Origin of the sequence: Vibrio sp. 10N.247.311.14, assembly GCF_041467715.1 — a bacterium.
Classification (GTDB): Bacteria; Pseudomonadota; Gammaproteobacteria; order Enterobacterales; family Vibrionaceae; genus Vibrio; species Vibrio crassostreae_C.
In genome coordinates this window covers 1-57671 of sequence record NZ_JBFSVE010000016.1, presented here as the reverse complement: position 1 = coordinate 57671, position 57671 = coordinate 1, and the positions used below count along the sequence as shown (strand labels likewise).

The following is a 57671-nucleotide window of genomic DNA, read 5'->3' as shown; positions in this document are numbered from 1 at the left end:
AGTTTTTCAATCGATACTGTGTTGTATACATTATTCTTCATTTTCCTATTAGTCTCATATTCACTATATTCGATATATGTTGGTCATTTTAATGTTATATTCCTATCTGCTTATGTCATAGGTTTGCTTTGTTATCCTGGTTTTTATTTTTCTTTTCGCATTCTTGGTAAAGATAAAATACGTGATTATTTACTGTTGTTGTCTCGAATTGTTTCTATCTTCGCAATAATCGAATTTTTGATGTCAAAAATAGGATTTCTTTCTCACGTAAAATCGTTATTGACACTTATTTTAACCGGTTCAGCAAAGCAAGGGTTTGTGTTAACAACTAATGAACTATCGTGGGCTGTTCAACTTTTGCTGTTTGCTAGTATTTTTATCTATGTTAATTATAAAGATAGAGAAAACAGGTTCGATTTTTTCCTCTTGTTTACGAACTTTTTGATTATTTTAGTGTCATTTTCACTTACCGCTATTAGTGTTTTAATTATATCTTTAAGTTTTTATTATTTAGTTTTTCGTAGAGTTTCGCTTACTAATGTTCTTAAGTTTATTATTGCGGTATCGGTTTTTGTTAGTGTTTTTATTTTTATTTTTAAGTTCTGGAATCAAGGTGGTTACACTTTTTCAAGAATATCTAAATTATATGATATTGAATTGTATGATTTGAAAAATGCTTTTTATTATATTATTTCTGTTGATAATTCTCTATTGGTAAGGATTGGTTATCCGTTTGTTGCTGTTAATATGATTATTGATAACCCGGTAGGTTATGGGATTTCTGGTTTTTCTTATTACCTTAAAGATTATACAGATCTTATTGCTACACCTACAATGTATCTATCAGAATTACCACGGCACTTAGAAAATTTAAATGCAGATCCAAGAAATCTGATTTTGCGTCTTGGCGTTGATTTTGGGATTTTTGGTATTTTTTTATTTCTATGTGTGTTTTTTTCTAGAGTAAAAATCTGCTCTAGTCTCTCTAGAGACAAGCTTTTGGCTACTTTGCTTATTTCGTTAAGCTTTGGCGCTATGATGCAGTTTTCAACGTTTTATTTCTTTCTCTATCCTTTCACTATAGCATATGTAACTTTTTTACGAGATTATTGATGGCAAAACAAAAGAAAATTCTAGTGTTAACTCCACGCTTTCCTTATCCTGTTATTGGAGGTGATCGTCTACGTATATTTGAGATATGTAAAGAGTTGTCGAAAAACTATTCAATAACACTCTTAAGTCTTTGTGAAAATGAAAATGAGATGGAAATGGATACTCCTGGTGACGGTGTTTTTTCATCGATTCATAGAGTGCTATTACCGAAGTGGAAATCATATCTAAACTGCTTATTAACACTTCCGACTACAAAGCCTTTACAGGCAGCTTATTATAATAGTAATGATTTTTTAAATATGGTTGAGCAATTGTCGTTAGAGCATGACTTGATATTACCTCACCTTATTCGAATGGCTGATTATGCCAAGAATATAGATAAACCAAAGATTCTCGAGATGACTGATGCCATTTCTATGAATTATTATCGTGTTATAGAAACAAAAAATAATGCAGGTTTGAAAGGTTATATCTATAAAGTTGAACAGTCCCGTTTAAATCGTTACGAAAAAGGAATTGTAAAGTACTTCGATTATAATGTGTTTGTATCTCAATTTGACAAAGACTTTCTTTTTGATACCTCGGACGAATGTTACGAGAAAACACTTGTTTGTTCCAATGGCGTTGACTTGTCATCTTTACCTTATGAGTTTTCGCCAAGCAAGAAAGAAGTTGTTTTTATTGGTAATATGTTTTCTGCACAAAACTTTGATGCAGCAATGTGGTTTGCCAAAGAATGTCTACCCTTATTACGTAAACATGGTGATTTTACTTTTAAAGTTATTGGTCGAATTAAACCTGAAGGTGAGCAAAAACTTAAACGTATCGAGGGGGTTGTTGTAACCGGAGCCGTTGATAATGTAGTTGCACATGCAAGAGGGGCTGTTGCGGGTATATGCTCTGTTCGTTTAGCTGCTGGTGTTCAGAATAAAATTTTAGAATATATGGCATTAGGCTTACCTTCTATTACAACTGCTACAGGATTAGAGGGGTTAGACTCGACTCCAGAGCAAGATATATTAGTTGCTGACACACCTGATGAATTTACTAAGCAAATATTGCGAATAGATAACGATATTGAATTCGCTAAGTTTTTATCAGTAAACGCGCTTAACTACGTACAAAATAATCATTCTTGGTCGGGTAAATTGGCTCCTGTCACTATCGCTATTAATAATCTTCTTTCAAATTAAAGGTATTCTCATGATTCAACCTGTCATTATGGCCGGTGGTACTGGTTCTCGTCTTTGGCCTCTATCTCGCGAACTTTATCCAAAACAGTTTTTAAAAGTAACTGGCGAGCAGTCAATGCTACAACAAACCTTTGCACGTCTTGAAGGACTCGATCACACAGCTCCGTTACTTATTTGCAATGAAGAGCACCGTTTCATTGCCGCAGAGCAAACGCGTTTAGGTGGTTTTGAGCATTCCGGAATTATTTTGGAACCAGTGGGTCGTAATACAGCTCCCGCTATTGCTCTTGCCGCGCTTCAAGCTATAAAGCAAGTTGAAGGGTCGGATGTTGAACCAATATTATTAGTGCTTGCAGCTGATCACTTGATTGAAAACCGAATAGTATTTCAGCAGTCCGTTAAACAAGCTTTGGTTCATGCTAAAGCGAATCAATTGGTCACCTTTGGTATTGTACCTACTGCAGCAGAAACCGGATATGGCTATATGAAACGTGGTGTCTCACAAAATGGTACAGCGTTTAAAGTGGACAGTTTTGTAGAAAAGCCTAATTTAAACACCGCTCAAGATTATTTAGATTCTGGGGAGTATTACTGGAATAGCGGTATGTTTATGTTTAAAGCTTCTCAATACATAGAAGAATTGAAAGCTCATAACCCAACCATGCTAGAAGCTTGTGAAAAAGCCATGAGTGCCACCCAAGCTGATTTAGATTTTGTACGCGTAGACAAGCAAGCATTTCAAGCATGCCCAGCGGATTCAATTGATTACGCGGTGATGGAGCCAGTTTGTGCACCTAGCGGCTCAGGTAACTTAGTGGTTGTGCCAATGGATGCAGGTTGGAGTGACGTCGGATCTTGGTCTGCATTGTGGGATGTAACTGAAAAAGATAATAACAATAATGCTCACAAAGGCGATGTGATTGCAGTTAAATCTACGGACAATTATGTATATGCTGAAAATAAACTGATTGCAACAGTCGGTGTTAATAACCTGGTGATTGTTGAAACTAAGGATGCCATCTTAGTTGCGGATAAATCACAAGTGCAAGATGTTAAAGCGATTGTACAGCAACTAAAAAATTCAGAACGTTCTGAATATAAAATTCATCGTGAAGTTTATCGCCCTTGGGGTAAATATGACTCGATTGATTTTGGTGCGCGTGACCAAGTGAAACGAATCACCGTAAACCCAGGGCAAAAGCTTTCTATTCAAAAACACTTTCATCGTAGTGAGCACTGGATTGTCGTTGCAGGTACAGCAAGTGTGACCAATGGTGATGAAGTAATTTTGGTGACTGAAGACCAATCGACTTATATTCCTTTAGGTACGATTCATGCCCTTGAGAACCCAGGTAAGATCCCATTGGAAATGATTGAAGTGCAAACGGGTTCATACCTTGGTGAGGATGATATTGTCCGCTTTGAAGACAGATATGGTCGTATTTAAGAGGTCGATTAATATTCGCTCTTTTTAGGGCGTTTATGATCACTTAAGTTATTCAGTATTTCACAATATGTGTAGATTTTTCTTATGTTAATTAGTTCGCAAGTAATTAAAGAGTCAGGTATTCAATTTGGCACCAGTGGTGCGCGTGGTTTGGTAGATCAGTTCACTGCTGATGCCTGCGCAGCTTTTACTTATGCATTTATGCAGTGTATGCAAGGGCAGTTTAATTTCAAAACAGTTGCGCTTGCCATTGATAATCGCCCGAGTAGTCCTGCGATGGCGCAAGCTTGTATTAAAGCCTTAGAGCAACTGGGCCTTGAAGCCGTTTATTATGGCGTCGTACCAACACCAGCGTTGGCCTATGTGGCAATACAAGACAACATTCCATGCATTATGATTACTGGTAGTCATATTCCTTTCGATCGTAATGGTCTTAAGTTTTACCGACCTGACGGTGAAATTACTAAAGCTGATGAGCAAGCGATTTTAAACGCTGATGCGGCATTTACTGCAATCAGTGATTTACCTGAACTGATCGTTAACCAACGCGCGGCAACGGACTATATCGCTCGTTACACTGAGTTATTTGATGCTTCATTACTTAGCGGCAAACGTATTGGGATTTACGAGCACTCAAGTGCTGGGCGTGATTTATATGCGCCGTTATTTACTAGTCTTGGCGCTGAAGTTATTTCACTAGAGCGTAGTGATGAGTTTGTACCGATTGATACTGAAGCGGTAGCAGATGCGGATAAGCTAAAAGCACAAAACTGGTCTAAGCAATATCAATTAGATGCTATTTTCTCGACCGATGGCGATGGTGACCGTCCGCTAGTGGCAGATGAGAACGGTGAGTGGTTACGTGGTGATATTCTTGGGTTGTTATGTTCAAGTGCGATGAACATTGAAGCACTTGCAATACCCGTTAGTTGCAATACCGTGGTTGAGAGCTTAGATGTGTTTAAACATGTTGAGCGTACAAAGATTGGTTCGCCTTATGTTATTGCCGAATTCGCGTCACTGGCGAAGACGTATGCTTCTATTGCCGGTTTTGAGGCTAATGGTGGCTATTTACTGGGTAGTGATGTTCAAGTGAATGGAAAAACGCTGAAAGCACTGCCAACTCGTGATGCCGTTTTACCTGCTCTGATGCTGCTTGCTGCTGCAGGAGAAAATGGTATTTCTCCACTGGTTAATGCCTTACCTAAAAGAGTGACTGACAGTGACCGTATTCAAAACTTTGCAACCGAAAAAAGCCTGCTAATTTTAGCTGATGGTCAGGCTAACCCAGAACTGTTATTGGCTAAGCTAGGTTTTGACTCGGCAGCAATTAAAAATGTTGATGTTACTGATGGGTTACGTTTAACGCTTGATAACGATGATGTTATTCATCTTCGTCCTTCAGGTAATGCACCTGAGTTACGTTGTTATTCAGAATCTACGAGTATCGCTAGTGCTAAGAGGTATGTTGATAAGGTCTTAGAGAAAATTCAATTAATCTAAACTACATTAGCCAAGCTATTTCTTTTTCTATTTAGCTTGGCTATTAAGTTTTCATATACCAACGATATAGTATTTAGGGATTCAGATGAAAATTGCTATTGCAGGTACGGGTTACGTAGGCTTGTCGAACGCGATGCTTCTTGCACAACATAATGAAGTTATTGCTGTAGATATTGTGGAAGAAAAAGTACAGTTACTTAACGATAAAAAGTCACCAATTGTTGATACTGAAATTGAAGACTTCTTATCAAATAAGTCTTTAGGCTTCACAGCTACACTCGATAAAGAGGTGGCTTATTCTGATGCGAAATACGTCATCATCGCTACACCCACGGATTACGATGTTGAAACCAACTACTTTAATACCTCTTCAGTCGAAGCGGTGATAAAAGATGTAATGGCGATTAACCCAAATGCGGTGATGGTGATCAAGTCGACCGTGCCTGTAGGTTATACTGCAAGGATTAAACAAGAACTTGGTTGTGAGAATCTACTGTTCTCTCCTGAATTTTTGCGTGAAGGTCGCGCGCTTTACGATAACCTGCACCCATCTCGTATTATTGTTGGTGAGAAAAGTGAGCGAGCTAAAGTGTTCGCTAATCTTCTTGTTGAGGGTGCAGTTAAAGGCGATATTGAAGTTTTGTATACTGATTCAACCGAGGCTGAAGCCGTTAAGTTGTTCTCAAATACTTATCTAGCAATGCGTGTTGCCTATTTTAATGAATTGGATTCTTATGCTGAATCTCATGGTTTAGATGCACGTCAGATTATCGAAGGTGTAGGCTTAGACCCACGTATCGGTTCGCACTATAACAATCCGTCATTTGGCTATGGGGGTTATTGTTTACCGAAAGATACTAAGCAGCTGCGCGCCAACTATGCAGATGTGCCAAACAGCATCATTGGTGCGATTGTTGATGCTAATACCACACGTAAAGATTTTGTGGCTGACTCTATCATCAAGCGTAACCCACAATGTGTTGGTATTTACCGTTTGATCATGAAGTCAGGCTCCGATAATTTCCGAGCATCTTCAATTCAAGGCATCATGAAGCGCCTCAAAGCCAAAGGCATTGAAGTGATTGTGTATGAACCTGTACTGGAAGATAAAGAGTTCTTCAACTCTGCTGTGATCAAAGGTCTTACCGAGTTTAAAGCGATGTCGGATGTGATTGTTTCTAATCGGATGGTTGAAGAGCTTCAAGATGTCGCTGATAAGGTGTACACCCGAGATCTATTTGGAAGTGACTAATGGCTTCCCAATAGTCTCATTTAAAAAAGAGGATCCTTTGTGATCCTCTTTTTTCTAATAAAAACCATGGCTTAGTCTGATGAGTGTCTCAGTGCTGAGACGAAGTTGAGACCGTTTTATTTTGCGCTTGATCCTCCCCAATAGGTGAGGATAGGTGGCTTATTCATGAAATAGCTATAAGAATAATATCTAATAATAACAACCTAAAAAGGGCTTAAATCAATGTCGCTGTTTGATTACCTTATTGAACTCTCTATGTTCTTCTTTCTTGCCCTTGCGGTGTTGTATTGTATGCGAAAAGTCGGCTACGCCATTGGCTTAGTTGATAAACCGAATGCCAGAAAGCATCATGAGGGTGTAGTTCCTCTGGTCGGCGGTATATCTCTTTGTATTACCTTGTTGTACTTCTTTTACCTGAATGCTGCCGAGATCAATAACGCTGGGGTGATAGGGCCATGTTTAGCGGTTCTGGTATTGATCGGTGTGGCTGATGACCGCTTCGATATCAGTTTTAAACTGCGTATGGGCGTGCAAGCTGTATTGACGCTCATCGTGATGCATTATACTGGGCTAACGCTTTCTCATGTTGGTAATGCATTTGGGTTTGGTGTTTGGGACTTTCCGGTTGTCATCGATTATGTTGTTACCATATTGGCTGTGATCGGTGCAATTAACGCCTTTAACATGGTTGATGGTATTGATGGGCTCCTGGGCGGTTTAAGCATAGTGGTCTTTACATCGTTAGGTGTGGTGTTTTATGCCCATGGCCTTGAGTTTTATACCTTCTTTATGGCAGTGATGGTGGTTATCTTACTTCCCTTTGTGCTGTTTAATTTGGGGTATTTTGGCAAACTACGTAAAGTGTTTATGGGGGATGCCGGTAGCATGATGATCGGCTTTCTTGTGATCTGGATTTTAATCCGAGGAACACAGCCTGAACACGGCCACTATACGATTCGTCCGGTGACGGCATTGTGGTTAATTGCGGTGCCTTTGATTGATATGATGGCCATTATGATCCGTCGCATTCGAAAAGGGCATTCACCGTTCCAACCTGACCGAGAGCATTTTCATCATATTATGCAACGCATTGGTTTTACACCACGTGAATCTCTCGTTGTGATTTGCTCGGTACAGTTGATTTATTCCACCCTGGGTTTATTAGGTGAATACTTCCAAGTGCCAGAATACATTATGTTCTACACCATTACGGTGTGCTTCTTGTTCCACACTTACGCGATGACGCACTCTTTTAAAATGGCGAAAATCGTACGAAAGTGGAAGAAGCTAGAAAGCTAGAAATGAGAAAACTAGAAAGCGAGAAACAAGAAAAGCGAGTCGTTCGATAAAATGGCGTAGCGCAAAATACGGTAAATTTAGAAAGGGCCCAACCTCACTGTGAGGTTGGGCCCTTTTTCGTTTATCTGGTGAGTTCAGGTTTAATCTTTTGGCTCATAATCCTCTTCGCTTGAAAGTCTTCATTGATTCTTCTTTTTTGAGCCTTTTTTCTTGAACCTTCTTTTCTTAAGAACCTAGGCCATTAATATACTTTTTCGGGAAGGTTGCGGCAGCGTCTAACCCAACTGGTAATGCGCCAAACATAACTCATCGCTACGGTATAAGCAGCAAAGCAAACCAGAAATAGAATGAACATGGTTGATTCCGGTACCTTTAAGAATTCACCGTAGATACCAAACCCTGCAAAGCTGCTGGCAATAGCACAAATAATGGCGAGGGTTTGGCGAGGCGTAAACCCTAGGCGTTGGAAAATATGGTGTAAGTGTTCCCTGTCGGGTTTAAAAGGGGAGTCACCGCGGCGTACGCGTCTGAACATGATCGCGGCCATATCCATCAGCGGAATGGCAATCAACCATAAAGCAGTAATAGGGCGCATTTGTGCGGCTGATGGATCTTGGCTAGCGCCGAGCAGTAACCAAATAACGGTAAAGCCAATCATCATGCTGCCCGCATCGCCCATAAAGACTTTACGTTCTCGCCCGAGAATACCGAGATTCATTAAGATATAAGGAATAATCGCAACAATAAACACCACGCACAGGTACGCTAAGCCATGCTGACTGTCGACTTTCAGTAATATCGCGATAGCACCTAAGGTTACAATAGCAAGCCCACCGAGCAAACCATCAATACCGTCCACCATATTAAAGGCATTGATTGCGCCTATCACCGCTAAAGTTGTGATAACTGGGCTAAGAAAACCTAAATGTAAATCGCCAAGCCCGAAAAGGTTACCGATGTTTTCCAATCGAAGATCGGCAAAGTACATCATGCAAATGGAGAGGAGGGCTTGAACAATAAGGCGGAGCTTGAAACTGATATCGAATTTGTCATCAAGGGCGCCGATAACAATAAGCGCGGCGATAGAGGCCAAAAAGACCTCACTATGCGGGATGACATTTGGGTGGGTAACGAGGTACTGGCTGATCGATAAGCTGATCGCAATGCCTCCGACAAGTGGGATTGCGCCGTTATGTAACTTCCTTTCATTTGGTTTATCGACTAAACCTACCGCTTTCGCGACTTTTCGCATCAAAAAGAGTGAGGAAAAGGAGAAGAAGCCAACAAATGATAGCTCTAATAACATGATGAATCCTAGCCAGTTTTTATTGTAGGTAATTTATTTGCGTAAATAATACGCTAACGAATTGGTTATGTATACTGTTGACTATGGTCTGATCTGTTTATGAATGTTTAATGATTTATTTTGTTTATTTATGAGAAAGGGTTAATCATTCGTATCTAATCGTTCAGGTGAGGCATGTCGCGTTTAAAATCAAGAGCTAGAGGATGCCTAGCCCTTGGTATACTCAAAGTTATCAACCTAGCGAGTCATTCCATTGCCAAGGTCGCTGGCTATAGTGATATTGGTTGAGCTGAAACGACACGGGTGTTTTGATGGCCGCATAGCTGTAACACTGCCTATCATGCGGTTTATCGACCATGACGGCCTTCTCGCCATAACAAATATCACTGCGTGGATCTTGATAATGCTCATACAAAGATAACGATAATGCTTGGCACCATTGAAGATGCTTTTCCCAAACAGTCGTTCTATCCCAATGGCCATCGGTTTGTTTCAGTGCGCTGTAGTATTTGGCTAAAGGCAGCCCAGCGTACTGAGTGTGTAAACGAACATCGTGAAACATGACCATCTCTGCGCTCAGTATGCTGTCGGCATACTCATTCAATACCGAATGTAGCCTCGGTTCCTCCATAAAGCGCTCATAACATTGCTTTGCTATCGCTTCTAAACGGTTTTGTTCGTTCAATGAGCTCAACGACATGACTCGTTTGTTACCGATGAGGGTATAAACCGAAGGCAGCTCAATACCTAAAGCGAAGGCGCACAGTTGATGCTTGTCCGTTAGGTTTTGATGAAAGTACTGGGCGCGGTTAAAAGACAGTATCATCATGCTATGCCTCCTAACATCATATCGTTAAACGCGTTTCCGTCTTGTCTGGAAGCGTTGGCGACATAAGGGGCGTACACCTCAAAAAGGAGTTTGGTATCGCTGTGCCCTAACTTATGTGAGATAAAAAGCGGATTCTCATGCGCGGCAATGTGAAGTACTGCTGCAGTGTGACGCGTCTCGTAGGCGCGGCGAGGTGTGAGCCCGGCCTTTTTCAAGGTTGGATGCCATACCTTTTGACTGATGTATTGCGTATTGAGTCCCTCTCCGGTTTTGGAGGGAAATACAAACGGGCTGTTGTTATTTCTTTTGTTCCATTGACGCTTGAACGCGGCGTATAAGGTGTCACACATCTGCAAATCACGACGAGATTTGGGTGTTTTCACATCGCAAATTTCCCCATTCACATAATTTTGTCTCACACGAATCAATCTATGCTCAAAATCGATGTGCTCCCAATGCAGTCCATGTACCTCACAACTTCGCATCCCCGTCCAAAATCGCAGTAAAAAATAATCATGCCACTGCTCATTGCAGCACTCTAAGAAAGTGCGCACTTCTTCCATGGTCAGTGGTTTCGAATCTGCTTTTTCTTCTTTAAGGGATTTGTAGCGTCGAAAGGGATATTTGAAGTCATGCTCTTCAGCGGCAAGGCTGATAATGGCGATCAGTGGCCATAAAATATTATTGATGCGCTTGTTGGTGAGCTTGCGCGTGCCATCATCTTTTCGACCTTCTTGCAGCGTCTGACGAAAAAACTCCACTTGGGAGAGTGACACCTCAGAAACGAGCGTATTGCCAAAGTGCGGAATGAGGTAGTGTTCGAGCGTGTTTTTGACCACGCTTTGATAGCTGCTTTTCCAATTGCCTTTTTGACGCTCATACCACTGGTTCGCAAAGTCATTAAAAAATGGATACAGACGGTCGGGGTACTTCTCGCGCTGTAAACGTTCAAACAGGTCGACTTTTTTACTGTCAGGGAAGTAGTCGCGGTATTGAAAAGTGCCAAGGTCAATCTCGGCGTTCATTTGTTTGAGGGCGGCTTGAGCAAGCCTTAAATTTTTTGGGCTAGCCATTTGTTTGGTGCCTTCGCGAAAGCGTTGGCCGTACACATGAATATCGAACTGAATGCGCCCATTCGGACGTACGCGAATATGAGCCATAGTGGCCTCCATCGATGTCAGATCTTAAATAGATCTGTCCCTCACCAATGGAATTCGCTAGAATCGAGCCATCGGCTGGGTCTGGTTTAAGTCCTCGCAGCCGGTACGGGGTAGGGAGGTTGCCGCCTTCCTATCCCAACTGCATGTTTACTCTTCTCAAACTCGGGTGTGTATCACGGCTTTATTGCCCAATGAACCTATCACCCTGCTTGTATAAAGTTTCACCATTCAATCTAGACTCATACTGTTTTAATGTCCAGTGTTTATGCGAATTTTCTGTGCGGTTATCTCTGCACCGCTTCGCGTTTTAAAACATCGACTCTAAATCTAAGGTGTGGTTTTCTCCTGCTTTTTCCGGCTTAGCCAAGCCTTTGTCTTTTTTATAATCTTCCAGCGCGATATTAATCTCTCGAATTTTCTGCGTGTTGTTAATGAGTTCGACAGCAAGGGATTGTGTCGGGAGATCGTTTCTGGCTTCGTCAAAGAAGCCCATATACGTTTCGAGACGGTCATTTTTATAGATGGTGACTTTCATCTCTTTCATTTCGATTAAGTTCGAAATTTTCAGGTCGAGAAACGATTTTAAATGAATCAGCACGATGATTTGCTTGTAGCTTGGCATGGATAAGTTAGACACCAAAATGGGTTTGGTGTGCGTTTCCTTTTCAACTTGCGCGACTAAGAACGAGTCCTCTTTTTGAATCACAAAATACGCCACGTCTTGAGAGCGGACATCAAGATAGTTGCGCAAAGCTGTTACTTCAGCCTTGAATGGAGAGATGTCAACGGTAAAGGTGGACAATACGTCAAGTGTATCGGCCATTTTTTGCTTAAATTCATCAAGCCCCTCAAGCGACAGTGCCGAGCATTGTTCGGAAGTTTTGATGATTAGTTTATCGTTTTCTTGGCGGATCAGGATGTCTTTATCGGCCGTGTTTTCGATCATGTGCCCAAGTATTTCGACACCAGGCTCAGAGGAAATGAACGAATGCCCGAGATCGATGTTAAGGTTGGTTTTGCTCGTTGCAACCTTACCTTGGCGCATGATTTTGAGTTCTTTCGTCTCCGGCTCAAATTCAATCATTTGGAAAGGGGAATGCGGCTTTATCTCATGGATAAGACTTTGACAGGTGGATTTGCTGATCGTTTGATAGTCACGTTGAACATCTGAATCAATAAACTGAAGGTGCAGATCAAGCGGAGCTTGCGTCTTAATTTGGCGACGACAAGCACGAGCTAGGATGGCATCGACATCATTTTTTTTGTTAAGAAGAGAGACCGCTTTGGTGTCGTAGATAATGATAGAAGGCGTGGTGTCTTTTAAATGACCGTCAATGTGGAGAGTAACGAAGTCCTCTTTCATGAGGTTTTTAAGCTCGATGGCAGATTCAAGCCAGTTTTTAAAGATATCACCCGACAATGAAAATGAGCGTAGCGCCTTGTTCACTCTGATGCCGTCGTTGAGATCTAAGGCAATGAGTGAATATTCAGGCGTATGCCCACCAATGATTTTGCATTGGTTTTTCTCAAAGTCAAAACAGAAGCTGACACAAAAGTCGTCGCTATTTTTGATGAGTTGACGTTGTATGCGTTGTAAGCTTTTTTGGGCGAATTTCGCGTTAATATGAAGTGGGACGGTCTTTTTTTTCATTCAATTTCCTTTATTGGTTGAAGGTGTCGTCATTGATATTGAGCGGCGTTTGGTTGCTCTAGTCCTTCATGACTCTTGCTGTTTGTGAGTCTGAAAATAGGCCAGATACTCATAGATATAATGCACCGTTTGCGGTGCCAGTGTGATGCTCTCTCGAAGGGAGAGTGTGATATGAAGCTCTGTGCTTCCTTCGTCTTTCTTCGTGATAAGGATAGTGTCTTTTTCATCGGCAAAGCGTTCATGGATGTTTTTCTTTTGTCGCGTCGGGTCTGTCTTTCCATTCACCATGAGGTTAAAGGTCGAGTGATAAAACTGAAGCTCGGGTACTTTAAAGGCCTCTCGAAATAGGGCGCCATCCTTTTGGTTTGTCGACATCTTGATTAAAATATGCGGCTTTCCATTACCGTCAATCAGCTCCATATGTTTCACTTTGCCTATGGCTTTCTCCCATTTTTTGCGTGAAACCTCAGGCTTATGCTTGTTGGAGTAAGCCCAAATGGTGCTGATGTCTGAAATGAGGAGGCGGTCTTTATTGTGATTGAACTGCTGGCAAAAAAGCGTCTTAAGTAAACTGTGTTGAATGCTCGGAAAAGGGCGACAATCCGGTTGATTTGCACGTAACGCTTTATCGGATAGCTCCGTAAGCAGCGTAGTTAAGTGTGATGTTGCTACGGTGTTGGGTTGGCCCTTGGGCTTTGGAGGGAACAAGTGGTTGCAAAGGGCCTCTTCGGAGAATAACAGTGAGTAATGCTTCTTTTCTTCTGTTGAAAGCTGCGCGTATTGCGTGTCTAACTTCGCGATGCGTCGAGATAGATCGTTCGATCCTTTTTTTAACCCCAATAGCCAACACAGTTCTGCTCGAGTGTAAGGTTTATTCTCTTTTGGATTCCCTGATTTTCGATAAAACGGGTAAAGCCAATCAATGCCATGGACATAGTGCTTACGTGTTGTGGCGTAGTGTTTGTGCCCGATTTCTCGAATGAGCTCTTCAAACACCAAATTATCATTGAGACTAAGCGTGTCCTGTACTTCTAACCAATGCTGAAATTGCGCGTTCAATACCTCTTGGGTCATCAAGGCTTGTAGTTTGGGTGGTAATCCCATATCGGTATCAGCGCCATGGCTGATGAAATGCAGGCTTTGAAGAAGAGAAACAAAGGCACCCGAATGCCTTAAATGATGAAAGCGGGCATCTTCACCACAAATCGCTTTAATCGCTTTGGTGGCGGGTAATAAGTAATGCAGCTGTCTTGATGTCGTGCTTTCATTTTCGAAACCAATGAGTGGCATCTGTGGGGAACGGCTGGTAATGCCCGTGCGAGCGGACAATCTCGGTTTGAGCTTGATGCACATACGAATGAGTGTGGCAAACTCAGGGGGAAGGTGTACGTGCACCCATCGTGATTGTCTGTTTTTCGTTTTGCCTTCCTTCGTTTGGGTTATATGCAGCGTAAAGTATTGATTATCATCTGAACCATGATTCGGGACGGCTTTTTTAGCGGGCCAAATGTCTTTAATTCGCAGTCGTATTATTTCACTGCGTCTGAGTTTGCCAAAATACGCCAGAATGACTGCGGATGCGCTGAATAAGCGCTGGAAGAAATGCCCTTTTGTATTACTGACTAAGACATGAACAATCTGGTGCAACGCGTCAATAGAGATGAAATTGGCGTCCACATTGACGGGTACGATTGGGTTGTGCAGTTCGTTTAAATCGATGTGATCGGTTAAATCTTGCGTCGTTAAAAACTTAAAGAAGCGGTGGAGTGTTTGTTGTGAATTGGAAGTGGTGAGCTTTGCATACGTGCGGTGTGCCCAAGCCATGAGTTCATCATGGTTTTGGCTCGCTTCAAAACTTAAAGGGGACGACTTGAGTATCTTCGTTAATCCTGAATATTGAGTCAGTGTATTGTCGCTGAGAACTTTAACCCGCTCGCCACCGTACAATATCAGGTTTTTTACAAATAGCCCCGCCAGCTGAGGCAAGACATTGTGCATTTGCCATCTCGTCACGTCGTACTCAGTTGGCTTTGTTCGGTTTTTCTTATACGCATTTAAGAGTTGCTGGTGAGGCCATTGTTCTTTTTCGCCTGGCTTTACTTTTTCATACCACTTGTCATCCCAAGTTTGTGCATAAATATCATCGAGTTGCTTCTCTTGATTGGGAATACTGAGTGTTTTCAGCTCATAGGCGACGTGTCTTGCCGGGTAAGCGATGTCTTTTAAGAGTGTTGGCACTACGTCGTCACGGTAATACCAGATCGCTTGCAAGAGAAAATGCAACTGCGCCTTTGAGCAAGGATGGGTTGGTGAGGAAGCGCCAGTTGATGGCTCGACGTCATTGATCAGTTGGTTAATTAAGGCATGAAGTCGGTCTTTGAGCCGATTGAGCCCCATTGAGGGATGAGAAAGCGTTGCCGCGTGTTGCTCATAGAAGATGGTTAAGGCGCGATAAACGAAGAGCGGTAAATGGTAGCGAGTAAACGACGCGTCATCGGCTTCTTTATCTGGCCGGCCTTTACTTTGGCGGCCTTGGATGTGTATTAGACGCAGATAAAGACGGTTATCGACGATTTCAATACAACCTGGCGACGTAAGTATGTGATGGAGATAGTCGATGGGCAAAGGGGCCACTTCTAGCGCTACGATTAACGCGACCTGCTCTTGACTAAGCGGAGTTCTCTTTTGATAAAAGGTCTCTAAAAATGTGTTGTACCTTTGAAGAAGGTGATAGGACGCACACGCATGAGACGTGATGTTCTCAAAGAGCTTGGCGTCATGATCGACTAATTTTTTTTCTTCTGTTTTCGGTATTTCCCATCCAAGTACATGGTGGAGATACAGTAAAATGGCGGTCAATGCGTTTTGGTAATTCGATTTGAGTCTTGCCGGTTGGTGTATCCATTGTCGTCTGATGTCACTTAACGTGGTTTCCGTGACTTGACGGCGGGCTTCTTGAGTGTTTGGCCAGCGGTGTAACACCCACTTTATGGCGTCTTCTGATGGCGTTAATGCATGGTTTTGCTGCGTGTAATGCACAATGTGCTGGATAGAGAGTGCATGCAAGAACGAAGCAGAAGCCTGGATGGTGGCTTTATCGTCTTTATCGTCTTTATGGCTTGTTGAAGGCGCGCTGCGCGCTGAGTTATCTGACATAGCACACCTTTTGTAAGTTAAAGTTCGAGGCAATGCGATTGACGTGTTGAACGAGTTGTTGACGATGCAGGGGGAAGATATGGTCATTGCCGATATTTTCACCGAGGTTCGCGTGCCCCATCAGTCTATCGATTTGAGCGTTACTTAAAGAAGAAGGGGTAACATGTTCGAGTGCGAATTGAGCAAAAGTATGGCGTATCGAGTAGGCCAAAAAGGTCGCCCCTCGTTGTTTTAAAAACTGGCGCAAGAGACTGGCAGAGACCGCTTGCGCCTTTTGATTATCATTGACCAGATACCACAATATGTCTTTCTCTAACTGGAAAGCCTGCGTGGGTAAGCGCGACATTACCCTCTGTTGTAATCGCTGATATTGATGAATTTGCTCAGAAAGGTACTCATTGATGAAGATTTCACGATAATGCCCCTTATCGTACACACTCGCTTTTTTCCCTGGAAAGTAACGCCGAGACTCAATACTGATATGGTGGGTGGGGCGTACGCCAGTACAGATCAAAAAGCATAATGTGAGATGATAAGTACATAAATTGTAATAGGAGACGAGCGCCTCGAGAGAGTTGTCTTCCTCAATCATTATGGCGTGTGAATGGACATCACTCTCCAGTTGGCGAAAAAAGCTCGCTAAAGTCACCACATCTACGTTACGTCGGCTGCCGATCAATATGGGCGTTTGCGCCGAACTTGGCTTGGATTCGCCTTCGTGATAGTGAAGTTGTTCAATGCTATGAGCTTCTAATGCCGCAGGGATGCTTTGTATTAAGGTAGTATCCACCAAGTAGACGCGTTCTATCCCCGAGCGGTTTTTTGTGCGTCTCTCTACGGTGAATTTCTCTTCAAGATTTAACGCTCTGATCTCAAAAATTAAGCGTTCTAGATAGCGTTCATGCGCTCGAAATATTTTCGCTCGTATTCGGTCACTGGATTCTTGTTGATAATACCGAGCATGGTCGTGATGAACCCTATGATGCTGATGAGTAAGTACATATCGAGGCAGTGCGGAGAGGCGATTGTCATTTTGAATGCAGATATTGAAATAGTTAATGAGGTTATCTTTTCGGCCCACCGATTGCTCTAACTCATCCAATCCATGTTGTTTCCAACGTTTCTCAATCATGGTCTTGAGTTCCCCTTTTTCGTTTGAGCTTAAAAAAGGACGTTCGTAGCCGCGTAAGGAAAGAAATCGCTGAAAAAAAGGGTTGAGACGAGAGGGGACAGGTTGCCATAAATAGACGATGCGGTTTTTGACTGGGTAAGCGACAGCGTATTCAACCCAAGAAGTGGAGTCGTACATGACGGTTCTAAACGCATTTTTTTGACACGTTTTGTAAGCCTGTTGGCGGAAAAGATCGGGCAGTGTGTAGTCTGAGATCTTAGCGCTATTGTCTTGTTTTCTTAACGAGGCTAATTCGCCCGTAAGCCAAAGATAAATGAACACAAAAAAGAATTTTTCTCGTTTTCGTATCGGGAGTCGGCTGCGATTTAAATTTTTGAAAATTCGGGTAAGGGAAGTGACCGAGAGCTTGGCTTCAGGGTAAGGGGCGCCACTTTGTTTGTTTCGATTTTTTCTTTTTTCGTTCGCAGTATAACCCAAAGCGCCCCTCTCAGAATAATCACTAGAGTGAAATGTTGTTCAATTAATGAACAGGTATTTATAATGAAATCAAGAGTGATTTGTGAGGTCAAGAGAAAGAAAGGAGGTCGCCATTGTTTGTGCGGTAAATGTGAACTGGCATCCAGAAAAAGTGAATCGCGTAGCATAGATCTTAGGCTACCGGCCTGCCGGATGACACGGACAATATGGAAACATAAGAGGTAAAAGACACGCCGAGCTAAGGTGAAGCGTCTCAAGCCAGTACAGTGACTTGATTAAGGTTTATATCGAAGATAACCGGATCAGTATCATCAAAACTTTACCTCGGACTTTTTCGAACCATGAATTTGCGATAATCTCTGAGTATCATTCTCAACGACTTGCGCATTATAACAACCGCCCCTCTTTCTTTTTTAGCAACGACCTCATCCTCCCCAAAGCAGAAGAATGCGACCAGACATCTTGCTTATTTGGTCGATATAGGGTGTTTAGAGAGAACCGTTTCGGGAGGTCGGAGTACAAGATATGTACCCAATAAGGCTTAATGTTCATAGGGAGGTGCAGTGTGTTTTTTCTGCAGAGCTTTAGAGGTTCTTTTGTGGCTTTTGCTTCCATTACCACACTTGCTATACTTCCATCTATATTTAATCATGTCAGATTATTCATCAGTCAGTTAAAGCCGTGGAGGTGGGATGAAAGAGCAAGTTAAAAAACTCATTGAAGAGATCAATAGAATTGACAAAGAGTTTTCAGAATCTTGCTTTGATCAGGGGATGTTTGAGCAAGTGAAGCTATCTAGGACAATCTCGAACGTTCCGGCCTCTCATATCTATAAATACCGCTTAGTGCTTCATGAAAGCATCAATGACTATCTCATGACCTCTCATATTGAGTTGAAATACTTTTATCGAGTAAAAACAAGAGAAAGTATCGACGATAAAATTACGCGTTATAGTGAGCGCGACAATCAGTATCCGGTGAACAATTGGCTCAATGATATTTTTGGGGCAAGGATTATATTAACCAAGTCCGAGATTGCAGAAGTGATGGAAGAGCTGGATAACTGGCAAGATGAACTTGGTTTGAAAAACTGGTATTTGCGTGATAAGGAAGGCTATAAAGGACTTCACATCTATTTTAAAAATAGAAGTAACTTTTACTTTCCGTGGGAACTTCAAATTTGGGATAAAGAAGATTTGAGGTCGAATGTCGAAAACCATGAGAAGTTTAAGCGAAGCTTTATTTAAGATTTATCACGGCGACACTACAAGAGCCATGTGTTTCGTTGTAAACACTCGATGTTCAAAGCAACTCAATCATGTACAAATAAACAATATTAAGTACGCGAGGGTGCTATGAAAACAAGTACCATTTATGCAGAAAAAGCAGTGTCATCAAGCGAAGCTAGAAAGCACTTTAAAGATTGCTTATCAGGGGAGCCTGTCGTCGTTTTATCGAACAATGAGCCTGCTGGTTATATGATGAGCGCCACTTTTTTTGAAGGACTTATGAAAGCTTTAGAAGGCAAGAATGTTGACTCTGCTTCATGGTTTAGACCAATGAGTGCTCGCTTAGCAGTCATTGCTCACCTGAATGCTCAAGCATTAACAGAACTTGATGAGAATACTTTGGGTGAGTTTCAAGAGTGAGTAGGTCATTAAATATTCGAGTTTTTAAGCATAAGATCTGAATTGATGCACTTACTGAAAGTGAGCTTCTTTCATGTCGATACCAATTTCTCCATTTATGGCTAAACGATTCATGAAGCTTGTAGTGCGTAAGCTATCGATATTGCTGAGAGTATTCTTAAATGCACCTGTTGATGGGGTAAAGAGACATCAACGAGCTTAAGTTTTGGTTTACAGAGGAGGAAAAAACATGAATACGACCATTGAAAAAGTGGAAGGTTTAAGCAGTCAACAGTAGGGATTGCTGTGTTGGTCATGACTCATTGCGGGCGGAAAAAGCATTTTGATTTTCACTCCTGGTTTTGTAGCGATGTCAGAGCGGTGAGTGCTAGGTCATTAAAGGGGATATACTTGTTTGGGTATTGTACCAGTGGTCATCAACCGAGCTTCAACAAACGGATGTATAGCATGCTGATTCCAAGTTTTAATCATCGTTGTAGATGGTTCTTATTATATTGTTGACTGCTAACCGATTCTGATAACTATCCAAGTACAGAAAATTACTTTACTTGTCATTCAGTCTTGATGATGCAGATCAGGTTGCGCAACACCTTAATTCTGTTCAATCAACGAGGTTGTTTTCTTGCGCATATTGAGCATACAAAATATCTGCAAAATCGGTTTCCGAGATACCAGCGAGCACTAGGTCTCGAACGGCATCAGCCAACAACTCGTTATCGCTGGTCAACTCATAGTCGTTTAGAGATTAGTACTCAAGAGCCACCATTAATCCAGTTCGTTTATTTGCATCCGGAAGCGCATGGGCTACCGCAATACTAGCCGTATATTTTGCAGCAATCTCAAAAATATCGTCTAAACCATCATAGACAATAGCATTATCAATCCTACCTAAAGCGCCTTGCAATTTAGGAATATCGACGGCCCCATTCATACCAGGCTCAGTATCGAGTATGAATGTATTGATTTCTATGACTCGCTCGAATGGAAAACAAATAATGTCCATTACATATGAGCCAGTTTTTCAAACGTTTTCCGGTGGGTTCTCAATGCTAATTTGGACTCGGATTTAACAATTTGTTGTCCGTAAATTCCTGATAAATCGAGTTTTTTTGTGGCTTTAATCCTGGGCCTTTCAACCGCGCCCACACCATAAGATTCCATTTTCTTATTCATCGACCTTCACCTCTAAAATAACCATTTAAAATCTATTATACTATTAGCCCACCCAAAAAACATAACGTCGTGTGAGGTGGCGAGGCAACGCTATGACTGCGCTGTCAACAAAACGCCTTCTAAACTGAACATGCTACCCGTGTCAAGCGAGTACAAGCCATCATCTTGTCACGATTAAGAGCGCTGGTGAGGTATTCGACGCTTTGGCAGTATGCGCACGTGCATCGTACTGGGCGAGATATCAAAATACCCCCTGTTTTAGCCCATATTGGGTGTCACTTCATATCGAATATCAAACGAAAAAGGAACGATGCAAGGGGTGTACTTGGCGCTCTCATTGAGCCCCTTTTTCATGGCGTCGGTACAAGTCGGTTGCCATGGTCACTGCGATGCACACTGTCTCAAAGGGGCCTCAGTCGCCACGATTGTGTCTCAGGGTGAAACGTTCATCTCTGCAAGGCTTTGATTTTAATTGAGTTTTCGGGCTGAGTGAAAATGGCCCTAAGGCGCTACGGCCTTGAATTAAAACTTCAAACGGTGAGAATACTGCTGACGGTGGTCTCTCTATGAGTTGTTTTTCATGAGAGCGTTTACCAGCATACGTAAGATTATTTAGCTTTAAGCGTTAACATAGTAATCACAGCAACGGTGCCAAATCTTGAAATTAACAGTGCCATCTATAATATTTAAGACTTTACGGGGTATGCTCATTGCGAAATGAGACAGCAACCTAAGATAAAGCTAAAGGCTCATATCAAATTTATTTGTTGGTGAGCTTGGTTGTGAAACTCTCTTACCCATGCTACTAATCGTTTCTCTCACATAGTCCCAATACTCAGGTACATCAAGCGTTTTTGCTTGCAATGTTTGAGGTACAAATCGACTCATCTCGCTGTTGAAGTCTGCCTTGACTGCATCATTTTCAGTTAGGTTTTTTATTTGCCTGCCCAGCGCAATCAAAAAATCATCGCGCTCTTTGTCGCGGGCCTCTAGTTTGTTGTTGATTAACTGGTTATTGACCTCAATGCCTCTTTGATTTAGCCACACAATATCCCATACATCACGGGGCTTAATTCGCCTTGCCCTGTATGCTAGAGCAATGAATTTATCCGCTAAAATTTCGTCCATTGTTTGACAACGGATCAGCATACCTTCTGTTTGTGTGTCGATTCCGTAGTGATTTATAGGCACTCGATTTGTCAAATCGAAAGAGGGTAAAGCACAAACATCAATGTGCATTTTCTGTCTGGGCAGATCAGCACGGTTTGGTTCTTTCTCGATGCTGATTTTCCACGATGATGTATTCCCTTGCTTGTCTGGGCTAGGTTTATTGACGTATACAGGTATCTCATATTTCTTTTGCAAAAAGCTCTGTATTTCATCCTCAAGCCCATCAAACATCGATGGCTTAAAATCATGACCACCATTAAAGTCTAAGTCTTCAGATAACCGAGAACTGTTGTAGCAAAGGCGTAGTGAGGTACCGCCAATGAAGGTGAGTCTTTGTAGTGCCCCGTGTTCTGTCATGACATGCAAAATATCATGATGAAGTATCTCTTTTTCGATCACTTCAACAACGGGTGCTAACTCAGGGTTACGTTTTAGAATTTCGTCTATTTTTTGTTTTAGCATAGTAGAGAGCCTAGTTAGTGATTTATCATTTGTAGGTTTCGTTTACAGCTTTTTAAATCGGCTAATGCTCGATGAGGCATAGCTCGATACATTTTCACCTCTTCGTCGAAGAATAGGTCATTTTCAAGCTGTGATACTTTGTGCTTAGTATGTGTAAACTCAACCACTCCGTAGCGAGTTTTAAATGTCCCACTTCGCCCCCGAGTCATTAGAGTCAGGCGATCCATAATGATTTGAGATATCTTTCCAGTACGTGATAATTCACTCTCTAAACTTATATAACTTAGGTAGCCAGGCCTTAATTTACGGGCGACTTCATATATTGCAGTTCGGGGATTTGGAGGGGTGATTGTGCTTTCAAAGAGACCATTAGCGATTCGATTAATGGTGCCTTTTTTAACACAGTCGTACAGAAATTTGTTAAAACGGGGTGTTTGTTCGACATTGAGAAGGTAGGCAAGTTCAGCCTTACTGAATACGCCTTTGCCAAATTTACTTGATTCAGCCATCGCTGAAATTAGTTTTTCTACCTTAGTCACTGGTCTACACTAAGTTACTTAATATGTAATTTAGTGTAGACCATATTGTGGATAAAAGAAATGGTGGTATCCATCAGAAAAAATACAGGACATATATTTGACAAGGAAACTTGGTTATTGGAGGCGGCTGCCATTTTTCAATACAAATTATCCATGCTTGTTACAACTTGCTCGGCCTGCCCCTGAGGAGCGGGGTTGCGCAAGCGGATGCTCAATATCGCATGTTCAGCTGGCTGTACAAGTAGAGTAGTGAAGACTATTCTTGTTCCGTTAAATGTACATGTAGAGGCTTACGTAAGACTCGATATTTCGAGCTATAGCCGACGAATCAAGAAGCATCGCCTGATAAGGCGGTGAGAAGTCACCCTCTGATGAATTACGCAACAAAGCCTCTACTTTTTCGAACCATGAATACGCGATAGAATATGGCCATCACTCTCAACGACTCGCGAATTATGACAACCGCCCCTCTTTCTTTTTTAGCAACGACCTCATCCACCCCAAAGCAGAAGAATAAGCTTAACCAGCTATGGGAGGAAGTAGGAAAAAAACAAAGGCGTATCGAACGTTATCAAGCCAAGCTGGATGATTTTTATCATGACTTCAAAGCATCGACTGAAAAGCAAGAGCAGGCAGTGTGCCGAGCGGCTGAGAAATGGATCCATCATCTGCTGACTTTTATCCCGCGCAAAACGATTAAAGGGCCGCAACGTGAAGCTCTGTACGATTGGATACAAGAAGAGTTGAGCATTTTAGAATCAAATCCCTTTAATCCTGTGGACTCGAGGGTGTTACGTGAGGCGTTCAATCAAGCGCTTTTGGCGTTACCATCGAACCAAGCGGAAGACATCTTGATAACGGAAGAGCAAATGGAGGCGTTTCGCGAAGAGATATCCATGATGCTGGGTTACGAGCTTGATGTCAGCGATGATGAATTAATGGCCATGATCAAGGATCCTCAAAAGTTTCACGACTATCTGCAAAGCGTGATGGCTGAAGAAATGGAAGAGGAACATGTTGAAGAGGATGACATCGATTGGGGAGGTGAGGATTATTTTTCTCAAACCGATGACCAAGCACACTTCGAAGTGTCGCATCCTCAAGAGAGCGACGCGCTTTACAGCGATAAACAGATAAGCAAGTTGTATCGCCAACTGGCTAAGCAATTACATCCAGACAAAGAAACGGACGAAGAGAAGAAGTCAGAGAAAAGCGCATTAATGCAGCAGCTATCACAAGCGAAGAAAGACAAAGATGTGGTGGCCTTGTTTATGCTGGCTCAGCAATACCTCCCTGAGCATGAGATGGTGATGGATGAAGGGATGCTTGAACGCTTAAAGATGACGCTGACTGAAAAAATTGAGCAATTAAATATTGATTATCAAGAGCTTAAGCATGGTGGTGATATCAAAAGTATCATTTGGCAACGGTTTGGTGGGGGTAATAAGGCGTCACGACAGAAAGGGTTACGAGAGTACCGTGATAATTTGCACAAAGAAGCGCAAGATCTCCTGGCTGAATGCCAAGAGGTCAAAACGGTTAAGCAGTTACAGTTGCGTTTAAAGCAGCGTATTGAGGCGTCTCGCTTTAACAATCCGTTTTTTCAAATAGATCCGTCTGAGTTGTTTTCCTGATTGTGCTTGAAGTGGGTAACTAAAGGATAGTATTAGACGGATAAAGTAAAAAGGCCTACAAATAAGTAGGCTCTTTATCTTTAGTTGGCTTTTTGTCTCGCCGTATTGACGATACAAATAGGCTTTTTTATGCAATCGATGAGCAAGCAACAACAATAATTTCATGTCGTTACCACGACTAAAAGCGGCGCCAATTACATGAGTAGAAAAGACTGTCACCACCCGCTTGGACGAGGGGGGGGGGGCGAAGCGGGTTTTCCTTTGGATAACCACACCTCAAAGATATCGCTCGACTTCATTGTTCATTCAGAGAATAACGGCTTGCTCGATAGTCATGTCGGCGAAACGTTGTTCATCAAATGACACTTTTTTTCACAACCGATCCTACTACCTGCGCCCTTTCTTGATCTTCCACTACAGTTTTGACTGTAAACTGTAGTAAAATTACGCTAATTTGTTTTTATACCGATTTATTTTGAATTGAACGAGGTCAGTCCTATGTCAGCTAAGAAGCCAATGGCTCTAGTGATCCTTGACGGTTACGGTTACCGTGAAGACAACCAAGACAACGCTATCGCGAACGCTAAAACACCAGTATTAGACGGTCTTATTGCTAACCAACCTAACACGCTAATCTCGGCTTCTGGCTTAGATGTAGGCCTACCTGATGGCCAAATGGGTAACTCAGAAGTGGGTCACACCAACATCGGTGCGGGTCGCGTGGTATACCAAGATCTTACTCGTATCACTAAGTCAATTTCAGACGGCGAATTCGGCCAAACTGAAACGCTAGTAAACGCTATCGATAAAGCGGTGAAAGCTGATAAAGCAGTTCACATTATGGGTCTTATGTCTCCAGGTGGCGTTCACTCTCATGAAGATCACATCTACGCGGCTGTTGAAATGGCAGCAGAGCGTGGCGCAGAGAAAATCTACCTGCATGCATTCCTAGACGGCCGTGATACGCCGCCACGTAGCGCTGAAAATACACTGGCACGTTTCCAAGAGCTATTCGCTAAACTAGGTAAAGGCCGTGTGGCTTCGCTTATTGGTCGTTACTACGCAATGGACCGTGATAACAACTGGGATCGCGTTCAAGAGTCTTACGACCTGCTGACTCAAGCAAAAGCTGAGTTCACATTCGACACTGCTGTGGCTGGCCTAGAAGCGGCTTACGCTCGTGACGAAAACGATGAGTTCGTTAAAGCGACTGAAATCAAAGCGGAAGGCGAAGAGTCTGCCGCTATCGTTGATGGCGATGCGGTTATCTTTATGAACTACCGTGCCGACCGTGCTCGTGAAATTACACGTGCATTCGTTCCTGATTTCGATGGTTTTGCTCGTAACGTATTCCCAGCGATCGATTTCGTGATGCTGACTCAATACGCAGCAGACATCCCGCTTCTATGTGCATTCCCACCGGCTTCTCTAGAGAACACTTACGGTGAATGGTTATCGAAGGAAGGTAAGACGCAGCTACGTATCTCTGAAACAGAGAAATACGCGCACGTTACTTTCTTCTTCAATGGCGGTATCGAAGACGAGTTCGAAGGTGAAGAGCGTCAACTTGTTGCTTCTCCAAAAGTAGCAACTTACGACCTACAGCCAGAAATGAGCGCACCAGAGCTAACTGAAAAGTTAGTTGCAGCAATCAAAGGCGGCAAATACGACGCTATCGTGTGTAACTTCCCTAACTGTGACATGGTTGGCCACACTGGCGTTTATGATGCAGCGGTTAAAGCGGTAGAGTCTCTAGACGAATGTCTGGGTAAAGTGGTTGAAGCAATCAAAGAAGCGGACGGCCAACTGCTAATCACAGCGGACCACGGTAACGCAGAAATGATGGTTAACCCAGAAACGGGCGGCATCCACACAGCGCACACTAACCTACCAGTGCCACTTATCTACGTGGGCAGCAAAGACGTTGAGTTCAAAGAGGGCGGTAAACTGTCTGACTTAGCACCAACGATGCTTTCTTTATCTGGTATCGCAATCCCGGCAGAAATGTCAGGTGATGTGATCGTTAAATAGTCAGTAGTTAAATAGTTGTTTGGCTCAGCGGCTCACGTTGAGCTTTAACGATTTTGAAAGCCCGCACTTCAAAGTGCGGGCTTTTTTATAGATGCGAGATGCGAGATGCGAGTAAACGGGATACGAAGAGCTTAAGAGCTGATTCGGGATTCGGGTAAACGGGATACGAAGAGCTTAAGGGCAGGAATTGGGTAAGAAAAACATGCAGGGGAGAACAGAAGGGCACGACCTTAAACAAAAGACGAAAAGAACAGTCTTGATGAATATCGAAAGAGTGACATTGCTTGAATGATTAGGTAGCTTAAGGCTCATACTATACTTATCTTTTACCTTATCTCTAGGCTGTTTATATGAACTCAAACCCAGACCGCTGGAAGCAACGACTGCAAAACTTAATGAAAGCGCAGCAAAGGCTTGAGAGAGCGTGCTCACAAGATAGCTACAATGAGTTAGAGCTCGCTGGGTTAGTACAAACTTTTGAATTTTCTTTCGAACTGACATGGAAGACCCTTAAAGACTTACTTGAGTTTGAAGGGTTTGATGTGGCTTCGCCGAGGAGCGTTTTTCGTACGGCCTTAGAAGCTAAGCACCTGTCTTCGGAGCAGTGTGAGATTATGCTTGAAGCACTCATAAAACGAAATTTATTGTCCTACACCTATGATGAGGAAAATGTCCTTGAAGCTCAGTCACTGATCTTAGAGTCATTTTCACCAGTGATAGGGCAAGTCACACTCTATTTAAAGCTTAAATGTGATCAAGAGGGTCAATGCGAACAAGAGGTTAAATGTGATCGATAGTTATTTGGGTAAACCAGACTCGGTCGGCCTTAAGCCTCATCAGTATCAGCTGATTGAGGATATTGTTTTGAACCATGTCTCAGTCATTCATGCCTGGGTATTCGGTTCTAGAGCCCTTGGAACTTATAAAGATAACTCCGACATCGATATTGTTATCGAGGGGCACGGTATTTCGTTAAGTGTCGTCGCAGGCTTGCAAGATCGTTTAGAACAGTCGTCGCTTCCATTCAAGGTTGACTTGCTCGTTAAGCATAGAATTACATCAAGCGAGTTACTTGCCCATATTGACATTTATGGGATTAAACTAAAGTAACCGAACGTATTATTATCAGCGTAACGGTGATGTTGATTCTTGAACCGATTGTTTACGTTTTGCCAGTTTATCTCGAATCTGAGTACCTGAATTGACTCGGTCATGTTTTTTATCATCAATAGAAAACGATAATAGTTTCATTAGCGCTATAGCTCCATCTCTACGCTTTCGATCTTCATAAGATTCAATCGTTTCAGTGGACATTATCATTACCTCTTCATATGAAATTTTAAATATAGACTATATGTTGTCTGGTGATAATGGCGCTTCTTGATGGCGAAACGTTTATATTTTTGCTCTAGTGAGACAAATTATTGCGTTTTATCTATAACCGAACGTTCAAAATCCAACAACCACTCTTTGCGGTTCATGCCGCCGGTGTAGCCGGTTAATGTTCCATTCGCGCCGATGACTCTATGGCAGGGTACAACAATACTAAATGGGTTCTTGCCGTTCGCACCACCCACAGCTCTTACTGCTTTTGGGTTGTCCATTCTCTTTGCTTGTTCACCGTAACTGATGGTTTCGCCATAAGGAATGGTTGTTAAAGCCTGCCAAGCTACTTTTTGAAACTCAGTGCCTTTTATCGCTCTTAATGGCAAATCGAATTCTATTCGTTGACCTGCGAAGTACTCATCTAACTGTTTCGCTGCCAGTTGGCAAAGGTCATCTGGATTGCTAGTCATTAGCTCTTCATGATTTACATGGTCAATTTCAATAAGCGACACACCATTACTCACAATGATCATCTTGCCAATTGGTGCGTCATAAAGCATTTTGTAAGTGGTGTCTTCCATGTCATCTTCCTTCTTTTAGTCTTTTTCTGCTCTCAAGCTCTTCGAATCTCGTATCTGCTCTTAAGCTCTTAAATCTTTTCGCATCCCGTTTACTCGCATCTCGTATCTGCTCTTAAGCTGCTTGAAATTTGATTCATGATGCGCAACACGCTACACTCTCTGTATGATTAAAACATTCAAGCATAAAGGTCTCAAAAAGTTTTTTGAGACTGGCAGTAAAGCCGGTATTCAAGCTAAGCATGAGCGTAAGCTTAGGATGCAGTTGGCAGCTATAGATACTGCAACCATTATTGATGATGTTGATCTACCTGGCTTTAAGCTTCACCCATTAAAAGGGGATGGAGATGGTATTTGGTCAATCACAGTAAATGGTAATTGGCGTATTACTTTCGAATTTATTGATGGTAATGCCTATATTTTAAATTATGAGGATTATCACTAATGAGTATGCACAACCCTCCTCACCCAGGTGAGTTTATTTATGACCTATATATGGAACCGTTTGGTTATAGCTGTCGTTTTGTTGCAAAGCAGCTTGATGTATCCCCTTCTACGCTGAATCGTGTTCTTAAAGGCCAAAGTGCAGTTTCTCCTGAAATGGCTTTACGTCTTTCTAAGTCACTGGGTAGAACCCCGGAGAGTTGGTTAACAATGCAGGATCACTATGATCTGTGGCAAGCAAAACAGAACGTTAATCTAGCGAAGGTAAATACGATCAACTTTGCTCTAGCGACATAAATATAACGAAGATGGACTAAGCGCTGCGTAGTCAGCGTTTGTCTTTCAGTTTTTGGTTTGTACTATCCCTCTTCGTATCCCGCATCTGCTTTAGCCCTCACACGAAGTGCAAAGCAATACCCTGAAATACCACCCATGATGTTCCCCAAGGCTAAACCAATAAACAACCCTTCGACACCATCAATTTGGCTGCCTATCCACGCAAAGGGCAAGGTAAACACAAACAAACGCATGAAGCTCCATTGAAAGGCTTTGAGTGGTTGATGCATGGCATTCATTCCACTGATCAGCATCATCACAATACCTTGGAATCCATAGCTAAAGGGGACGACCAACAAGTAATGCCACAAAATGCCTCGTACGGATTCTTCTTGAGAGAACAGGGCAGCTAAGGGGATGCTCAACGGCACCATCATTAAGAAAATCAAACCTTGGAACATCACAGCAAAACGCATACTGAGAAACAATGCCTTAAAGCTGCGTTGAGAGTTGTTTGCGCCAAAGTTCTGCGCCATGAAAGGCGTAAGGGCTGAAGTCAGAGACATCAACACAATGATAAGAATGGATTCAATACGCTGAGCAGCACCATAAGCAGCAACGGCTTCGGTTCCCTGTTTGGCCAACATCATCATTATGATGGCACCCGCTAATGGATTGAGCGCATTGGACAGTGCCGCAGGAGTGCCGATAGTCAGTATTTGATACCAATCGCTAAGGATGTTTTTGATATTCGGTAAAGCCAGAAGCTTTTCTCGTTTAATCAAGATGTACAGCGAGCAACACAAAGCGCCAAACCAACTGAAACCACTTGCAATTGCAGCACCTTGAATCCCTAGTTCAGGGAAGGGGCCGTATCCAAAAATAAGCAAAGGGTCGAGAACGCCGTTGATTAACCCTGCCAGCATCATGATTTTAGCAGGCGTTTTGGTATCGCCACTGGCACGAATAGCGCTGTTGCCTGCCATTGGGATCACTAATAGGGGAATGGTGATATACCAGATCAGCATGTACTCAGAGATCAGAGGCAGTAACTCCGCTTCGGCACCCAATAAAGTAAATAAGGGGTCGAGTGAGATAATGCCAACAGCGGAAGCGCAGCAGACCAGAAGTAGCGCGAGTAATAATCCATGGCAGGTAAAGCGTGCTGCATTTTGTGCGCTGCCTTGGCCAAGCAATCGACCGATACATGTCGATAAGCCAATACCAATCCCCATGGTGATGCAGTTGATGGCAAAGGTGACTGGAAAGGTAAAGCTCACTGCTGCAAGTGCTTGTGTGCCGAGCAGTGAGATAAAGAAGGTATCGACCAAGTTAAACATCAAGATCGCCACCATACCGAATATGGTCGGTATGGTCATGGTACGCAATGTACTCTCAATTGGGGCAGTTAATAGCCCGTGCTTATCTTGCATGCAAAACGCCGATAGAAACCAAAAGCGTAGGATAAACAGATGCGGGATACGAGTAAACGAAAAGCAGGGAAAGATGAGGGGTGAGAATCTGCACTTTAGCTCACAATTTTTTCGTTCCCCCCTTGGGATCTTTCACATCGCCCCCAACATATTGTTTGACCCACGCTAATCGTGGCAACTATCAAAATTTAAATGGAAATTATCAGGAGATAAGACCGATGAATATCCGTCCTCTACATGACCGAGTTATCGTTGAGCGCCAAGAAGTTGAATCTAAATCTGCTGGTGGCATCGTTCTAACTGGTTCTGCCGCAGAAAAATCGACTCGCGGTATCATTCTAGCTGTTGGCAAAGGCCGCATTCTAGAAAACGGTTCAGTGCAACCGTTGGACGTAAAAGTTGGCGATACCGTTATCTTTGCTGAAGGTTACGGCACGAAAACTGAAAAAATCGACGGCAAAGAAGTTCTGATTATGTCTGAAAACGACATCATGGCGATCGTCGAGTAATCTATTTTTCATTTAACTCTCAGTAAAAGTTATCAGAGCCAGTATTGGATGATTCATATCGTCATTCCAGAAATGAGGAACGAATTATCTGGAATCTAAACAGAGTGCGATTTGAGTAGATTCTGAATCACGTTCGTCCCTCACTGTTCAGAATGACGCGATAACGCTAAGACGCCCCGAAACAAAGAATTTGAAAGGAAATTAAGATGGCTGCTAAAGACGTTAAATTTGGTAATGACGCACGTATTAAAATGCTAGAAGGTGTAAACGTTCTGGCTGACGCAGTAAAAGTAACACTAGGTCCTAAAGGCCGTAACGTTGTTCTAGACAAATCATTTGGCGCACCAACGATCACTAAAGATGGTGTTTCAGTTGCACGTGAAATCGAACTTGAAGACAAGTTCCAAAACATGGGCGCGCAAATGGTTAAAGAAGTGGCTTCGCAAGCGAATGACGCGGCGGGCGACGGTACGACTACAGCAACAGTTCTTGCTCAAGCAATCATCACTGAAGGCTTAAAAGCCGTTGCTGCTGGCATGAACCCAATGGATCTTAAGCGCGGTATCGACAAAGCAGTTATCGCTGCAGTTGAAGAGCTAAAAGGCCTTTCTGTTCCATGTGCAGATACAAAAGCTATCGCGCAAGTAGGTACTATCTCTGCGAACTCTGATTCGACAGTAGGTAACATCATTGCTGAAGCGATGGAAAAAGTAGGTCGTGATGGCGTAATCACGGTTGAAGAAGGTCAGGCTCTACAAGACGAGCTAGACGTAGTTGAAGGTATGCAGTTCGACCGTGGTTACCTATCTCCTTACTTCATCAACAACCAAGAAGCGGGTTCTGTTGATCTAGAAAGCCCATTCATTCTTCTTATCGACAAGAAAGTTTCGAACATCCGTGAACTTCTTCCGACTCTAGAAGCGGTTGCTAAGGCATCTCGTCCACTTCTTATCATCGCTGAAGATGTAGAAGGCGAAGCGCTTGCAACTCTAGTTGTGAACAACATGCGTGGCATCGTTAAAGTGGCTGCTGTTAAAGCGCCTGGTTTCGGTGACCGTCGTAAGTCTATGCTGCAAGACATCGCTATCCTAACTGGCGGTACGGTTATCTCTGAAGAGATCGGCCTAGACCTAGAGAAAGTAACGCTAGAAGACCTAGGTCAAGCTAAGCGTGTAACTATCACTAAAGAAAACTCAACCATCATCGATGGCGCGGGCGAAGAAACAATGATCCAAGGTCGTGTTTCTCAAATCCGTCAACAAATCGAAGATGCAACGTCTGACTACGACAAAGAGAAACTTCAAGAGCGCGTAGCTAAGCTAGCTGGCGGTGTTGCAGTAATCAAAGTAGGCGCTGCAACTGAAGTTGAGATGAAAGAGAAGAAAGACCGCGTTGAAGATGCACTTCACGCAACTCGCGCTGCCGTTGAAGAGGGTGTGGTTGCTGGTGGTGGTGTTGCACTTATCCGCGCTGCATCTAAAGTTGCTGGCCTTGAAGGCGACAACGAAGAGCAAAACGTCGGTATCCGTGTTGCACTACGTGCAATGGAAGCGCCTATCCGTCAAATCACGAAGAACGCAGGTGATGAAGAATCAGTGGTTGCTAACAACGTTCGTGCTGGCGAAGGTAACTACGGTTACAACGCGGCGACTGGCGAATACGGCGACATGATTGCAATGGGTATCCTAGATCCAACTAAGGTAACTCGCTCTGCACTTCAGTTCGCAGCGTCAGTTGCTGGTCTTATGATCACAACAGAAGCGATGATCACTGATAAGCCACAAGATTCTGGCCCTGCAATGCCTGATATGGGTGGCATGGGCGGTATGGGTGGTATGGGTGGCATGATGTAATCATCCCCCTTTCTCTATAGCAGAGAAAGTCACACATAAGCTTTAGAAAACGGAGACTTCGGTCTCCGTTTTTTTACTCTTAAGCCTTATTTATTCGCATCCCGTATCTGTATTTCAGCTTCACCATCACTCTTTTTTTCCAAAGCTCCTTGGTCAGCCTGCCTTGTGCGTAAACTGTTGTTCATCAATTTTTTGCAGCATCATGTCACGCTTAAATGGTTTTGGAAGATAATCGTTCATTCCACACTCGAAGCAATGTTTAATATCATCATCGAGCACGGATGCCGTTAAAGCGAGGATATGTGTTGCCTGAAGTTGCAGGTTTTCTTCATAGCGCCTGATTCGCTCTGTTGCCTCAAAGCCATCTACATTCGGCATCATGCAGTCCATCAAGATAAGGCCGATGTCTTGATGATGCTCTTTATATAAATCAATCGCTTCTTGTCCATCATTGGCAACCCAATATTCAATCCCTAACTTATCTAAATTGATACATACCACCTTCTGATTTACGCGGTTATCTTCAACTACGAGGACTTTTTGACGTACAGTCGCTTCTATCGGCTCAGGTTGATGTTGAGGGGGTTGTGGCTGTGACCTTTCAAGCACGGAGTTCAACATGCTACTTAAGCGGGAACCGAGCATAGGAAGAGTCACATAGCCTGAGATAAAATGACACTCACTCATAGGATCACTAAGATTATCTTTCACTATGATGATTTTCACCTCTGGTGCTAAGCGATGCAGTGTTTTGGCTTGGTTAATATCTTCCATCAAAGCGATCTCTGGGAGGTCAGTTGCCGCCAAGTTTGTTTCGATTGATTTTAGTTGTGGTGAGTAACCAAGGCGGAACAAGTCATTGAGTAAAAGTTTCGATGGCGCATCTGAATAATAGACAACGGTTTGTTTACGATTTTTATGTTCAGAATGATCTGATGGCACTACGGCTAATTGGAAATGAAAGCAACTGCCCACGTCTTTCTCTGACTCAACGCTTATCGAGCCTCCCATCATTTCCACCATACGTGACGAAATACTAAGCCCTAATCCGGTCCCCGCAATATTGGAGGTGATGTTGGTATCTTCTTGGCAAAACGCTTTGAAAATGTGCTCTTGTTGGTCTGCTGCGATACCAATACCTGTATCTCGAACAGAAAACTCGACCACACACTCTGTTTCCAATGATGGAAGCCGTTTAGCGGTGAATACGATAGAGCCTTGTTCTGTAAATTTGATCGCATTTGAGGCTAAATTCATCAACACTTGGCGAATCTTATTCCCATCAACATGAATGTACTCTGGGAGCTCGCCATCAATTTCAACTTCCAACTTAATCTGCTTTTGATAAGCTTTAGAAGAAATCAGAGTCACGCTATCAAACAGCAGCTCTCTTAAGTCTGTCGTATGTGGATTAATTTCCAGTTTACCCGATTCAATTTTGGACAGATCGAGAACATCGTTGATCAACATAAGTAAGGTTTGAGAAGAGGTATAGATAGTCCCAAGGCAGTCTTTCTGTTCTGCGGATAGTTTGGTTTCTGCCAGTATTTCTGACATACCAATCACGCCATTAAGCGGTGTCCGTATCTCATGAGACATATTGGCAAGAAAGGCACTTTTTGCACGGTTTGCTTGTCGTGCTTTCTCTTGTGAAACAATCAATTGAGTTTCAAGTTGACTGGCACGCCACACAACATAAAGCAGCACCAGTAACGTCACCCCTCCTAATGCGGCTGTCGATAAGTAGCTGTACAACTTTATCTGCGTCAGGCTCTCTGCGATCTGCTTGGGTGTTTCGGTGAAAAGTAAGTTGAGCTCATCTTCAACATGATAAATACTGCTGGTGAGTTCTCCTTTGAGGCCGCTATCAGAGCTGTACCCGACACTCTTTAACCCTCGCTGCAATCGCCAAAAGTGGCGTTTAAAATTATTAAACGAAGCTAATGCACTGATCGTTCGGGAATTCTGTTCTATTTCATCTTGGATTTTGAACAATGAATCGACAATCTTATCTAATGTTGTCTGATCAAAATCGGTAAAGAACTGATACATGAGATCTTGTGTTTCTAAAGTCAATTCTTCAAGCTGCACATTATTGGATTCATGTACGAAGCGCTCAAGTGTCAACGCTGCATTTTTTAGTTTCTCAATGAGCCCAATTTGGTCCCTCTTGCCATGTATGCTGACTAACTCAAGGGCTAATAATGTAAAGGCGGTGTGGTACTCGTCGAGATACTCGACAACTTTGGCATAATTAAAAGAAATATTGAGGTCGCTTCGTACGATTTTCCCATCTATCTCAGCCAGCTTTTCGATCAGCTGACTTCGCTTTATATTGAGTTGTTCTTGAATCTCTGGTTGCCTTGTGGAAACAAACTGCTGCTCTTGTCGTCTGACAGAGAGCATAACGCTATAAGCTTCAGAAAGACTGAGCTGGAGATTAATCATGTCCTGCTCTTTGTTCTTCAGAGCATGGCTAACATAGATATAGAGGCCTAAAAATAACACGATAGCCAAAAAACCACGCGAAATAATCGCTTTAATGGTCTGTTTATTCGTAGGTTCCTTAACCATGCTATTCCCGCTGTTTCATATCGTTCTATTCCTATATTAGAATTTAGTTTATTTTCAGAATTTTACGAACATTAGTTTTTGAATACCTGAGGTCTGTTGAGCTTTTATCAATAAATTTTTTAGGATGACATCGCTTTAGATGCGGCAATAAGTGTGTGGGCTATAAGCTTGTGAAACATGTTGATTTTCTCGCCTAGATTTTTGTTTGGAATAATAAGCGTTAGATCGGAGGTTTCGGTCTCTGTTTTTTTTTGCTTTTCGCATTTCGTTCACTCGAATCCCGCATCTGCTCTTAACCATTGCTCTTTATGATTTAGCGGCTTATATTCAACAGTACAGTTATTACATTGATTTAACATGGGTAGCTGTTGAATAAAGGACAATAAATGCTTGATTAAAAATGGATTAATCAAGTGAACAATAAGTCAGTGGAGACTCCCCAATGAAAAAACTACTTTCAGTACTTGCTGTGTCGGCAGCAGTCATGGCACCGGCAGCATTTGCTTCTTCGCCTGTTATGTTTTCAACGATTAACGGTTTCAACGCACCTGATTCAGATGCGGTTGGCGGTGTGCGTTTGGCTCTGCTTCACGGACAAGTGAACGACCTTAAAGGTGTCGATCTTGCCGTTGTTGGTATGTCTGAGACGCAAACGACCACAGGTGTGAACCTTGGTATTTTTGGTGCATCAAAAGTGAACCAAGAAATGACCGGTGCATCTCTGGGTTTCTTCAACTGGAATACGGGTAAAACAACCGGTGTTAACCTGGGTGCTGTGAACATTACTAATGATGTGAAAGGCGCGAACGTGAGTTTTGTAAACTACTCAGAAGGTAACACTATGGTTGATGTTGGCGCTGCGAACCTTTCAGAAGTGTCTACGGTTCAGGTTGGTATCTTCAACAAAACCAACAAAATCGAAGGCGTACAAGTTGGTCTGATCAACTGTGCTGACAACGGTTTCTTCCCGTGCTTCCCGATTGTAAACTTTGCTAAGTAAGGCTTAGTGTTACTATAGTGATTCATAACGCCTAAGTGCATCTGACTTAGGCGTTATTGCAACTCAACATTTTCTTATAGATATCCAAACGCCCCTCCAAAATAGATAAGCATATTGTTTTATATTTTCTATTGCAGTATTTTTACTAATGAGTACAATGTGCGATAAATTCCTAATGATGATTTATATGCTTTGATTAACCACCATACCGTCGATTTTAAAAAGGCTTTCTTAGGCCTGACCGCCAGTTTTTTAGTAGTTTTGAGCTTGTTGCTCGTTGATTCAGCGGAAGAATCAGATAAACAGTATGGAATGGAAAACCAAGGCGTAACACGCTCTTTAGCGGAGCTCACACAGATCATAAATGCGCTTGAGTACAACATCACTGCGCTTTATCCACTGCATGGGGATACCTACGTATTCTCGCATGACAAAAAGATCGAGGGTGAGACGTGTTACTTCACCAGTGAGGAGCAACATGCCCCTCGTTTTGATTTTATGTTCTCTGGCCCTCGCGAGATGTGCAACCCGGAATCGGACCTTTATACCGAAGCGGGTAAGCGCCTGTTCATCGCGCCGACCATGGCTTATTTTGCCAATACCATTGATACCATCTCTGCGATTTATTTCATTTCAAAAGAGAAATTCATTATCTCTTCGCCTTCTGATTTTGCCAGTTACATTAAGGGCGACACCTTTGATTCGGTTGTGAATAGCAGGCCTTATTGGGTGAACACGATTCGCTTTGGCTTAGCTCAAGGGCAAGACCAAGTGGTGTATACCGGCCAATATGATGACTACCTGACAGGTCAGAAAGTGGTGACCTTAACCAAAGGAATCTACGTTAATGGTGAGTTTAAAGGGGTGTTGGGTGTCGATGGCTATGTCTCGAACCTAGTATCGAACCCTACCCATGGCTATAAAGTCACCAGTACTCGAGGCGCAAACAAATACGGGTTTATGGATTTTACGTATTCCAAGCCTCTGTATGTTGATGACATTAACACCCAGCTATATCTGAGTATTGAAGAAGATAAGAGCGAGCACTTTCTGCATGTATTGGAGATGGAGAAGATTCAGCTTTCGATACTGTTGGTTTTGTATCTGCTCTCGGTTTTATGGCTATGGCGCTTCTATACAAGACAAGAGCACCAGCGTTTAAATGAGCTAGCAATGCGCGACCCATTAACGGGCTTGCTGAATCGACGTGGTTTTGAGGCTCGATTACTGGCGCAAGATGAAGAGCCGATTATTGGTGTTGGCGTGTTTGATATCGATGATTTCAAAGTCGTTAATGATCAGCATGGCCATAAAGTGGGGGACGAGGTGATTTGCCATGTTGCTCGGTTGATGCTGAACAGCGTTAGACAGCAAGACATCGTGGCACGGTTTGGCGGTGAAGAGTTTGTTGTCGCGATCACGGGTGAGTCTTCGGAGTTGCTTTCATCGATCTTTGAGCGAATTCAAAATGATATTAGCCTGCAAAGTTATCGATGCCCAACAGGTGACAAGGTGAATATCTCAGTGTCTGGTGGCGCGACGCTTTACTCTTTGTATAAGTTCGACAGCGTAGGGCACTTGTGGGAAAACCAGAGTATTCGTTCGTCTGATGAGCAGCTCTATAAGGCAAAGGCTGCGGGTAAGAATCAGGTGTGCATTCAGGTGTATTAAGTTCTCCCAAAATAATGCGAAGCCTAGTCGTTTGACTAGGCTTCTTTGTATCATTGGCATTACCACTAAGGCTATCAAGTGCTGCGCTATTTCTTCACGCGACCTTTTCGCATCCACTTTTGGTGAACGCCACGACGTAAGCTTTGGAAGCTGTTTTCCACTTTATCGACACCAAGCAGAATCACTAGCGCCATTAGCGTGATAATGACCGATTGGGAAAGATGCCCTAGTGCGATCATCATTCCTAATGCTGCGAGTACCCAGATAATTGCGGCTGAAGTCACGCCATGAATCTTGCCATCCAGTGTCATCATTACACCAGCCCCAAGAAATCCAACACCCGTAATTATCTGACCAAGCACACGAGCTTGATCGAGTGTGTTGGGGGATAGGCTGATCGCCATGGTGAGGAAGAAATAGGTACCACTGATGATCAGAATCGACGTTCGGATTCCGACGGGTTTACCACGTGTTTGCCTTTCGATTCCGATTAAAGAACCACACAGCATGCATGCAGCGAGGCCTGCCCAGCTAAAGGGGGCAAGGTTGAGAGTTTGTTCTATAAATTGTGACATATCACCCCTCCTAAAAATTTAGAATAGAGCAGAGTATGCTAATAATAGACCGGACGATCGAACAAAAACTTTTTGTCTTAACGATTGATAAAGATTACTTAAAACCTAGCAGCCGCTTGTTGTTAAGGTGAAGGCTGGTGTCGTGGTCTCTGTCGCTTCTTGGTACTCAAGGTAGCAGTTATCAGCCTGTTTTTTTCGGCTAGAAGGCGCATAAAGAATAATGCCATCGTTCGCGTCAGTGTTGGTAAAGAACCAGTCAGCTCTGCCCGTATCCCAAACCGCATCCAAGAACGTGGATTCGATAAGCATTGACCAAGTTTGATCGTTCATCGCTGCAGGGTAACCGTAAGCGACCAATATATCGTCACCCTCAACATTAATCGATGCGCTAGCTGCTTTATCTAAGCCCAATGCTGATGTCTTACCATAAAGCATAGCACTTGCGCCCTCCATTCCGCCTTTAAGGCCGTTTAATGTCGAGATACGAGCATCGGTTTGAAGGTTGAGGAACTTAGAAGCTGCAGTGACCGACACAATACCTAGAATCACGATCACCACGACCAGCTCGATGATGGTGAAACCTCTTGAGCTGAACCTAAGCGCTGGTTGAGATGTGGTTGCTGGTGGAGCAACTGAGGTATTGTGTTTCATTGATACAACTTCTCTATTCAATGTGTAGGTCGAGCGGTGTCTTGCTGCTGCGTCCGCCAATCTCACGGGTTAACTTAGGTACTAGGTAGCCAGAAACCTCAGAGATTAATCCTTTAAAGTGATGCTTCGCCTCTTCATCTGAAATATAGAAGTGCGCTGCGCCCTGAACCTTATCAAGTACATGCATATAGTAAGGTAAAATACCGGCGTCGAATAGCTTTTCGCTTAATTCTTTCAATGAGTTAGCGTTGTTGTTTACGCCTTTAAGCATCACGCCTTGGTTGAGCAGAGTAGCACCACTTAACTTAAGCTTGTGGAAGGCTTGTTTGAGCTCTAAGTTGATTTCGTTAGCATGGTTAATGTGGCTGACCATCACCACATTAAGGCGAGTTTGAGCTAACAATTGGCACAGTTCATCCGTTACTCGAGCGGGAATCACAACCGGTAATCGGCTATGAATTCGAACGGTTTTTACATGCGGGATCTGTTCGATAGCATGGATAAGCCATTCGAGTTCGCTGTCTTTGGCCATCAAAGGGTCGCCACCCGACAAGATAACTTCGTTGATCTCTGGGTGAGCAGCCACATAGTCTAGGCTGGTTTGCCAAACAGACTTCGAGCCCTTGTTATCTTGGTAAGGGAAGTGACGACGGAAGCAGTAGCGGCAGTTAATCGCACAACCGCCTTTCACAATCATCAGTGCACGGTTCTTGTATTTGTGCAGTAGCCCAGGAATGGCGTTGTCTTGCTCTTCCAGTGGATCAGCGGAATAGCCTTGGTGTACCTCAAACTCTTCGCTTAGCGGTAAAATTTGTCGTAGCAATGGATCGTGTGGGTTGCCTTTTTCCATTCGTTCGACAAAGCTAAGAGGTACCCGAAGTGCAAATAACTCACGAGCAGCGAAGCCTGCTTGCCACGGTGTTGGGTCTATTTCCAATGCCTCAAGCAGTTTTGTCGGGTCAGAGATCGCATTCGATAGTTGTTTGAGCCAGTTTTGCTCAACAGATTCGACTTTTCGGGTTATGATATGCGGCATTGAAATTAACTCAAAGATGTGGAAGAGAAAATCATGGCGTCAGTAAGCACCAATGAATTCAAAGGCGGTTTAAAATTCATGATGGATAACGAGCCTTGCTCAATTATCGAAAATGAATACGTTAAGCCAGGTAAAGGCCAAGCGTTTAACCGTGTTAAACTTCGTAAACTGCTGTCAGGCAAAGTGTTAGAGAAAACATTTAAGTCAGGCGATACAGTAGAACTAGCGGACGTTGTAGACGTTGAACTAGGCTACCTATACAGCGATGGCGAATTCTACCACTTCATGAACAACGAAACATTCGAGCAAATCGCTGCTGATGCAAAAGCAGTAGGCGAGACTTCTAAATGGTTAGTTGAAAACGACGTATGTACTCTAACGTTGTGGAATGATAACCCTATCACAGTAACTCCACCAAACTTTGTTGAGATCGCAGTAACAGAAACCGATCCTGGCCTTAAAGGCGACACACAAGGTACTGGCGGTAAGCCTGCAACTCTAGCAACAGGCGCGGTAGTTCGCGTACCTCTATTCATCGCTATCGGTGAAGTTGTTAAAGTTGATACTCGTACTGGCGAATACGTTGGTCGTGTGAAGTAATTGACTTCAAGTATCTGAAAAAGGTCGCTTAGGCGGCCTTTTTTGTATCTGGAGATCGGGGAAAAGCAGAAGAGCAGACACGCGTAAACGAGATGCGGGATGCGAGATACGAAGAGCTGGAAAATCAAGAGTGAGTAAGCCAGATGCGATTCACCTTGGTTACAAGGCTACATTATGTGACTAGTGTCATATTTTGGTTGTATTCTGGATGAAAATCAAAAATTTTATCTAACTTATAGATTTACAAGGTGTTGTTGGCGTTTATATATCGCAACAAAAATCTCTCAATTCAATATGTGACTGTTTAATATTGATTTTGTGAATGCGTGTGGTGGGAAGGGAAGCTGATTACAATATTGTTAGAATGAGTAGAGTCTACTAGCTTTATACGCGATGTTATTAAGCAACTACGTGGATATTAATATGAGACTTAATGCAATTACGTTGGCTCTTGGTTTGGTTAGTATCGTTGGGCTTTCAGGATGTGATGACGATGATACAACCGTGTCAACCACGACTCCGAGTGAGACTCCCTCGACTCCCAGCTCCCCAGCTGAAACGACTAAATACAGTGTGACTGCAATTGATGGTTATTTACGTCATGCTCGAATTTGGTTAGACCTTAACGGTAACTACGTCTTAGACGACGGTGAGCCTAATGCTATTTCTGGTGATGGCGGAGTTGCAGATTTAGACGTCACCGATGTCGACAACCCTGAACAGTACCCTGTCGTTGTGCAAGCGATCTCCGGGCAGACGATTGATGAAGATGAACCTGATGTTACGGTGTCTGACGACTATATTATGTCAGCCCCTCCAGGTGAAAAAGATGTCACCCCTTTGAGTACGCTAGTTCACGTATTGATCGAGCAAAACACTACAGATTCTGACGATGCTGCTGCGGTTGAAGCAGCAAAGCAAGCTGCCATTCAGCAAGTCGCTGATCAGCTAGGCTTAGATGAAGATGAAATCTTAGGTGATTTTGTTGAGTTAGGTGTTGAGGCTGCCGCTTATGCCGCTGAAAACTTGGTTGATTCAAATGTTTTGCCTTCATCTCCTCAAGAGTTGCAAGAAGTTGCTGAAAGTGAAGATAAAGGGACTAAGTTTATCTCTGTGATTGCATCTGTGAATAATGAAATCAAAAAGAAAATTGAAGAAGTTGCAGGTGATAGCGATAAGACATTTGATAATGTTGGTGGTGCGACAGAGGGTGTCGATTTTTCTAATGACACAGATGATGACGGCGTCCCCAATGACTTAGATGACTTTCCGAATGATCCCGATGAAAGTCTGGACTCCGATGGTGATGAGATCGGTAATAATGCCGACCTAAATGATGATACGGTGGACGGAGAAGATGACATCTACCCTGATGCCAATGATGCGTTTCCAACGGATCGTTCTCGTGCTGGTGACCATGATTCGGATGGGGTAGACAGTATTGATGATGTCTTCCCACAAGATCCAACTGAGTGGGCTGATAATGACTCTGATGGCTATGGTGACAATCAAGATGTATTTGATAATGACCCAACCGAATGGGCAGATACGGACGGTGATGGTGTTGGTAATAATGCCGATAAATTCCCATCGGATCCCAACGAGTCCTTAGATACGGACGGTGATGGCGTTGGTAATAATGCCGATGAATTCCCAACCGATGCGACCGAATGGGCAGATACGGATGATGATGGGTTAGGCGATAACGAGGATGACCCGTATCCAAACGATACGGATAACGACAGTTACAACAATGATGTTGATGAATTCCCAACCGATGCGACCGAATGGGTCGATGTGGACGGTGATGGCGTTGGTAATAATGCCGATGTTCATCCAGAGGATGGAAATAAGTCAATTGCTGATGTTGTGGCCAATGTTAGTGCAACTGATGTAGCAGTTTTAAACATAACAGATCGCGATATCATTACACTGGATATTGAGGTCGAAGAAATGGTTGAGACACTGAATAGCGGAGAGATTGTTACCACCATAACTACTCAATATATCACTGCTGATGACGTGGTATATGGCACGACACAAAGTGTCGATCACCTGTTAAATGATGACTTTACTCGTATCCAGACCTTTGCGTACGACTATAACCTCGATGGTACTGCACGTTACGAAGGCATGTCTCTTGAAATTGGTACTAGAACCGAAACAAACGAGACATATTGGCGCTATATCGATGAGGGTGATGCATCTCTTGAGGGCGGTTTCGGCGGTAATGGTCGTGTCTATGAACAAGGCGTAGCCTTAACATCTAGAGTTCACCCAAATGACTTATCTCAAATAGATACAATACATAGTGTATCAGTGGAATTTGAGGACGTCGCAGAGGGCGTTCAAGCGGTCGAAACGTTAACCGAATACACGGTAAATGGCTTTGATATCGACGATGTTCAAACCCATCAAGCTCAATGGGCTCAGACTTTAACCACTGTAACGCAGGATTACGTGCAGAGTTTCGTGGAGTCTAAGCAGGACTGGGGTGCAGACGGTTACATCAATGTTGAACTTCGATTTAATAATATCCCTGATGGTAGCTATGTCTACGAATATTCGACACCAATATGGGCAAACCCACAAGATGGTGAATTCCATGAGTACGCAGACTTTAACTTTAATGATGGTAAGTGGGACGAGCTCACCTCGTACTGGAACTATTACCGCAAAGAGGTGCTAATCAATGGTGATGTTCTTGAAAGTGGAGAGCGTACGGTTCTAGACGAGGAGACGAATACTCAACTTATTGTCGATAGTGATCCAAAAAATACTTTGTTCAATGAATGGAATGCCGTGTCTCGCTCTGTTAGTGATGTGGAAGAAAATAAACACATAGAGTGGCAGCACTACCCATTAACTGATTATTCATTTACGACTGACACAGATAACGTCGGACAGGCCTATCGCGTTTACCAGAAACAATCTAATGGCCTTTGGGTTGCTACCTCATTTGATGAGTGGGGAACACAAGCTGTTGTGGATCTACCACAACAGGTAGAGGATGCCCGTGTTGCTGGCACAGAGTTGGAGCTTATTGATGACCAAATCATTCCAGGCCTGAGCCGATACGCTACGCTGTTACCTACAAGCAGTTTCCAATACGATGACAATGGGGCAATTCAATGGCACGTCGTAACACAAGACTATCTGTTCACTGATACTGGTATTCCAACACTGGTTACACTGGATCTTGGTGATAGTGGTGTGGTTCCTGGTTCGTTTACCGGAGTGAATGATGTTGATATGGTGCTTATGGTTCCGGTCGTCGATAATCCTTGGTCTTGGTACGATGCCTACTATCGTAGGGGCATAGATACATGGGGCATGGATCTAACAGAAGGAGACTTTAGTTGGAACAATAGCCTAGGAGTGTTCTTCTTAGACGAGACAGCTGCGCAAGATTATCTTGCTGAGTTTTTAAATCAAGATAGCGACGACGATGGCTTTAAAGACTACGAGGATGCTTTCCCTAATGATCCAAATGAATGGGATGATAGTGATGGTGACTATGTTGGCGACAATAGCGATGCCTTCCCTTATGACTCATTAGAGTGGGCGGATTCTGATAGTGATGGTTTAGGCGATAACCATGAGAATGCAACCGAAGGTTTAGATCCGAATAATGCTGATTCAGATGAAGACGGCGTTTATGACGGTGAAGACCTTTATCCAACCGACCCAAATAAGTGGACTATTACCGCCCAAGAGTTTGCGGAGCAAGAGGGGACTCTTTACGGATTCTTCAGCGATTGGAGCGAACTATCGTTCGTAGATATTCTGTTTAAAGAAACCTTGAGTTATGGCGGTGATACGTTAACCCTTACGGAACTCATACAGTACCGTGGTGATCAATCCTTTATCCAGCTACCACTTGAAGCTGAGGGGGACGTACAGCTCACTGAAAACGGCTGGCAAACTCCGGTAGGTTATACGATAGACTTCTCTGGAGAGCAACTTATTGCCTATCCAGAAGACAATTCCAGTTTCTATTATTCAGTAGAATCAGAAGTGGTAAACCTATCGGGTATGGCATTGTATGAAGTCTACTTTGAGTGGTTCGACTTCATGGAAGAGGCGAGGTTCGCTGAAGGCTCACAAGCGGTAATGTTTACCTTCTCTCCAGCCGTAAACCAGTACTTCCTATGGGAGGGTGGTAGTCCGTACGTGAGGTTCTCTGACGTCGGTTATGATACGGATGGTAGCTCTATTACAAGTCTGGACGACATTATTGTGTCGCAGTCGGTCGGTGAGTCGGTTTCCACAGATCTTACTACCTCTGTTGGCCTCTATCTAGACTTTGATATCGAGTTAGTGAGTGATGGCACGGCGCATTATTACTTCTTTGATTGGGACGCAGGAACGGCAAGTCGCGTCGCTACTGCGGATTACTTACGTTACACATTACACGGTGAAGATATCGTCGAATTTACCGTACCAGTTGAGGCTATGCCCTACATGGGAGAGGGGGATACGCCTACCATGATCTTTAGCATGTACAATGGTGAACTTACGGTAGGTGAGATTGAGGCGCCAAGTGCTGAACCGTCGGACGATACTATGTACGCTTTCAATGGTATTGCCGCACAGTCTATAGAAGATGGTGTAGTGTTGAGCGATTACCTATTTACCTGCTACTTGGGTGATAGCGATGATAAGTCAAGCCCAATCATGGCTGACTATGAGCTTGCGATTACGGATTGTGGCGGTCGAACTCACATTACCAGCGAAATGGTCGAGGGTCTAAACTTCCAACGCGTTAAAGGCAATGGAAATACTCGTGACTACTTGTTCAATGCTGATGGCACAGTGCATGTATTGAAGGGAGAGGGCGGTAACTATACTGACGATTGGGTCATAGAAGATGGCTTGGTTAAGATCAGCTATTCTGATGAATCGGAGAGCTTCACGACTTACTGGGCACTGTTAGATTCGTTGGATGATACGTGGTCAATCAAGTTCTATGAGAACGAAGTTGTGGACGGTCAATCAAGTAGCTATATCTGGATGGATACTATTATTCAACAAGATCGTCCGATTGTGCTTGAAGAGTGCTACATCGGTGATGCAGAACCTGTTGAGGGGCAACCTATCCCGAGTATGAGTGACTACGAAACGGCGATCACGGATTGTGGCGGTCGAACTCACATTACCAGTGAGATGGTCGAGGGTCTAAACTTCCAACGCGTTAAAGGCAATGGAGATACTCGTGATTACTTGTTCAATGCTGATGGTACTGTACATGTATTGAAGAGTGAGGGTGGTGACTATATCGATGACTGGGCCATAGAAGATGGCTTTATTAAGGTTAGCTATTCTGATGAATCGGAGAGCTTCACGACTTACTGGGCGTTATTAGAGTCAATGGAGCAAACTTGGTCAATTAAGTTCTTCGAGGAAGAAACGTTAGGCGGTGTGACTGAAAGTTGGATATGGGCAGATACCGTGGTGCAACAAGATAGAAACGCTCTGCAGTTTGACCCGACTAACTTGGTATTGATGGAGTACGATGGTAACACCCTCTTTTTCCATGATAACGGCAGTATGAGCTATATCGGCAATGATGGCACTGAGACCTATGGGAACAGTTGGATGAAAACTTCAGCTAATACCATGATGATAACTTATGAAGATACCTCAACCGAGCAATGGGTACTTTTATCACAAACTGATGATGAATTAACTATCTCTAGGGATGGCTCAGAGGAGGTGCTTACAAATGTTACCTACGAGGGAACAGTAACGGTCTGTGAGGATGGTGATTCACCGTGGGATGATTTTACGGACCAACCCTCTGACTTTGGCACTCGTTCGGACTATGACAGCGCAGTCGCCAACTGTACCGTTGGTGGTGCTCAGTTTATAGAGTCTGATTTCACAGATAATGGCAGTGAAAGTTCTCGTTGGGAGCTCATCGATCTTTGGGAGATAAATGGCACCGTCATGGCTGTAGTTGAAGAAGAGGTTGTGTTCCATAGTAACGGTACTGGCTACTTTGACGATGATGAGGGATTGTTCGGGTTCGATTGGGTGATTTTGAATGGTGAGGTGACCTTAACCATAACCGAAGAGGAATTTATAGGAGCCAAAGACACCTGGAATAAGGTTGATCAAGATGGAGAGTATATTACGACTAAATCCTTCTGGAGCGATCCAACCTGGAGCAACCCTGCGCCGGCAGAGGGAGAAGCTGAGATATTCTCGGGTGTGATGCGATTTGTGGGGTTTGAATAGCCGTAACGCATAGACTTATCATCTAACATAGAATAAACGCCTAGGGTCAAACCTAGGCGTTTTCTATTTAACTGTTAAATCATAAAAATGAAGATAATAGACAGTGCGCTGATTAGGCCTGCAACGAAGTAGCAGCCCACTTTACCTGCAACGCCGACGTGGAACTTAAGGTCGTGCATGCCGTGGTGAAGGCGGTGCATTGCGTGCCACATTGGCAGTGCTAGCGTACCGATGATGAATAGCGCACCGATAATGCTGGTGGCAAATTCAGACACACGCTCGTAGCTCATTGCGTCCGCATCGATGATGCCCATTGGCACTAAGATACCTAACACTAGAACCGTGATTGGTGTGATCATCGCGAACCAAGTACCGCCAGCGCCAAATAGGCCCCACCAGATTGGCTCATCAGAGCGTTGTGGGTTGTGGTTAACAGGTTTTACTTTGTAATTTGTGTTCATAACGAAAGCTCCTTACACCACAACAAGAACGATTAAAGAAATAAAAGCCACCGCTGCCCACTGGGTCAGTACGATGATTTTTTTATCAACCAATTTGCCTTTAAGACGGATTGGCATTACTTGAGGCATCATGCTGAAGAAGGTTTGAGCGTGCAGCAAGCTGCCTAGCAGTGCCACGATGTTGATACCAACGACGATAGGGTTCGCCATAAAGCTCAACCAACCAGCCCACGCTTCAGGGCCTTTCACTAGTGCACCCAAACCGAAGGTTAGGAACAGAGTGAATAGAATCAAAGGCAGTACAGTCGCTTCACGTAGCATGTAGAAGCGGTAGAACGGATGGTTGCTCCACCACGTTCTCTTCATCTCACGAACATAAGGCTTACGATTGCTCATATTATGCCTCCTCTGCTGTTTTTACTTGCGATCCGTCTGGCTTGAACATCGAGATAACGAAGTCCATTGAAGACTCAACTTTACCTTGGTTTACTGCAGCCGCTGGGTCTACTTTCTTCGGACATACGTCAGAACAGTAACCTACAAACGTACAGCCCCAAGCGCCATTGTCGCCATTGATAAGCTTCATACGTTCAGCTTTACCATTGTCACGGCTATCTAGGTTGTATCGGTGAGCAAGAGCAAGTGCCGCAGGGCCGATGAACTCAGGGTTTAGACCAAACTGAGGACATGCTGCGTAACACAAACCACAGTTGATGCAGCCAGCGAACTGTTTGTATTTCGCCATTTGCTCTGGAGTTTGGATGTTTGTGCCGTCTTCTGGCTTACGGTCGTTACCGATGATGTAAGGCTTGATCGCTTCAAGGCGCTCGATGAACGGCGTCATGTCGACAATCAAATCTTTTTCGATTGGGAAGTTAGCCAAAGGCTCAATTTTGAAGCCGTTTGGATAATCACGTAAGAAGCTCTTACACGCCAGTTTTGGCACGCCATCAACCATGATGCCGCAAGAACCACAAATCGCCATACGACAAGACCAACGGTAAGACAGGTCTTTATCTAGGTTGTCTTTGATGTAACCGATCGCATCAAGTACTGACATGGTTTCATCAAACGGAACTTCAAAGGTTTGAAAGTGAGGTTCTGCATCGTGCTCAGGGTCATAACGCAGGATTTCAATTTTTTGGATTCGATTCGCTGACATTATGCTTGCTCCTCTTCGCTCTTCTTCGCATTCTCTTCTGCTGCTTTTTCAGCGGCAGCGGCTTTCTCAGCAGCTTCACCGTAAAGACGAGCTTTAGGTTGAGATTTAGTAATCTTAACGCCGCTGTAGTCGATGGTTGGTGCTGCATCTTCGTTGTAGAACGATAGAGAGTGTTTCAGGAAGTTCACGTCGTCACGTTCTGTGCAGTTGTCGTCTAGACGTTGGTGCGCACCGCGTGACTCTTTACGAAGAATAGCTGAGTGAACCATCGCTTCAGCAACTTCAAGACCGTAGCCGACTTCGATAGCGTAAAGTAGGTCCGTGTTGAACACTTGGCCTTTGTCTTTAATGCTGATCTTTTTGTAACGTGCTTTTAGCTCAGTGATTTTGTCGATGGTTTCTTGCATCAAGTCTTCTTGACGGTAGATACCACAACCCGCTTCCATGGTGTGACCCATTTCAGTGCGGATATCAGCCCAGTTCTCATCGCCTTCTTGGCTTAGCAGACCTGCGATGCGATCTTCAACCGCTTTCACTTGCTTCGCGATAGACTCTTCATTCCAGCCTTTGAATTCTGCTGCACGTTTCACGGCTTGTTCACCCGCTACGCGACCAAATACAACGAACTCAGCCAGAGAGTTAGAACCTAGGCGGTTTGCACCGTGCAGGCCAACTGAAGCACATTCACCAACGGCGAATAGGCCTTTAATGCGAGTTTCACAGGTACCGTTAGTTTCAATACCACCCATGGTGTAGTGAACGGTTGGACGAATTGGGATTGGCTCTTTTGCTGGGTCGACGTTTACGTACGCTTTTGCTAGCTCACAGATAAACGGTAGGCGTTCTTGCAGGTACTCTTCACCAAGGTGGCGAAGGTCAAGGTGTACGACATCACCAAGCGGGTGCTTGATGGTGTTGCCTTTCTGCTGCTCGTGCCAGAATGCTTGAGAAACTTTGTCACGAGGACCCAGTTCCATGTATTTGTTTTTCGGCTCGCCCACTGGAGTTTCAGGGCCCATGCCATAATCTTGGAGGTAACGGTAGCCGTTCTTGTTGACGATGATACCGCCTTCACCACGACAACCTTCGGTCATCAAGATGCCAGTGCCTGGTAGGCCTGTTGGGTGGTATTGAACGAACTCCATATCACGCAGTGGTACACCGTGGCGATAAGCCATTGCCATACCGTCGCCAGTTACGATGCCGCCGTTGGTATTACAGTGGTAAACACGACCTGCGCCACCCGTTGCTAGAACAACAGATTTCGCTTTGATCGTAACAAGTTCACCTTCAGACATGTGAATCGCGATTAGGCCTTGTACTTCGCCATCTTCAACGCCGCTCTGGTTTTCTACGAGAAGGTCCACCACAAAGTACTCATCAAATCGTTTGATTGTGTCGTACTTCATCGAAGTCTGGAACAGAGTATGAAGCATGTGGAAGCCGGTTTTATCCGCTGCGAACCACGTTCTCTCTACCTTCATACCGCCGAATCGGCGTACGTTTACTTCACCGTTTTCTTTACGACTCCATGGGCAGCCCCATTGTTCCATTTGGATCATTTCGCGAGTCGAGTTTTCAACAAAGTATTCAACAACATCCTGTTCACATAGCCAGTCGCCACCACCAACAGTATCGTTGAAGTGGTTATCTAAGCTATCTTCGTCTTTAATTACTGCTGCTGAACCGCCTTCTGCCGCTACCGTGTGCGAACGCATTGGGTAAACTTTAGAAATCAGTGCTACTTCCAGTTCAGGATTAGCTTCAGCCGCAGCAATAGCTGTACGAAGACCAGCGCCGCCTGCGCCGATGACTGCGATATCTGTGGTAATTGTCTTCACAGTTATTCTCCAGTGTGATGCGGAGTATTCCGCTTGTAATTATAAAAAGCCTATTTAGGAGGTTCTAAATCGTAGGAACCATTTAGCGCCCCTAAGCCTTAAGTGGTAGGTTCAGTGTAAGAGAGGACGGTATTCGAAAAGTTGATGCATTTGGGTTTTTAGGTCGGTAATGCATATGGAGGCATAGAAATTATAGGTTATGTGACTGCAATCACGGCAATGAATTGTTGATAACGATTAACCCACAGGACGGGTGTTAACGGCTTGTTGAGTATGATTTTTGTTATCAATGTTGATGTGAAATCTGTATTGATAATTGTATTGTAGAACGTAATTTTCTGGCTTCATTAAAACAACATTTTGCTTTCACGAATAGAAAGATAGAAGCTTACAAAAGCGATGAAAGGTGGTAATTTTCGTCGCCTAGAATTCAGTAATATGGAACTCAATAATGCACTCTACATGGCAACCGGCCGCAACCATTAAACAGTTAAAGCAACGTGCTGATATCCTTAATCAAATTCGTCAGTTCTTTGCTGAGCGAAACGTGATGGAAGTGGATACGCCTGCGATGAGCCACGCCACGGTGACGGACGTGCATTTGCATACTTTCAAAACTGAATTCGTAGGGCCGGGTTATGCGCACGGTCAGCCTCTGTTCTTTATGACTAGCCCTGAGTTTCATATGAAACGTCTATTAGCGGCGGGCAGTGGCTGTATTTACCAAATTTGTAAGTCTTTCCGTAACGAAGAAAATGGCCGTTACCACAACCCTGAGTTCACCATGTTGGAGTGGTATCGCGTTGGCTTTGATCATCATGACCTGATGGATGAAATGGATTCGCTGTTACAGCAGGTACTTAAATCGGGCTCAGCAGAGCGAATGACTTACCAACAAGCCTTTATTGACGTGTTAGGTGTGTGTCCCCTGGAAGATTCGATGGATACGCTAAAGCAAGCTGCGGCGAAACTTGGGCTCAGCGACATTGCAGAACCAGAAGAAGACCGCGACACCTTGCTGCAGCTGCTGTTTAGTATTGGGGTTGAAGCTAAGATAGGGCAACAAGTGCCTGCGTTTGTTTATGACTTTCCGGCTTCACAAGCGGCATTGGCTAAGATTAATCCTGAGGATTCGCGAGTGGCGGATCGCTTTGAGGTGTATTTCAAAGGCATCGAGTTAGCAAACGGCTTCCATGAATTAGATAAGCCACAAGAGCAGCTCAAGCGCTTTGAAGATGACAATGCCAAACGTATTGAGATGGGCTTATCGCCTCAACCGATTGACCATCACTTGATTGAGGCATTAAAAGCGGGCTTACCAGACTGTGCGGGTGTTGCTTTAGGTATTGATCGTCTGATCATGCTGGCGTTAGGTTATGACCACATCGATGATGTGACGGCTTTTCCTTTCCCACGTTCTTAACTTTTTGCTTTTGTTTTTACTGAGAGTGAATAGTCATTAGCTATTCACTCTCAGTTTCCAATCAGCTGCCAATTAACTTCACTAGCTAGCTGACTAGAATACCAGTACCCACTACGGCAACAATGGCACCGATCCAAGCGTAGGCATTTGGTCTCTGTTTGGTGTACAGCCAAAGTATTGGTAACAACATGATAGGTGTGGTTGAAGACAACAGAGCAACCATGCCGACATTTCCTTCTTGCAGTGCATACAAGATCAGCGTCATTCCCACCGCCATAGCAAGAAAGCCGTTCACTGCGGTAATCGCGAATATTTGACCATTCATCGGGTTAATTGCGCGTGAGAGCTTGGCACCCGTTAAGCGAAATGCGGAGTGAGCAACAAAAGCGGTGATCATACGAATTGCTGAAGCGGCAACAGGGTCTATGCTGGTTTGCATCACGGGTTTTGCGATGATCCCACCTAATGCTTGGCAGATAGCCGCTGTGATTCCGAGAGCTACACCAATCCACACGGTGCCCTTGATGGTTTCGAGTTGGTTGTTGGCTTGTCCTCGACGACCAAAGAATATCGCGGTTAATACACCACTGAACACCAACGCTGAGCCAATCAGCTCAACCGAAGTCATGCTTTCGCTAAACAGGAAGTAACCAAGAATCGCCGAGAACACGGCATGACAAGAGAACAGCAAACCTGCTTGGCGCGGTCCCATTCGATTCAAACAGGCAAATAGGGCGGTATCACCAATGAAGATGCCAATTAGCCCAGACAGCATCATCGGCGTGACGAGGTCAGCTTCGACAGTTGACCAGCCACCAGTAAACCAAGCCATGCTCGATAAGATGATAGCGGTACAACCCATGCGCCAACGGCTATAGGCGAAAGAACCTAAGTGTTGAGCAGGCTTTACTGACATCAGGCTCGCGATGGCCCAAAGAAAAGCGGCAGCAAGAGCCAGCCATTCGAATCCCATTGAAGTGTACGTCCGTGTCAAAATGTAGAAGTGGGGGATTCAATATGCACTAAACCTTCCAGATAGCAAAGACGTGATTACTATCTGGAAGGGCATTAGTAGGGATTAACGTGCTAGGTGATGATAAACAGGGCGAGGTAAACCATCAGCAAGCCCACAATACCTAAGATGATGCCCATCTTCGCCATGTCTTTGCTTTCGATAAGCCCGGTCGAGTAGGCCAGTGAGTTTGGTGGTGTCGATACTGGCAGAATCATGCCAAGTGACGCAGAGAAGGCGACCACAACCAGCAAGCCTTGCAGACCACCAATCGCAACTAGGCTTTCCATGGAAGCACCAATTGCAGCGGCTATCGGCATCAGCAAGTTGGCCGTCGCAGTGTTTGACATGAAGTTCGCCATTAACCAACACACGATAGACAATGTCAGTACCACAGCTGCAGGTGACAGCGATTCATAGTCAATTGCGTGTGCGAGTGCAGCGGCTAAGCCTGTTTTATCTAAGCCAATACCAATCGCAATACCACCTGCGACCAGCCACAACACATCCCAGTTAATCAGCTTGAGTTCTTCTTTGCCCATGATGCCAGTGAGCGTAAACACAGCCAGTGGAATGATAGACACGACATAGGTGTTCATGCCGTGCAGTTTGGTGGTCATCCACAATAAGATTGTCGCAGCGAAGGTGATGTAAACCACAATCGCTCGCCAGCTCTTTCTAAATTGTCCATCAAGCTTGAGCACCATGTTTCTTTCTTTAGAAGGGAAGAGTTTTTGTAGAAGAAACCAAGCGATGGTGAGTTGGATGATCACAAAGGGTAAGCCCATCATCATCCAGCTGAGGAAGTCGATGGTATTTTCACCCGTTAGGTATTGCAGCGCGATGGCATTGGGCGGTGTACCGATTGGGGTTGCGATACCGCCAGTATTGGCAGCAATTGGAATACACAACACGAGCGCTTTGATACCCATATCGCCTTTTGGTGCAGATGCCACGATAGGGCCGAGCAGCGCAAGCATCATTACCGTCGTTGCGGTATTTGACATGAACATTGAGAACACGGCGGTGATCAGCATTAAGCCGAGCATAATGAAGCGCGGCTCTGTACCAAATGGTTTGAGAAGCACTCGAGCTAGGTTGTTATCGAGTTCGTACTTGGATGCGGATATCGCAAGAGCAAAGCCACCCATGAAAAGGATGATGATTGGTGATGAAAATGCACCGAAGATGTCGGTATATTTGATTAACTCACCGAGATCGTGCCCCGCTGGTGGATTTCTAAATAGGTGTAAACCTTTGTCAGATATCATCACCAGTTCAAGCGCAATGATCAAAATGGAAGTGGCGAATACCGGAACAGGTTCAAGCACCCACAGCAGGGCTGCTAATAAGAATATCGCCAACAGGCGGTGTTGAATCAGCGTGAGATCATCGATTGGTATTGAATCTATCGGCATGAATAACACGCCTAAGGGAATCGCAAAACAAATCAACAGCTTGACCAGAACGCCAACATTGAGTTTAGGCATGTACAAAGACCCTATAAATAAAATATCTTCAAATAGAGTAAGTTATCTGGATTTCTGGTACTTGGAGACGGGTTGGAAAATCAAAAAGTTGTTTAAGGTTTCGACAGTTGTTTTGTTTTTGGTCAATCTTTTATCTGGGCAATTAGAGACAAGAGTGAGAAGCAGCAGGTGGCTGGGCAGGGTTTGAAAGATTGAGTTGTTAGAGCTTGAGTAGCAAATGAATCGGTAGAGTTAAGAAAAAGGCGCGTTCTTCTCTGAAATAGAAAAAGTAACGCGCCTTGAAAGCTTAAATGAGTTAACTCAAATTGTTAAGCTTGGTCAGTGTTCTCAGCAGAATCGGTAACAACATCGTCATTTGCTTGCGCTTCTTTGCCAGCAATGTGCGCGAAAGGTGTACCAAGAACCGTTTTCTCGCCATTTTGCATAGTGTCGTCAAACTTGATCGCATCTTTAGCGAACAGGTTGATAACGGTTGAACCAAGCTTAAAGCGGCCCATCTCTTCGCCTTTCTTCAAGATGATTGCTTTGTCACCTTGTGCAGGGTAATCCCATTTGTAAACCGAGTTACCACGAGGTGGGGTGATGGTACCTGCCCATACTTGCTCGATGCTACCTACGATCGTTGCGCCAACCAGCACTTGTGCCATTGGGCCAAATTCCGTATCGAAGATACAAACGACACGCTCATTACGTGCGAATAGGTTTGGAACGTTTTCTGCCGTTAACGGGTTAACTGAGAAAAGGTCACCTGGAACGTAGATCATCTGGCGCAGTGTGCCGTCGCATGGCATGTGCACGCGGTGGTAATCACTTGGAGACAGGTAAAGCGTTGCGAATTCACCGTCTTTAAATTCATCCGCTAGCGCAGCATCACCACCCAATAGCTCGCGAGCTGAGTAGTTATGGCCTTTCGCTTGAATCAGTTGACCGTCAGTAATTGGGCCAAATTGGCTCACACGTGCATCTGCAGGGTGAACAATAACAGACTCACCTTCAGCGATAGGACGCATGCCTTCTTTCAATTCACGCACGAAGAATTCATTGAATGTTTTAAAGTGTTTTGGATCGCTATGCAGAGCTTCATCCATGTTCACTTTGTATTGCTTGATGAACCAGTTGATGATCGCTGTCGTTAAGCCGCCCGCTTTAGCAGACGCAAGTTTGCCGACTAGGCGAGTTAATCCATGTTGTGGAATCCAGTACTGCAATCCAACTTTAATCTTATCCATTGTATTAATTTTCCAATGCTAATTTTTTTTCAATTAAATCTGTCGATGACGGTTTAGGGCGCGAGATGTTACTTAAATTCGCGCCAATTGTCAGTAAATGCACACATTTGTTCACAAAAACGCGATTAGAGATCGGCTTTTTTGTTGCGTGAATACTGACGGTTATCTTTGTTACTCGCCATGCTTTCAATGATGCGGTGGTAGTTGTCGAAACGTAATCGACTGATCTTTCCGTTTTCTACCGCTTCGCGCAGGATGCAGCCTGGGTCATCAATGTGTTTACAGTCACGGAACTTACAACCGCCAAGGTAAGGCTTGAACTCGATAAAGGCTTCAGTGATTTCGTCGGCCTCTAGGTGCCATAGGCCGAATTCACGCACTCCAGGTGAATCAATCAGATCACCACCAGAAGGGAAGTGGTATAAACGAGCTGCCGTGGTTGTGTGCTGACCAAGACCTGAGTTCTCAGAGACTTCGCCTTCTTCAATGTCTAGCGTAGGCATTAATGCATTCACTAGGCTTGATTTACCCACACCCGACTGACCAACAAAGATGTTGATACGGTCTTTGAGTTCAGCTTCCAGCTCTTTGATGCCGTAGCCAGACTCTTTACTCACGAACATCACTTTATAGCCGATCTTCTCGTACTCTTTAAGTGTTTCACGGTATTCAGCAATCTGCTCATCAGTCAGTAGATCGACCTTGTTCAGTACAACAAGCGGCGCGATGTTTACCGTTTCTGAAGCAATTAGGTAACGGTCGATAATATTAAGTGATAGCTCTGGTAGCACAGCCGATACGATAACCATTTGGTCGACGTTCGCAGCTACTGGCTTTAGGCCATCGTAGTAATCAGGGCGAGTCAGCATTGAAGTTCTCGGCTCAACCGCTTCCACAACGCCAGAAATACCGGCCATTGATTCTAAGCCTGCGCGCCAAGTCACTCGGTCACCAGAAACTAAAGTCTCGATACTACGGCGTAAGTTACAACGATGAACTTCGTTAGTTTCAAGATCTTCGATATCAGCATGTTGGCCAAAGCGCGTAATCACGAGTCCGCTTTTGGTTCCGCCAAGCATGTTCTCATCCCATTGGATAGAATCTTCTTTCTTGAGTCGCTTGTTCTGGTTGCTACGTACACGACGTACTTGACCTTTGGTTAACTTCTTTTTTTTAGCCACAATTTTTCACTTAACACATCTAACTTGATGATTGGGGACTCAAACAGGATGTTGCTGGTACCACGTGATTTCGATGGTCCTAAAGCTAGTTTGAGTATAGTTATTTGGGTATAGTACCTCTTTTACACATAAACAAATAGGCGACGCCTTATGTCCTTTAGCGATCAGAACCTTATTTGGGTTGATCTAGAGATGACAGGACTTGATCCTGAAACTCATAAAATCATTGAAATTGCTACTATCGTTACTGATAGTGAGCTTAACATCCTGGCTGAAGGACCTGTTTTGGCTATTCACCAACCTCAGAGTGAATTGGACAAGATGGACGAGTGGTGTACAACGACTCACACTGGCAGCGGCCTCGTGAAGCGAATTCAAGAAAGCACGGTTTCAGAGCAAGATGCCATCCAACAAACCATTGAGTTTCTTGAAAAATGGGTACCAAAAGGTAAGTCACCAATTTGTGGCAACAGCATTGGTCAAGACCGTCGTTTCCTATACAAGCACATGCCAGAGTTAGAAGAGTACTTCCACTACCGCTATGTTGACGTAAGCACTCTGAAAGAGCTGACTCGTCGTTGGAAACCTGAAGTGTTAGATGGTTTTTCTAAGTCGGGAAGTCACCTTGCGTTAGACGATATTCGAGAGTCGATCGCCGAGCTGCAGTACTACCGAAAAACGATTATTAACATCTAGTCGAATAAAATGATCACGTTTATCTAACTTTTCAGGGACATAAGAGCCGTTTTTTTTGCAAATCTGTGTGCTTTTACAGCAGTTGAGTAAAAAGTTTCGTAATTTTGCATTAAGGACTTGCATCACAAAAAAATGCTCTTATAATTCGCAGCCCTGAACGGAGAAAGACGTTTTCAGATTGCGATACTAGCTCAGTTGGTAGAGCGCAACCTTGCCAAGGTTGAGGTCATCGGT

General features: G+C 43.9%; 47 protein-coding genes and 2 pseudogenes (1 of these 49 running past the window's edge). 24 read left to right on the top strand and 25 right to left on the bottom strand.

Going from position 1 to position 57671, the window contains the following annotated elements:
* The 6 genes from AB6F11_RS08135 to wecA (AB6F11_RS08110) all read left to right on the top strand — a co-directional run.
* Nucleotides 1-1113, top strand: the 3' portion of a protein-coding gene (locus AB6F11_RS08135; RefSeq protein WP_372179460.1) for an O-antigen polymerase. The gene continues 135 nt to the left of window position 1, outside the view; only the last 1113 of its 1248 coding nucleotides appear in the window; its start codon lies off the left edge, out of view; the stop codon is at nt 1111-1113.
* Nucleotides 1113-2306: a glycosyltransferase family 4 protein gene (locus tag AB6F11_RS08130; RefSeq protein WP_372179457.1), complete on the top strand. Its 1194-nt coding sequence runs from the start codon at nt 1113-1115 to the stop codon at nt 2304-2306. Before AB6F11_RS08135 ends, AB6F11_RS08130 begins: the two co-directional genes overlap by 1 nt.
* A 10-nt stretch (nt 2307-2316) precedes the next feature.
* Nucleotides 2317-3753 (top strand): mannose-1-phosphate guanylyltransferase/mannose-6-phosphate isomerase, encoded by a 1437-nt coding sequence (locus AB6F11_RS08125; protein WP_372179454.1) that lies wholly within the window; start codon nt 2317-2319, stop codon nt 3751-3753.
* A gap of 84 nt (nt 3754-3837) precedes the next feature.
* On the top strand, nt 3838-5256 hold the full coding sequence (locus AB6F11_RS08120) for a phosphomannomutase (RefSeq protein WP_372179452.1): 1419 nt from the start codon (nt 3838-3840) through the stop codon (nt 5254-5256).
* 85 nt (nt 5257-5341) lie between these two features.
* Nucleotides 5342-6508, top strand: a complete 1167-nt coding sequence (locus AB6F11_RS08115; RefSeq protein WP_372179449.1) for a nucleotide sugar dehydrogenase — start codon at nt 5342-5344, stop codon at nt 6506-6508.
* 222 nt (nt 6509-6730) lie between these two features.
* The gene (wecA, locus tag AB6F11_RS08110; protein ID WP_016801066.1) at nt 6731-7807 is read left to right on the top strand and encodes a UDP-N-acetylglucosamine--undecaprenyl-phosphate N-acetylglucosaminephosphotransferase; all 1077 of its coding nucleotides are present in this window, start codon (nt 6731-6733) and stop codon (nt 7805-7807) included.
* Nucleotides 7808-8048: 241 nt separating this feature from the next.
* On the opposite strand, the gene wecA (AB6F11_RS08105) is transcribed toward wecA (AB6F11_RS08110), so the two are convergent.
* The 6 genes from wecA (AB6F11_RS08105) to AB6F11_RS08080 all read right to left on the bottom strand — a co-directional run bounded on the left by wecA (AB6F11_RS08105) (nt 8049) and on the right by AB6F11_RS08080 (nt 17518).
* Nucleotides 8049-9113, bottom strand: coding sequence for a UDP-N-acetylglucosamine--undecaprenyl-phosphate N-acetylglucosaminephosphotransferase (wecA, locus tag AB6F11_RS08105; RefSeq protein ID WP_372179446.1), 1065 nt, complete (start codon nt 9111-9113; stop codon nt 8049-8051).
* Between the two features lie 232 nt (nt 9114-9345).
* Nucleotides 9346-9942 (bottom strand): hypothetical protein, encoded by a 597-nt coding sequence (locus tag AB6F11_RS08100; protein ID WP_372179443.1) that lies wholly within the window; start codon nt 9940-9942, stop codon nt 9346-9348.
* Nucleotides 9939-11102 carry a tyrosine-type recombinase/integrase gene (locus AB6F11_RS08095; protein WP_372179441.1) on the bottom strand — a complete coding sequence of 388 codons (1164 nt, stop codon included), beginning with the start codon at nt 11100-11102 and terminating at the stop codon, nt 9939-9941. Before AB6F11_RS08095 ends, AB6F11_RS08100 begins: the two co-directional genes overlap by 4 nt.
* A gap of 307 nt (nt 11103-11409) precedes the next feature.
* Nucleotides 11410-12753, bottom strand: a complete 1344-nt coding sequence (locus AB6F11_RS08090; protein ID WP_372179438.1) for a hypothetical protein — start codon at nt 12751-12753, stop codon at nt 11410-11412.
* 66 nt (nt 12754-12819) lie between these two features.
* Nucleotides 12820-15909, bottom strand: a complete 3090-nt coding sequence (locus AB6F11_RS08085; RefSeq protein ID WP_372179437.1) for a hypothetical protein — start codon at nt 15907-15909, stop codon at nt 12820-12822.
* Nucleotides 15899-17518, bottom strand: coding sequence for a hypothetical protein (locus tag AB6F11_RS08080; RefSeq protein WP_372179434.1), 1620 nt, complete (start codon nt 17516-17518; stop codon nt 15899-15901). Before AB6F11_RS08080 ends, AB6F11_RS08085 begins: the two co-directional genes overlap by 11 nt.
* 692 nt (nt 17519-18210) lie before the next feature.
* Here AB6F11_RS08080 and AB6F11_RS08075 point away from each other — a divergent pair.
* Both AB6F11_RS08075 and AB6F11_RS08070 read left to right on the top strand, forming a co-directional pair.
* Entirely contained in the window at nt 18211-18765 is a 555-nt protein-coding gene (locus AB6F11_RS08075) for a GTP pyrophosphokinase (protein ID WP_372179432.1), read from the top strand.
* Nucleotides 18766-18873: 108 nt separating this feature from the next.
* The gene (locus tag AB6F11_RS08070; RefSeq protein WP_372056680.1) at nt 18874-19167 is read left to right on the top strand and encodes a hypothetical protein; all 294 of its coding nucleotides are present in this window, start codon (nt 18874-18876) and stop codon (nt 19165-19167) included.
* Nucleotides 19168-19768: 601 nt separating this feature from the next.
* Here the strand turns inward: AB6F11_RS08070 and AB6F11_RS08065 are convergent.
* From AB6F11_RS08065 to abiEi, 4 genes and pseudogenes are all read right to left on the bottom strand, one after another.
* A pseudogene (locus tag AB6F11_RS08065) lies at nt 19769-20170 on the bottom strand (type II toxin-antitoxin system death-on-curing family toxin).
* The gene (locus tag AB6F11_RS08060; protein WP_367971151.1) at nt 20170-20340 is read right to left on the bottom strand and encodes an acetyltransferase; all 171 of its coding nucleotides are present in this window, start codon (nt 20338-20340) and stop codon (nt 20170-20172) included. Before AB6F11_RS08060 ends, AB6F11_RS08065 begins: the two are co-directional and overlap by 1 nt.
* Before the next feature lie 741 nt (nt 20341-21081).
* Nucleotides 21082-21972, bottom strand: coding sequence for a nucleotidyl transferase AbiEii/AbiGii toxin family protein (locus AB6F11_RS08055; protein WP_372056682.1), 891 nt, complete (start codon nt 21970-21972; stop codon nt 21082-21084).
* A 14-nt stretch (nt 21973-21986) separates the two neighbouring features.
* Complete coding sequence (gene abiEi, locus AB6F11_RS08050; protein WP_310736118.1) at nt 21987-22511, bottom strand: type IV toxin-antitoxin system AbiEi family antitoxin; 525 nt, start codon at nt 22509-22511, stop codon at nt 21987-21989.
* Nucleotides 22512-22936: 425 nt separating this feature from the next.
* Here abiEi and AB6F11_RS08045 point away from each other — a divergent pair, with 425 nt between their 5' ends.
* The 6 genes and pseudogenes from AB6F11_RS08045 (at nt 22937) to AB6F11_RS08020 (ending at nt 27286) form a co-directional block, all read left to right on the top strand.
* The gene (locus AB6F11_RS08045) at nt 22937-24145 is read left to right on the top strand and encodes a hypothetical protein (protein ID WP_372179430.1); all 1209 of its coding nucleotides are present in this window, start codon (nt 22937-22939) and stop codon (nt 24143-24145) included.
* 77 nt (nt 24146-24222) lie between these two features.
* Nucleotides 24223-24327 (top strand): annotated as a pseudogene (locus AB6F11_RS08040) (type II toxin-antitoxin system YoeB family toxin); the annotation flags it as partial.
* A gap of 16 nt (nt 24328-24343) precedes the next feature.
* Nucleotides 24344-24508 carry a hypothetical protein gene (locus AB6F11_RS08035; RefSeq protein ID WP_372089655.1) on the top strand — a complete coding sequence of 55 codons (165 nt, stop codon included), beginning with the start codon at nt 24344-24346 and terminating at the stop codon, nt 24506-24508.
* A 135-nt stretch (nt 24509-24643) separates the two neighbouring features.
* Nucleotides 24644-26176, top strand: coding sequence for a 2,3-bisphosphoglycerate-independent phosphoglycerate mutase (gene gpmM, locus AB6F11_RS08030; RefSeq protein ID WP_372112501.1), 1533 nt, complete (start codon nt 24644-24646; stop codon nt 26174-26176).
* 350 nt (nt 26177-26526) lie between these two features.
* Complete coding sequence (locus AB6F11_RS08025) at nt 26527-26973, top strand: HI0074 family nucleotidyltransferase substrate-binding subunit (protein ID WP_102320020.1); 447 nt, start codon at nt 26527-26529, stop codon at nt 26971-26973.
* On the top strand, nt 26963-27286 hold the full coding sequence (locus AB6F11_RS08020; RefSeq protein WP_372179427.1) for a nucleotidyltransferase family protein: 324 nt from the start codon (nt 26963-26965) through the stop codon (nt 27284-27286). Before AB6F11_RS08025 ends, AB6F11_RS08020 begins: the two co-directional genes overlap by 11 nt.
* A gap of 15 nt (nt 27287-27301) precedes the next feature.
* Here the strand turns inward: AB6F11_RS08020 and AB6F11_RS08015 are convergent, their stop codons facing one another.
* Together AB6F11_RS08015 and AB6F11_RS08010 are read right to left on the bottom strand one after the other, a co-directional pair.
* Nucleotides 27302-27427 carry a hypothetical protein gene (locus tag AB6F11_RS08015; protein WP_260302023.1) on the bottom strand — a complete coding sequence of 42 codons (126 nt, stop codon included), beginning with the start codon at nt 27425-27427 and terminating at the stop codon, nt 27302-27304.
* Nucleotides 27428-27597: 170 nt separating this feature from the next.
* Nucleotides 27598-28083 (bottom strand): methylated-DNA--[protein]-cysteine S-methyltransferase, encoded by a 486-nt coding sequence (locus tag AB6F11_RS08010; RefSeq protein WP_372179426.1) that lies wholly within the window; start codon nt 28081-28083, stop codon nt 27598-27600.
* A gap of 163 nt (nt 28084-28246) precedes the next feature.
* Between AB6F11_RS08010 and AB6F11_RS08005 the strand changes: the two genes are divergently transcribed.
* Together AB6F11_RS08005 and AB6F11_RS08000 are read left to right on the top strand one after the other, a co-directional pair.
* Nucleotides 28247-28525, top strand: coding sequence for a type II toxin-antitoxin system RelE/ParE family toxin (locus AB6F11_RS08005; RefSeq protein WP_372179423.1), 279 nt, complete (start codon nt 28247-28249; stop codon nt 28523-28525).
* Entirely contained in the window at nt 28525-28821 is a 297-nt protein-coding gene (locus AB6F11_RS08000) for a HigA family addiction module antitoxin (RefSeq protein ID WP_017067998.1), read from the top strand. The genes AB6F11_RS08005 and AB6F11_RS08000 overlap by 1 nt, the downstream gene beginning before the upstream one ends.
* Nucleotides 28822-28883: 62 nt before the next feature.
* Here AB6F11_RS08000 and AB6F11_RS07995 read toward each other — a convergent pair whose 3' ends face one another.
* Nucleotides 28884-30233 (bottom strand): MATE family efflux transporter, encoded by a 1350-nt coding sequence (locus tag AB6F11_RS07995; RefSeq protein WP_017067999.1) that lies wholly within the window; start codon nt 30231-30233, stop codon nt 28884-28886.
* 218 nt (nt 30234-30451) lie between these two features.
* On the opposite strand from AB6F11_RS07995, the gene AB6F11_RS07990 reads away from it, so the two are divergent.
* Together AB6F11_RS07990 and groL are read left to right on the top strand one after the other, a co-directional pair.
* A complete protein-coding gene (locus AB6F11_RS07990; protein ID WP_010433998.1) occupies nt 30452-30742 on the top strand; it encodes a co-chaperone GroES in 291 nt (96 codons plus the stop codon).
* A gap of 206 nt (nt 30743-30948) precedes the next feature.
* Entirely contained in the window at nt 30949-32595 is a 1647-nt protein-coding gene (groL, locus tag AB6F11_RS07985; RefSeq protein ID WP_017061290.1) for a chaperonin GroEL, read from the top strand.
* Between the two features lie 153 nt (nt 32596-32748).
* On the opposite strand, the gene AB6F11_RS07980 is transcribed toward groL, so the two are convergent.
* Complete coding sequence (locus tag AB6F11_RS07980) at nt 32749-35169, bottom strand: ATP-binding protein (protein WP_372179421.1); 2421 nt, start codon at nt 35167-35169, stop codon at nt 32749-32751.
* Nucleotides 35170-35611: 442 nt separating this feature from the next.
* Between AB6F11_RS07980 and AB6F11_RS07975 the strand changes: the two genes are divergently transcribed.
* Together AB6F11_RS07975 and AB6F11_RS07970 are read left to right on the top strand one after the other, a co-directional pair.
* A complete protein-coding gene (locus AB6F11_RS07975) occupies nt 35612-36169 on the top strand; it encodes a VC2662 family protein (RefSeq protein WP_017068001.1) in 558 nt (185 codons plus the stop codon).
* 192 nt (nt 36170-36361) lie between these two features.
* On the top strand, nt 36362-37840 hold the full coding sequence (locus AB6F11_RS07970; RefSeq protein WP_372170689.1) for a diguanylate cyclase: 1479 nt from the start codon (nt 36362-36364) through the stop codon (nt 37838-37840).
* 86 nt (nt 37841-37926) lie between these two features.
* Here the strand turns inward: AB6F11_RS07970 and AB6F11_RS07965 are convergent, their stop codons facing one another.
* The 3 genes from AB6F11_RS07965 to epmB form a co-directional block, all read right to left on the bottom strand.
* Nucleotides 37927-38415: an MgtC/SapB family protein gene (locus tag AB6F11_RS07965; RefSeq protein ID WP_004733333.1), complete on the bottom strand. Its 489-nt coding sequence runs from the start codon at nt 38413-38415 to the stop codon at nt 37927-37929.
* 105 nt (nt 38416-38520) lie between these two features.
* Nucleotides 38521-39066, bottom strand: a complete 546-nt coding sequence (locus AB6F11_RS07960) for a prepilin-type N-terminal cleavage/methylation domain-containing protein (RefSeq protein WP_102393337.1) — start codon at nt 39064-39066, stop codon at nt 38521-38523.
* Nucleotides 39067-39079: 13 nt separating this feature from the next.
* Nucleotides 39080-40102 carry an EF-P beta-lysylation protein EpmB gene (epmB, locus tag AB6F11_RS07955; RefSeq protein ID WP_372179418.1) on the bottom strand — a complete coding sequence of 341 codons (1023 nt, stop codon included), beginning with the start codon at nt 40100-40102 and terminating at the stop codon, nt 39080-39082.
* A gap of 33 nt (nt 40103-40135) precedes the next feature.
* On the opposite strand from epmB, the gene efp reads away from it, so the two are divergent.
* Nucleotides 40136-40702, top strand: coding sequence for an elongation factor P (gene efp / locus AB6F11_RS07950; RefSeq protein WP_017067165.1), 567 nt, complete (start codon nt 40136-40138; stop codon nt 40700-40702).
* A gap of 423 nt (nt 40703-41125) precedes the next feature.
* Complete coding sequence (locus AB6F11_RS07945) at nt 41126-46942, top strand: hypothetical protein (RefSeq protein ID WP_372179415.1); 5817 nt, start codon at nt 41126-41128, stop codon at nt 46940-46942.
* Between the two features lie 74 nt (nt 46943-47016).
* On the opposite strand, the gene frdD is transcribed toward AB6F11_RS07945, so the two are convergent.
* From frdD to frdA, 4 genes are read right to left on the bottom strand one after another with little or no spacing between them, the layout of a single operon-like run.
* On the bottom strand, nt 47017-47403 hold the full coding sequence (gene frdD, locus AB6F11_RS07940) for a fumarate reductase subunit FrdD (protein WP_065584500.1): 387 nt from the start codon (nt 47401-47403) through the stop codon (nt 47017-47019).
* A 12-nt stretch (nt 47404-47415) separates the two neighbouring features.
* Nucleotides 47416-47799, bottom strand: a complete 384-nt coding sequence (gene frdC, locus AB6F11_RS07935; protein ID WP_017061300.1) for a fumarate reductase subunit FrdC — start codon at nt 47797-47799, stop codon at nt 47416-47418.
* A gap of 1 nt (nt 47800) precedes the next feature.
* Nucleotides 47801-48565: a succinate dehydrogenase/fumarate reductase iron-sulfur subunit gene (locus AB6F11_RS07930; RefSeq protein ID WP_009847917.1), complete on the bottom strand. Its 765-nt coding sequence runs from the start codon at nt 48563-48565 to the stop codon at nt 47801-47803.
* Entirely contained in the window at nt 48565-50406 is a 1842-nt protein-coding gene (gene frdA / locus AB6F11_RS07925) for a fumarate reductase (quinol) flavoprotein subunit (protein WP_102320031.1), read from the bottom strand. Before frdA ends, AB6F11_RS07930 begins: the two co-directional genes overlap by 1 nt.
* A gap of 451 nt (nt 50407-50857) precedes the next feature.
* Here frdA and epmA point away from each other — a divergent pair, with 451 nt between their 5' ends.
* Nucleotides 50858-51829: an elongation factor P--(R)-beta-lysine ligase gene (gene epmA / locus AB6F11_RS07920; RefSeq protein WP_136989526.1), complete on the top strand. Its 972-nt coding sequence runs from the start codon at nt 50858-50860 to the stop codon at nt 51827-51829.
* An 85-nt stretch (nt 51830-51914) separates the two neighbouring features.
* On the opposite strand, the gene AB6F11_RS07915 is transcribed toward epmA, so the two are convergent.
* The 4 genes from AB6F11_RS07915 to rsgA form a co-directional block, all read right to left on the bottom strand.
* Complete coding sequence (locus AB6F11_RS07915) at nt 51915-52802, bottom strand: DMT family transporter (protein WP_017071213.1); 888 nt, start codon at nt 52800-52802, stop codon at nt 51915-51917.
* A 113-nt stretch (nt 52803-52915) separates the two neighbouring features.
* The gene (locus AB6F11_RS07910; protein ID WP_017061303.1) at nt 52916-54331 is read right to left on the bottom strand and encodes a DASS family sodium-coupled anion symporter; all 1416 of its coding nucleotides are present in this window, start codon (nt 54329-54331) and stop codon (nt 52916-52918) included.
* Nucleotides 54332-54639: 308 nt separating this feature from the next.
* Complete coding sequence (gene asd, locus AB6F11_RS07905) at nt 54640-55560, bottom strand: archaetidylserine decarboxylase (protein ID WP_017063172.1); 921 nt, start codon at nt 55558-55560, stop codon at nt 54640-54642.
* 125 nt (nt 55561-55685) lie between these two features.
* Entirely contained in the window at nt 55686-56741 is a 1056-nt protein-coding gene (rsgA, locus tag AB6F11_RS07900; RefSeq protein ID WP_017061306.1) for a small ribosomal subunit biogenesis GTPase RsgA, read from the bottom strand.
* A gap of 150 nt (nt 56742-56891) precedes the next feature.
* On the opposite strand from rsgA, the gene orn reads away from it, so the two are divergent.
* Nucleotides 56892-57437 carry an oligoribonuclease gene (gene orn, locus AB6F11_RS07895; RefSeq protein ID WP_010434065.1) on the top strand — a complete coding sequence of 182 codons (546 nt, stop codon included), beginning with the start codon at nt 56892-56894 and terminating at the stop codon, nt 57435-57437.
* Nucleotides 57438-57671 lie beyond the last annotated feature (234 nt).

What these genes read in the sequence shown, in the direction of transcription:
- AB6F11_RS08130 (WP_372179457.1), top strand. Translation starts at nt 1,113, where the DNA reads ATGGCAAAACAAAAGAAAATTCTAGTGTTAACTCCACGCTTTCCTTAT.
- AB6F11_RS08125 (WP_372179454.1), top strand. Translation starts at nt 2,317, where the DNA reads ATGATTCAACCTGTCATTATGGCCGGTGGTACTGGTTCTCGTCTTTGG.
- AB6F11_RS08120 (WP_372179452.1), top strand. Translation starts at nt 3,838, where the DNA reads ATGTTAATTAGTTCGCAAGTAATTAAAGAGTCAGGTATTCAATTTGGC.
- AB6F11_RS08115 (WP_372179449.1), top strand. Translation starts at nt 5,342, where the DNA reads ATGAAAATTGCTATTGCAGGTACGGGTTACGTAGGCTTGTCGAACGCG.
- wecA (WP_016801066.1), top strand. Translation starts at nt 6,731, where the DNA reads ATGTCGCTGTTTGATTACCTTATTGAACTCTCTATGTTCTTCTTTCTT.
- wecA (WP_372179446.1), bottom strand. Translation starts at nt 9,113, where the DNA reads ATGTTATTAGAGCTATCATTTGTTGGCTTCTTCTCCTTTTCCTCACTC.
- AB6F11_RS08100 (WP_372179443.1), bottom strand. Translation starts at nt 9,942, where the DNA reads ATGATGATACTGTCTTTTAACCGCGCCCAGTACTTTCATCAAAACCTA.
- AB6F11_RS08095 (WP_372179441.1), bottom strand. Translation starts at nt 11,102, where the DNA reads ATGGCTCATATTCGCGTACGTCCGAATGGGCGCATTCAGTTCGATATT.
- AB6F11_RS08090 (WP_372179438.1), bottom strand. Translation starts at nt 12,753, where the DNA reads ATGAAAAAAAAGACCGTCCCACTTCATATTAACGCGAAATTCGCCCAA.
- AB6F11_RS08085 (WP_372179437.1), bottom strand. Translation starts at nt 15,909, where the DNA reads ATGTCAGATAACTCAGCGCGCAGCGCGCCTTCAACAAGCCATAAAGAC.
- AB6F11_RS08075 (WP_372179432.1), top strand. Translation starts at nt 18,211, where the DNA reads ATGAAAGAGCAAGTTAAAAAACTCATTGAAGAGATCAATAGAATTGAC.
- AB6F11_RS08070 (WP_372056680.1), top strand. Translation starts at nt 18,874, where the DNA reads ATGAAAACAAGTACCATTTATGCAGAAAAAGCAGTGTCATCAAGCGAA.
- AB6F11_RS08060 (WP_367971151.1), bottom strand. Translation starts at nt 20,340, where the DNA reads ATGAATAAGAAAATGGAATCTTATGGTGTGGGCGCGGTTGAAAGGCCC.
- AB6F11_RS08055 (WP_372056682.1), bottom strand. Translation starts at nt 21,972, where the DNA reads ATGCTAAAACAAAAAATAGACGAAATTCTAAAACGTAACCCTGAGTTA.
- AB6F11_RS08045 (WP_372179430.1), top strand. Translation starts at nt 22,937, where the DNA reads ATGGCCATCACTCTCAACGACTCGCGAATTATGACAACCGCCCCTCTT.
- AB6F11_RS08035 (WP_372089655.1), top strand. Translation starts at nt 24,344, where the DNA reads ATGAGTAGAAAAGACTGTCACCACCCGCTTGGACGAGGGGGGGGGGGC.
- gpmM (WP_372112501.1), top strand. Translation starts at nt 24,644, where the DNA reads ATGTCAGCTAAGAAGCCAATGGCTCTAGTGATCCTTGACGGTTACGGT.
- AB6F11_RS08025 (WP_102320020.1), top strand. Translation starts at nt 26,527, where the DNA reads ATGAACTCAAACCCAGACCGCTGGAAGCAACGACTGCAAAACTTAATG.
- AB6F11_RS08015 (WP_260302023.1), bottom strand. Translation starts at nt 27,427, where the DNA reads ATGAAACTATTATCGTTTTCTATTGATGATAAAAAACATGACCGAGTC.
- AB6F11_RS08010 (WP_372179426.1), bottom strand. Translation starts at nt 28,083, where the DNA reads ATGGAAGACACCACTTACAAAATGCTTTATGACGCACCAATTGGCAAG.
- AB6F11_RS08005 (WP_372179423.1), top strand. Translation starts at nt 28,247, where the DNA reads ATGATTAAAACATTCAAGCATAAAGGTCTCAAAAAGTTTTTTGAGACT.
- AB6F11_RS08000 (WP_017067998.1), top strand. Translation starts at nt 28,525, where the DNA reads ATGAGTATGCACAACCCTCCTCACCCAGGTGAGTTTATTTATGACCTA.
- AB6F11_RS07995 (WP_017067999.1), bottom strand. Translation starts at nt 30,233, where the DNA reads ATGCAAGATAAGCACGGGCTATTAACTGCCCCAATTGAGAGTACATTG.
- AB6F11_RS07990 (WP_010433998.1), top strand. Translation starts at nt 30,452, where the DNA reads ATGAATATCCGTCCTCTACATGACCGAGTTATCGTTGAGCGCCAAGAA.
- groL (WP_017061290.1), top strand. Translation starts at nt 30,949, where the DNA reads ATGGCTGCTAAAGACGTTAAATTTGGTAATGACGCACGTATTAAAATG.
- AB6F11_RS07980 (WP_372179421.1), bottom strand. Translation starts at nt 35,169, where the DNA reads ATGGTTAAGGAACCTACGAATAAACAGACCATTAAAGCGATTATTTCG.
- AB6F11_RS07975 (WP_017068001.1), top strand. Translation starts at nt 35,612, where the DNA reads ATGAAAAAACTACTTTCAGTACTTGCTGTGTCGGCAGCAGTCATGGCA.
- AB6F11_RS07965 (WP_004733333.1), bottom strand. Translation starts at nt 38,415, where the DNA reads ATGTCACAATTTATAGAACAAACTCTCAACCTTGCCCCCTTTAGCTGG.
- AB6F11_RS07960 (WP_102393337.1), bottom strand. Translation starts at nt 39,066, where the DNA reads ATGAAACACAATACCTCAGTTGCTCCACCAGCAACCACATCTCAACCA.
- epmB (WP_372179418.1), bottom strand. Translation starts at nt 40,102, where the DNA reads ATGCCGCATATCATAACCCGAAAAGTCGAATCTGTTGAGCAAAACTGG.
- efp (WP_017067165.1), top strand. Translation starts at nt 40,136, where the DNA reads ATGGCGTCAGTAAGCACCAATGAATTCAAAGGCGGTTTAAAATTCATG.
- AB6F11_RS07945 (WP_372179415.1), top strand. Translation starts at nt 41,126, where the DNA reads ATGAGACTTAATGCAATTACGTTGGCTCTTGGTTTGGTTAGTATCGTT.
- frdD (WP_065584500.1), bottom strand. Translation starts at nt 47,403, where the DNA reads ATGAACACAAATTACAAAGTAAAACCTGTTAACCACAACCCACAACGC.
- frdC (WP_017061300.1), bottom strand. Translation starts at nt 47,799, where the DNA reads ATGAGCAATCGTAAGCCTTATGTTCGTGAGATGAAGAGAACGTGGTGG.
- AB6F11_RS07930 (WP_009847917.1), bottom strand. Translation starts at nt 48,565, where the DNA reads ATGTCAGCGAATCGAATCCAAAAAATTGAAATCCTGCGTTATGACCCT.
- epmA (WP_136989526.1), top strand. Translation starts at nt 50,858, where the DNA reads ATGCACTCTACATGGCAACCGGCCGCAACCATTAAACAGTTAAAGCAA.
- AB6F11_RS07915 (WP_017071213.1), bottom strand. Translation starts at nt 52,802, where the DNA reads ATGGGATTCGAATGGCTGGCTCTTGCTGCCGCTTTTCTTTGGGCCATC.
- AB6F11_RS07910 (WP_017061303.1), bottom strand. Translation starts at nt 54,331, where the DNA reads ATGCCTAAACTCAATGTTGGCGTTCTGGTCAAGCTGTTGATTTGTTTT.
- asd (WP_017063172.1), bottom strand. Translation starts at nt 55,560, where the DNA reads ATGGATAAGATTAAAGTTGGATTGCAGTACTGGATTCCACAACATGGA.
- orn (WP_010434065.1), top strand. Translation starts at nt 56,892, where the DNA reads ATGTCCTTTAGCGATCAGAACCTTATTTGGGTTGATCTAGAGATGACA.